This window comes from Lysinibacillus sp. BPa_S21 (assembly GCF_023337795.1).
In the GTDB taxonomy this organism is placed as follows: Bacteria; Bacillota; Bacilli; order Bacillales_A; family Planococcaceae; genus Lysinibacillus.
The window spans coordinates 346,029-403,699 of record NZ_JALIRS010000003.1 but is presented as its reverse complement, the minus strand read 5'-3'; the positions used below and the strand labels follow the sequence as shown (position 1 = coordinate 403,699).

The 57,671-nt window shown below is 38.1% G+C and carries 48 protein-coding genes (2 of these 48 cut by a window edge); 39 read left to right on the top strand and 9 right to left on the bottom strand.

The features are described 5' to 3' along the window. Positions 1-1,477, top strand: the 3' portion of a protein-coding gene (glpK, locus tag MOK21_RS07785; RefSeq protein WP_249073364.1) for a glycerol kinase GlpK. Its footprint begins 20 nt before the window's first position; 1,477 of the gene's 1,497 nt are visible here — the last part of the coding sequence; its start codon lies beyond the left edge, outside the window; its stop codon occupies positions 1,475-1,477. Between the two features lie 123 nt (positions 1,478-1,600). Here glpK and MOK21_RS07780 read toward each other — a convergent pair whose 3' ends face one another. Further along, the gene (locus MOK21_RS07780; RefSeq protein WP_249073363.1) at positions 1,601-2,140 is read right to left on the bottom strand and encodes a GNAT family N-acetyltransferase; all 540 of its coding nucleotides are present in this window, start codon (positions 2,138-2,140) and stop codon (positions 1,601-1,603) included. Positions 2,141-2,417: 277 nt separating this feature from the next. Here MOK21_RS07780 and MOK21_RS07775 point away from each other — a divergent pair, with 277 nt between their 5' ends. Together MOK21_RS07775 and lpdA are read left to right on the top strand one after the other, a co-directional pair. Next, positions 2,418-4,499: a catalase gene (locus MOK21_RS07775; RefSeq protein WP_249073362.1), complete on the top strand. Its 2,082-nt coding sequence runs from the start codon at positions 2,418-2,420 to the stop codon at positions 4,497-4,499. Between the two features lie 859 nt (positions 4,500-5,358). Next, positions 5,359-6,696, top strand: a complete 1,338-nt coding sequence (gene lpdA, locus MOK21_RS07770; protein WP_249073361.1) for a dihydrolipoyl dehydrogenase — start codon at positions 5,359-5,361, stop codon at positions 6,694-6,696. Positions 6,697-6,916: 220 nt separating this feature from the next. On the opposite strand, the gene MOK21_RS07765 is transcribed toward lpdA, so the two are convergent. Further along, positions 6,917-7,072: a hypothetical protein gene (locus MOK21_RS07765; protein ID WP_249073360.1), complete on the bottom strand. Its 156-nt coding sequence runs from the start codon at positions 7,070-7,072 to the stop codon at positions 6,917-6,919. Between the two features lie 213 nt (positions 7,073-7,285). Between MOK21_RS07765 and MOK21_RS07760 the strand changes: the two genes are divergently transcribed. From MOK21_RS07760 to MOK21_RS07725, 8 genes are all read left to right on the top strand, one after another. After that, on the top strand, positions 7,286-8,674 hold the full coding sequence (locus tag MOK21_RS07760) for an aldehyde dehydrogenase (protein WP_249073359.1): 1,389 nt from the start codon (positions 7,286-7,288) through the stop codon (positions 8,672-8,674). A 372-nt stretch (positions 8,675-9,046) separates the two neighbouring features. Beyond that, on the top strand, positions 9,047-10,513 hold the full coding sequence (locus tag MOK21_RS07755) for a UDP-N-acetylmuramoyl-L-alanyl-D-glutamate--2,6-diaminopimelate ligase (protein ID WP_249073358.1): 1,467 nt from the start codon (positions 9,047-9,049) through the stop codon (positions 10,511-10,513). 235 nt (positions 10,514-10,748) lie between these two features. Continuing rightward, positions 10,749-12,326 carry a peptide chain release factor 3 gene (locus MOK21_RS07750; protein WP_249073357.1) on the top strand — a complete coding sequence of 526 codons (1,578 nt, stop codon included), beginning with the start codon at positions 10,749-10,751 and terminating at the stop codon, positions 12,324-12,326. Positions 12,327-13,041: 715 nt separating this feature from the next. Then, positions 13,042-13,299 (top strand): hypothetical protein, encoded by a 258-nt coding sequence (locus MOK21_RS07745; RefSeq protein WP_249073356.1) that lies wholly within the window; start codon positions 13,042-13,044, stop codon positions 13,297-13,299. 2 nt (positions 13,300-13,301) lie between these two features. Further along, positions 13,302-16,355 (top strand): efflux RND transporter permease subunit, encoded by a 3,054-nt coding sequence (locus MOK21_RS07740; protein ID WP_249073503.1) that lies wholly within the window; start codon positions 13,302-13,304, stop codon positions 16,353-16,355. Between the two features lie 18 nt (positions 16,356-16,373). Next, the gene (locus tag MOK21_RS07735) at positions 16,374-17,459 is read left to right on the top strand and encodes an SDR family oxidoreductase (RefSeq protein WP_249073355.1); all 1,086 of its coding nucleotides are present in this window, start codon (positions 16,374-16,376) and stop codon (positions 17,457-17,459) included. Between the two features lie 445 nt (positions 17,460-17,904). After that, positions 17,905-18,669: a TerC family protein gene (locus MOK21_RS07730; RefSeq protein ID WP_249073354.1), complete on the top strand. Its 765-nt coding sequence runs from the start codon at positions 17,905-17,907 to the stop codon at positions 18,667-18,669. Positions 18,670-18,835: 166 nt separating this feature from the next. Continuing rightward, complete coding sequence (locus MOK21_RS07725; protein ID WP_249073353.1) at positions 18,836-20,191, top strand: TrkH family potassium uptake protein; 1,356 nt, start codon at positions 18,836-18,838, stop codon at positions 20,189-20,191. A 383-nt stretch (positions 20,192-20,574) separates the two neighbouring features. On the opposite strand, the gene MOK21_RS07720 is transcribed toward MOK21_RS07725, so the two are convergent. Then, a complete protein-coding gene (locus tag MOK21_RS07720; protein ID WP_249073352.1) occupies positions 20,575-22,314 on the bottom strand; it encodes a B12-binding domain-containing radical SAM protein in 1,740 nt (579 codons plus the stop codon). 199 nt (positions 22,315-22,513) lie between these two features. On the opposite strand from MOK21_RS07720, the gene MOK21_RS07715 reads away from it, so the two are divergent. Both MOK21_RS07715 and MOK21_RS07710 read left to right on the top strand, forming a co-directional pair. Continuing rightward, positions 22,514-23,995, top strand: coding sequence for a PAS domain-containing sensor histidine kinase (locus tag MOK21_RS07715; protein WP_249073351.1), 1,482 nt, complete (start codon positions 22,514-22,516; stop codon positions 23,993-23,995). Between the two features lie 118 nt (positions 23,996-24,113). Continuing rightward, positions 24,114-24,560: a MarR family winged helix-turn-helix transcriptional regulator gene (locus tag MOK21_RS07710; protein ID WP_249073350.1), complete on the top strand. Its 447-nt coding sequence runs from the start codon at positions 24,114-24,116 to the stop codon at positions 24,558-24,560. Between the two features lie 280 nt (positions 24,561-24,840). Here the strand turns inward: MOK21_RS07710 and MOK21_RS07705 are convergent, their stop codons facing one another. The 3 genes from MOK21_RS07705 to MOK21_RS07695 all read right to left on the bottom strand — a co-directional run bounded on the left by MOK21_RS07705 (position 24,841) and on the right by MOK21_RS07695 (position 26,506). Continuing rightward, positions 24,841-25,557 (bottom strand): hypothetical protein, encoded by a 717-nt coding sequence (locus MOK21_RS07705; RefSeq protein ID WP_249073349.1) that lies wholly within the window; start codon positions 25,555-25,557, stop codon positions 24,841-24,843. 64 nt (positions 25,558-25,621) lie between these two features. After that, entirely contained in the window at positions 25,622-26,236 is a 615-nt protein-coding gene (locus MOK21_RS07700; protein WP_249073348.1) for a CPBP family intramembrane glutamic endopeptidase, read from the bottom strand. A gap of 78 nt (positions 26,237-26,314) precedes the next feature. Next, positions 26,315-26,506, bottom strand: coding sequence for a YkvS family protein (locus MOK21_RS07695; protein WP_053594765.1), 192 nt, complete (start codon positions 26,504-26,506; stop codon positions 26,315-26,317). A gap of 123 nt (positions 26,507-26,629) precedes the next feature. On the opposite strand from MOK21_RS07695, the gene MOK21_RS07690 reads away from it, so the two are divergent. The 3 genes from MOK21_RS07690 (at position 26,630) to MOK21_RS07680 (ending at position 28,342) form a co-directional block, all read left to right on the top strand. Next, positions 26,630-26,818, top strand: coding sequence for a hypothetical protein (locus tag MOK21_RS07690; protein ID WP_100544207.1), 189 nt, complete (start codon positions 26,630-26,632; stop codon positions 26,816-26,818). Positions 26,819-26,909: 91 nt separating this feature from the next. Then, positions 26,910-27,086, top strand: coding sequence for an aspartyl-phosphate phosphatase Spo0E family protein (locus tag MOK21_RS07685; protein ID WP_132357797.1), 177 nt, complete (start codon positions 26,910-26,912; stop codon positions 27,084-27,086). A gap of 392 nt (positions 27,087-27,478) precedes the next feature. Beyond that, a complete protein-coding gene (locus MOK21_RS07680) occupies positions 27,479-28,342 on the top strand; it encodes an NAD(P)-dependent oxidoreductase (protein ID WP_249073347.1) in 864 nt (287 codons plus the stop codon). Positions 28,343-28,518: 176 nt separating this feature from the next. Here MOK21_RS07680 and MOK21_RS07675 read toward each other — a convergent pair whose 3' ends face one another. Next, positions 28,519-28,911 (bottom strand): DoxX family protein, encoded by a 393-nt coding sequence (locus MOK21_RS07675; RefSeq protein WP_249073346.1) that lies wholly within the window; start codon positions 28,909-28,911, stop codon positions 28,519-28,521. A 158-nt stretch (positions 28,912-29,069) separates the two neighbouring features. Here MOK21_RS07675 and MOK21_RS07670 point away from each other — a divergent pair, with 158 nt between their 5' ends. The 6 genes from MOK21_RS07670 (at position 29,070) to MOK21_RS07645 (ending at position 38,689) form a co-directional block, all read left to right on the top strand. Then, the gene (locus MOK21_RS07670; RefSeq protein WP_249073345.1) at positions 29,070-29,387 is read left to right on the top strand and encodes a winged helix-turn-helix transcriptional regulator; all 318 of its coding nucleotides are present in this window, start codon (positions 29,070-29,072) and stop codon (positions 29,385-29,387) included. 764 nt (positions 29,388-30,151) lie between these two features. Continuing rightward, positions 30,152-31,480, top strand: a complete 1,329-nt coding sequence (locus tag MOK21_RS07665; RefSeq protein WP_249073344.1) for an MFS transporter — start codon at positions 30,152-30,154, stop codon at positions 31,478-31,480. Positions 31,481-31,779: 299 nt separating this feature from the next. Continuing rightward, a complete protein-coding gene (locus MOK21_RS07660) occupies positions 31,780-32,682 on the top strand; it encodes a chemotaxis protein (RefSeq protein WP_249073343.1) in 903 nt (300 codons plus the stop codon). A 271-nt stretch (positions 32,683-32,953) separates the two neighbouring features. Next, positions 32,954-34,507 (top strand): Ppx/GppA family phosphatase, encoded by a 1,554-nt coding sequence (locus MOK21_RS07655; protein WP_249073342.1) that lies wholly within the window; start codon positions 32,954-32,956, stop codon positions 34,505-34,507. Continuing rightward, positions 34,497-36,653 carry an RNA degradosome polyphosphate kinase gene (locus MOK21_RS07650; RefSeq protein ID WP_283164641.1) on the top strand — a complete coding sequence of 719 codons (2,157 nt, stop codon included), beginning with the start codon at positions 34,497-34,499 and terminating at the stop codon, positions 36,651-36,653. The genes MOK21_RS07655 and MOK21_RS07650 overlap by 11 nt, the downstream gene beginning before the upstream one ends. Before the next feature lie 29 nt (positions 36,654-36,682). Next, entirely contained in the window at positions 36,683-38,689 is a 2,007-nt protein-coding gene (locus MOK21_RS07645) for an EAL domain-containing protein (protein ID WP_249073341.1), read from the top strand. A gap of 43 nt (positions 38,690-38,732) precedes the next feature. Here the strand turns inward: MOK21_RS07645 and MOK21_RS07640 are convergent, their stop codons facing one another. Together MOK21_RS07640 and MOK21_RS07635 are read right to left on the bottom strand one after the other, a co-directional pair. Further along, the gene (locus tag MOK21_RS07640; protein WP_249073340.1) at positions 38,733-38,966 is read right to left on the bottom strand and encodes a hypothetical protein; all 234 of its coding nucleotides are present in this window, start codon (positions 38,964-38,966) and stop codon (positions 38,733-38,735) included. 94 nt (positions 38,967-39,060) lie between these two features. Further along, on the bottom strand, positions 39,061-39,672 hold the full coding sequence (locus MOK21_RS07635; protein ID WP_249073339.1) for a TetR/AcrR family transcriptional regulator: 612 nt from the start codon (positions 39,670-39,672) through the stop codon (positions 39,061-39,063). Between the two features lie 220 nt (positions 39,673-39,892). Between MOK21_RS07635 and MOK21_RS07630 the strand changes: the two genes are divergently transcribed. From MOK21_RS07630 to MOK21_RS07550, 17 genes are all read left to right on the top strand, one after another. Continuing rightward, on the top strand, positions 39,893-40,789 hold the full coding sequence (locus MOK21_RS07630) for an NAD(P)-dependent oxidoreductase (RefSeq protein WP_249073338.1): 897 nt from the start codon (positions 39,893-39,895) through the stop codon (positions 40,787-40,789). A 108-nt stretch (positions 40,790-40,897) separates the two neighbouring features. Continuing rightward, positions 40,898-42,418 carry a CoA-acylating methylmalonate-semialdehyde dehydrogenase gene (locus tag MOK21_RS07625; protein ID WP_249073337.1) on the top strand — a complete coding sequence of 507 codons (1,521 nt, stop codon included), beginning with the start codon at positions 40,898-40,900 and terminating at the stop codon, positions 42,416-42,418. 62 nt (positions 42,419-42,480) lie between these two features. After that, the gene (locus MOK21_RS07620; protein WP_249073336.1) at positions 42,481-43,797 is read left to right on the top strand and encodes a GntP family permease; all 1,317 of its coding nucleotides are present in this window, start codon (positions 42,481-42,483) and stop codon (positions 43,795-43,797) included. Between the two features lie 11 nt (positions 43,798-43,808). Next, positions 43,809-44,570 (top strand): 3-hydroxybutyrate dehydrogenase, encoded by a 762-nt coding sequence (locus MOK21_RS07615; protein WP_249073335.1) that lies wholly within the window; start codon positions 43,809-43,811, stop codon positions 44,568-44,570. A gap of 16 nt (positions 44,571-44,586) precedes the next feature. Continuing rightward, the gene (locus tag MOK21_RS07610; RefSeq protein WP_249073334.1) at positions 44,587-45,771 is read left to right on the top strand and encodes an iron-containing alcohol dehydrogenase; all 1,185 of its coding nucleotides are present in this window, start codon (positions 44,587-44,589) and stop codon (positions 45,769-45,771) included. Between the two features lie 291 nt (positions 45,772-46,062). Next, complete coding sequence (locus tag MOK21_RS07605; RefSeq protein WP_249073333.1) at positions 46,063-46,299, top strand: hypothetical protein; 237 nt, start codon at positions 46,063-46,065, stop codon at positions 46,297-46,299. Between the two features lie 66 nt (positions 46,300-46,365). Next, positions 46,366-47,133, top strand: coding sequence for a 2,4-dienoyl-CoA reductase (gene fadH / locus MOK21_RS07600; RefSeq protein WP_249073332.1), 768 nt, complete (start codon positions 46,366-46,368; stop codon positions 47,131-47,133). Between the two features lie 69 nt (positions 47,134-47,202). Further along, positions 47,203-47,442 carry a short-chain dehydrogenase gene (locus MOK21_RS07595; RefSeq protein WP_249073331.1) on the top strand — a complete coding sequence of 80 codons (240 nt, stop codon included), beginning with the start codon at positions 47,203-47,205 and terminating at the stop codon, positions 47,440-47,442. Positions 47,443-47,710: 268 nt separating this feature from the next. Further along, positions 47,711-48,151, top strand: a complete 441-nt coding sequence (gene cbpB / locus MOK21_RS07590) for a cyclic-di-AMP-binding protein CbpB (RefSeq protein WP_249073330.1) — start codon at positions 47,711-47,713, stop codon at positions 48,149-48,151. A 68-nt stretch (positions 48,152-48,219) separates the two neighbouring features. Next, positions 48,220-49,107 (top strand): transcriptional regulator CcpC, encoded by an 888-nt coding sequence (locus MOK21_RS07585; RefSeq protein ID WP_249073501.1) that lies wholly within the window; start codon positions 48,220-48,222, stop codon positions 49,105-49,107. Between the two features lie 310 nt (positions 49,108-49,417). Continuing rightward, the gene (locus MOK21_RS07580) at positions 49,418-51,820 is read left to right on the top strand and encodes a DUF7408 domain-containing protein (RefSeq protein WP_249073329.1); all 2,403 of its coding nucleotides are present in this window, start codon (positions 49,418-49,420) and stop codon (positions 51,818-51,820) included. Continuing rightward, positions 51,820-52,755, top strand: a complete 936-nt coding sequence (locus MOK21_RS07575) for an ABC transporter ATP-binding protein (RefSeq protein ID WP_249073328.1) — start codon at positions 51,820-51,822, stop codon at positions 52,753-52,755. The genes MOK21_RS07580 and MOK21_RS07575 overlap by 1 nt, the downstream gene beginning before the upstream one ends. Beyond that, entirely contained in the window at positions 52,752-53,597 is an 846-nt protein-coding gene (locus MOK21_RS07570) for an ABC transporter permease (RefSeq protein WP_249073327.1), read from the top strand. The genes MOK21_RS07575 and MOK21_RS07570 overlap by 4 nt, the downstream gene beginning before the upstream one ends. Before the next feature lie 11 nt (positions 53,598-53,608). After that, positions 53,609-55,069 carry a hypothetical protein gene (locus MOK21_RS07565; protein WP_249073326.1) on the top strand — a complete coding sequence of 487 codons (1,461 nt, stop codon included), beginning with the start codon at positions 53,609-53,611 and terminating at the stop codon, positions 55,067-55,069. An 11-nt stretch (positions 55,070-55,080) separates the two neighbouring features. After that, positions 55,081-56,076 (top strand): AAA family ATPase, encoded by a 996-nt coding sequence (locus MOK21_RS07560; protein ID WP_249073325.1) that lies wholly within the window; start codon positions 55,081-55,083, stop codon positions 56,074-56,076. Further along, on the top strand, positions 56,073-56,948 hold the full coding sequence (locus MOK21_RS07555; RefSeq protein WP_249073324.1) for a DUF58 domain-containing protein: 876 nt from the start codon (positions 56,073-56,075) through the stop codon (positions 56,946-56,948). The genes MOK21_RS07560 and MOK21_RS07555 overlap by 4 nt, the downstream gene beginning before the upstream one ends. Positions 56,949-56,959: 11 nt before the next feature. Next, positions 56,960-57,671 carry the 5' end (the start) of a vWA domain-containing protein gene (locus MOK21_RS07550; protein ID WP_249073323.1) on the top strand. 1,034 nt of this gene lie beyond the right edge of the window, so only the first 712 of its 1,746 coding nucleotides appear in the window; it begins with the start codon at positions 56,960-56,962; its stop codon lies off the right edge, out of view.

Below are 57,671 nucleotides of genomic sequence, written 5' to 3'. Positions count from 1 at the left end.
TTTAGCTTTAGACCAAGGTACAACAAGCTCACGTGCTATTTTGTTTGATGAAAAAGGGAGCATTCTCCACGTTGCACAACAAGAATTCCCACAATATTTCCCACAATCCGGATGGGTTGAACATCATGCAGAAGAAATTTGGTCTTCAATTCTTTCATGTATCGCTACAGTACTTTCTGCAAAAAATATTGATTCAAATCAAATTGCTGGGATCGGTATTACAAACCAACGTGAAACAACTGTTGTCTGGGATAAACATACAGGGAAACCAATTTATAATGCAATTGTATGGCAATCGCGCCAAACGAACGCTATTTGTGAGGAACTGAAAGAAAACGGTTACAATGATTTATTCCGTGATAAAACAGGTTTATTAATCGATGCGTACTTCTCAGGTACAAAAGTAAAATGGATTTTAGATAATGTTGAAGGTGCTCGTGAAAAAGCAGAAGCAGGCGATTTATTATTCGGTACTATTGATACTTGGTTAATATGGAAATTAACAGGTGGTAACGTCCATGTTACAGATTATTCAAATGCATCTCGTACGTTAATGTACAACATTTATGATTTAAAATGGGATGAAGAGATTTTAGAAATTCTAGGAGTTCCAGCTTCTATGCTTCCTGAGGTTCGTCCTTCTTCAGAGGTGTATGGCTATACGGAGGAAGCTCTGTTCTTCGGTTCTGCTGTTCCAATTGCAGGGGCTGCGGGTGATCAACAAGCGGCTCTATTCGGTCAGGCTTGTTTCGAAGAAGGTATGGTTAAAAACACTTACGGTACTGGCTGCTTTATGTTGATGAACACTGGTGAAAAGGCTGTAAAATCTGAGAATGGCTTATTAACTACGCTTGCATGGGGCTTAGATGGCAAGGTGACTTACGCTTTAGAGGGAAGTATTTTCGTAGCTGGTTCCGCTATTCAATGGTTACGCGACGGCTTACGAATGTTCCGTTCTGCTTCTGAATCTGAGCAATATGCTGCTCGTGTCGAGTCGACTGAAGGTGTTTATGTAGTTCCTGCATTCGTTGGTCTAGGAACACCTTATTGGGATTCTGATGTACGAGGTGCAGTCTTTGGTTTAACTCGCGGTACATCTAAAGAACACTTTGTACGTGCAACATTAGAAGCATTGGCGTATCAAACAAAAGACGTACTTGGGGCAATGGAAGCGGATGCCAATATTCCGTTGGCAAAATTACGTGTAGACGGAGGGGCAGTTGCAAATAATTTCTTAATGCAATTCCAATCAGATTTATTAAACGTTCCTGTCGATCGTCCAGTCGTTAATGAAACAACAGCTTTAGGTGCTGCGTATTTAGCAGGTTTAGCAGTTGGCTTCTGGCAATCTACAGATGAAATTAGTGAGTATTGGAATTTAGATCGTCAATTCACACCTAATATGGATGATTCACATCGTGAAGAAATCTATGCAGGCTGGAAAAAAGCTGTGGCAGCTGCGCAAGCTTTTAAATAATAGATGAAAAAACCTTGATAGGCAAATTTGAAGGATCCCAGTGGTTGGGGTCACTTCACTTGCCAATCAAGGTTTTGTTTTACTCATATCACTATAGTAGACTAAGTTATTTTTGAATGTACATTATGTTTCAGAATTGTTAAATCGGAAAATAAGTTGAGCTCCATTAAAAGTTTCACCGTATTCCTCACTGTAAACGCCACTAGTATAATTAGAAATGGTCTTCCTCCAAAATTTTTGTCCAGCAATGTTTTTTTCTAATGGATTAGTAAACAACTCCCAATTCCCTTTAAATTGTTCAAATATCATATTTGCAGCACGTTCAGCAATACCTCTACCTCGTAATGATTGAATTAAAAAGAATTCATTTAAAAAATAATTAATTCCTTTATTACAATGTGGAGGGGTTGCTATTAGGATAAACCCCGCAGGTATCCCATCGACTAAAATGCAGTAGGGGAATAAAATATCTGGCTTTTCCCACCAAATATTCTGAACTTCATACTGATCTATTAATGTTCGACAATCGTCACTATCCTCGTAAATTCCGTGCACATTCGGTAGATTACCATAATGTCCTGATAGGTCATATAAATACAAAGGGTAGAAGTTTTTAATAATATATCCATTATTTTTATCCGTTAAATGTATATCTATTTTCATTGTTTTCTCCTTCGATTTAATCAATTTTTACAGGATCGATCATTTCGAACAAATGTAGAGTATTCATTATAAAGTTTTTTTGGCCCCCTTCTTTGTAATAAATCCAAGCTACTTACATTATTTCTATTAGGACTACTAGATATCCTTCAACATTTTCAACTAAGCAACATCAGTTCAAGGGTTAAAAGGTGGAATGTTTGGCCTTTCTGTATCAAAACCTTAAGGCATGTTTATTCAAGACAAACATATAGTTATATTGGGAATTATGAGTATTGGAATGAAAGGGGATTACGTGGATAAATCTAAGTCGAATCAGCGCAAAGATTTGGATGAGAATGCGAAGGATCAGCAGCTAGAGCCGTTTCGTGTCGATAATGAAGGAACAAAGATGACGACGAATCAGGGACTAAAAGTTTCGGATGATGAGAATTCGTTGAAGGCTGGAGTTCGTGGACCAACCATTATGGAGGATTTTCACTTTCGAGAGAAAATAACGCATTTTGATCATGAACGTATTCCAGAACGTGTTGTACATGCAAGGGGCTTTGCAGCACATGGAGAATTTGAACTGTATGAATCGATGGGGGAATATACTAGAGCGAGATTTTTACAGGACCCTGCTAAGAAAACGCCTGTATTTGTCAGATTTTCAACTGTAGTTGGAAGCTTAGGATCAATGGATACTGCCCGTGATGTTCGTGGCTTTGCGACGAAATTTTACACAGACGAAGGCAATTATGATTTAGTTGGTAATAATATACCTGTCTTTTTCATTCAGGATGCCATTAAGTTTCCTGATTTAATTCATGCGGTAAAGCCAGAGCCTCACAATGAAATGCCGCAAGCAGCCTCAGCTCACGATACGTTTTGGGATTTTGTGGCGAATAATCAGGAAATTGCGCATATGATTATGTGGCATATGTCTGATCGAGCAATACCAAGAAGTTTTCGAATGATGGAAGGCTTCGGTGTTCATACTTTTCGTTTCGTCAATGATAAAGGAAAGTCGAGATTTGTAAAATTTCATTGGAAGCCTGTATTAGGCGTTCATTCACTCATTTGGGATGAGGCGCAAATTATTGCTGGAAAGGATTCAGACTTTCAACGACGTGATTTATGGGAATCGATTGAGATAGGTGATTATCCAGAATACGAGCTTGGTGTACAAATGCTTGAGCCTGAGGACGAATTTAAATTTGATTTTGATATTCTAGATGCTACAAAGCTTTGGCCTGAGGAGATAGTGCCAGTTAAAAAGATTGGGAAAATGACGTTGAATCGTAATGTGGATAATGTTTTTGCTGAAACAGAGCAAGTCGCCTTTCACCCTGGAAATGTTGTGCCGGGCATAGATTTTACAAATGATCCACTGTTACAGGGGCGGCTGTTTTCTTATTTAGATACACAGTTAATTCGTCTAGGAGGACCAAACTTTTCTGAAATACCGATTAACCGACCCGTTTGCCCAGTTCATAACAACCAACGCAATGGCTTTAGTCGACAAACTATTCATACAGGAAAAGTGAGCTATCATAGAAATTCCTTGGCTAATAATACACCGTCCACATCAACGGCCAAAGAAGGAGGCTTTGCTCATTATGAAGAAAAGGTTGAAGGACGTATCACCCGAGCACGTAGTAAATCGTTCGATAATCATTTCTCACAGGCAAGGCTGTTTTGGAATAGCATGTCACCTCCGGAAAAACAGCATATCATTGATGCCTTTAGTTTTGAGTTAGGGAAGGTGAAAAGTAAATCCGTTCGCCAGCAGGTTGTTGATATGTTTGTCCGCGTTGATAAAGAAATGGCAACGACTGTGGCTGATAATATTGGTGTTAATCGTCCAAAAGGAGAGCAAATAAATGTCACGTTATCATCCCCTGCACTTAGTCAGGCAAATACAATAAAATTGCCACAAACACTTAAAGTAGGCGTGCTAATAGGCGATGGATTTGACGCAAATGAAGTTGGAGAAATACTGAAACATTTAACAAGACAGGGTGTTCGATACAGTATTATTTCCGACAAATTAGGGGTCGTTACTAGTAGTGATGGCGTACAGTTAACAGCAACTAACACATTTATTACTACTGATGCGGTACTATTTGATTCGTTATATGTTGTAGGCGTAAGAGCAAAAAATCAGGCGAAGTTTAATTCACATATTGTAAACTATATCAATGAAGCGTATAGACATTACAAACCGATTGGTATAGCTACAACTGGGACACCATTTTTTAATATGTCTAATGCCAACGTAGGGCCAGGCATGGTGTTAGCAACTGGCGACAAAGATTTCGCTAAAAAATTTATCAACGCCATAGCGCAGCAACGCTTTTGGGAACGGAATATTTATTAACTTACATTATTTTGCCCGCGGGAACATGGAATACCTGCGGGCAAAGGGAACACCCGCGGAAGCAGAGTGAATACCCGCGGAAGCAAAGGGAATACCCGCGGAAGCAGAGTGAATACCCGCGGAAGCAGAGTGAATACCCGCGGAAGCAGAGAGAATACCCGCGGAAGCGGAGAGAATACCCGCGGAAGCAGAGAATACCCGCGGAAGCAGAGAATACCCGCGGAAGCAGAGAATACCCGCGGAAGTAGAGCGAATACCCGCGGAAGAGGAGTGAATACCCGCGGAAGAGGAGTGAATACCCGCGGAAGAGGAGTGAATACCCGCGGAAGAGGAGTGAATACCCGCGAAGCCGAGCGATACCCGCGGAAGCAGGGGGAATACCCGCGGAAGTAGGGCAAATACCCGCGGAAGCGGAGCGAATACCCGAGGAAGCGGAGCAAATACCCGCGGAAGCAGAGCGAATACCCGCGGAAGCAGAGTGAATACCCGCGGAAGCAGGGAGAATACCCGCGGAAGAGGAGTGAATACCCGCGAAGCCGAGCGATACCCGCGGAAGCAGGGGGAATACCCGCGGAAGAGGAGTGAATACCCGCGAAAGCCGAGCGATACCCTTTCTATTTTCTTTGAAATCCCACATCCATATAGTAAAATGCTTATCTCAATATCTAATAAAGTCCCTCATTGTTCAGAAAGAATAGTGAGGGACTTTTTCACTTAATTCAATTGCTACTGATGGTTTGTATTCTGCTTTTTGTTTATTTAGGATCTTCTGTGTGAAAATGTTCCTAAATTTCCTGTAACATATATGACATTGCATTCAAATTTTGTAAATGCTATGGTGGTTCATGAGGTGAATTTTGTGGAAAAATTTGATATTGCAATTATTGGCGCAGGTCCTGGGGGCTATGTAGCAGCCATTCATGCAGCCAAAAGTGGCAAGAAGGTCGCTTTAGTCGAGCGAGATAAAGTAGGAGGGGCCTGCTATAATGTCGGCTGTATTCCTTCGAAAATTTTATTGGAGCATAGTAAGCTCATTCAAGAAATACAACGTGGTCATGATTGGGGCATTGAAAGTCCTACAGTAAATGTGAATTTTCCACGATTGATGAAACGTAAGGATGCTATTATTGATGAGCTTTTAACGAATATTGAGGGCTATATTTTGAGCAATCAAATTACTTTTTATCGAGGAGAAGCGGCAGTATCTAATGATTTACTTGTAACGGTCGGTAGTGAGACCTTTACAGCAACGGATATCATTCTAGCAACCGGAAGTAAACCGTTTGTACCACCTTTTAAAGGGTTAGAGACATCTTCCTATTATACAACGGATACATTTTTTGATATTGAAGAGTTGCCAAAGCAGTTAACAATTATAGGCGGAGGCGTTATTGCAGTAGAGATGGCATTTAGTTTAGCGCCACTCGGAACAAAGGTGACGATGCTAAATCATAGTGAAGATATTTTACAGACAGAAGAGCCAGATGCACGACCGCTTATTCGGGAGAAGATGAAAAAGCTTGGAATTGAGCTTGTGACAGATTTCCAATTTGAGCATTTTAACGGCAATGAAATTCATACATCTAAAGGGATTTATACATATGAAAATCTTTTGTTTGCAACAGGTCGACGCCCAAATACAGAAATAGCTCAGCAGCTGGGTCTAGCCTTCGATGGTCGATTAATTGCTGTCAATGAGCACCTTGAAACAAGTCAGCCACATATTTATGCTATAGGTGATTTAGTAGGTGGATACCAGCTAGCTCATTCAGCGAGTGCAGAGGGAATTCATGTTGTGGATCATATTATAGGGAATAAACCGGCACTAATTGATCAAACTTCGATTCCTCGCTGTGTTTATACACATCCTGAAATTGCAACTTTTGGTTTACTGGAAGAGCAGGTGAACGAACCTTATAAGGTGACTCACATGCCGTTACAAACAAATCCTAAGGCATTAATGGAAGGAAATACAGTGGGCTTTATAAAGCTCATTGCGACGGAGGAAGAAGGGCGTATTTTAGGAGCTTGTGTGGTTGCTGATGGGGCAACAGAAATGTTAAATGCTATTTTAGCTACTAAAAAAGCAGGTGGCACGGCTCACACTCTTGCAAATATGATTTTCCCACATCCTACAGTATCAGAGCATATTGGGGATGCTGCAAAAGCTATTTTTGATAAAGCTATTCACCAATAATGGTCTCAAAAACTACATTCTTTAGCGGAGGTTATCCTTCTCGTTGTTGGTATTCTTAAAGTGCCCATAACAATACTGAATACTGTTAAGAAAACAATAACGAGTGGCTTGATTTCCGATCCGATTAGGAGTTTTCCTGTAACAAATGACTTTTGATGATGATACATGAACTATAAAAAATAGCGCATTATAGGAAATAACCTCCTATAACGCGCTATTTTTAATTAACTTCAGGTTCTTCTTTTTTCTCACCCGGTGTTGTAGAGAGATATAAGAAAGCCTCATCTTGCAAAAGCAATAATTTTTCCTCACAAATACCGTGTGCTAATGGTCCAGAAAAAATAGACTCCCACCAAGTTCCTGTTGTTGTTGTCATTCATCTACGCCCCCGTTTCAATTTTTCAATATGTAGTTGTAGTTGTAAATTTCTCAAATCACGAAACTGTCTACAGTTCTAACTTCTTTACCCATTCCACCCAAATCAGAAAGAGGAATTTTGGTTGTCAATGTTGTATCGTATAGACAATGATAGTTTGTTTCGAAATGAAAAAACTATGTATGGCATTTTAAAAAAAGGGGTGCTTTTATTATGAATTTTACGCCACAAGATGTAGAAAATATGATTACAGAACAACGGCAATTTTATTTTTCTCGAGCGACAAAGAGTACAAAATATCGAAAAGAACAATTAATAAAACTGAAGAAAACGATTTTAAAATATGAAAAAGAAATTTTGAATGCCCTATATGTAGATTTAAGAAAAAGTGAGTTTGAGGCATATGCAACAGAAATTGGCATTGTTTTAGATAGCATTTCTTATATGGTAAAGCATGTTGAAGAATGGATGAAACCTGAAGCTGTAAAAACACCGATTCAATACCAGATGGGAAAAAGCTTTATTGTAAGAGAGCCATATGGCGTAACATTAATCATTGGTCCTTTCAATTATCCATTCCAACTTGTCATGGAGCCATTAATCGGTGCTATTGTTGGTGGTAATACGGCTATTGTAAAACCTTCAGAAACATCTGTGCATACAGCAGCAATTGTAAAAAAAATAATAGAAGAAACGTTTAATCCTTCCTATATACGTGTTGTGGAAGGAGAAAAAGAAGAAGTGACGGCACTTATTCATGCATCTTTTGACTATATATTTTTTACAGGGAGTGTGGCAGTCGGAAAAGTGATTGCAAAGGCCGCTGCAGAACGATTAACACCAATTGCTCTAGAACTTGGTGGGAAAAGCCCCGCGATTGTCGACCAAACAGCCAATTTAGAAGTAGCGGCGAAAAGAATAGCATGGGGAAAATTCACAAATACTGGACAAACTTGTGTAGCACCAGATTATGTCCTTGTCCATAAAGATGTTTATGATCGTTTTATGAAAAAATTCAAAGAAACGATTCGTTCCTTCTATGGTAAAAATCCATTAAAAAGCCCTGACTATGGCCGTATTGTGAATCTAAGACAATTTGATCGCTTACAGCAAATTCTCGTGGAAGAACGTGATGCAATTACATTTGGTGGGAGAACAGATCGTGATGATTTGTACATTGAGCCTACCATTATTGAATATGTGAAATGGACAAGTCCTTCGATGCAAGATGAACTATTTGGTCCAATTTTACCTGTTATGATGTATGATGATTTACCGCTGGCTATACACCAGATTCGTCAATTACCAAAACCATTAGCTGCGTATTTTTTCTCAGAGCATGAAAAAGCTACTCAGTACTTTTTAGAGGAATTACCATTTGGCGGAGGATGTATAAATGATACGATTACACATGTAGGAAATTTACATTTGCCATTTGGAGGTGTCGGACCATCAGGGGCCAAAGCCTATCATGGGAAGGCTAGCTTTGATAACTTTACCCATCCAAAGTCGATATTAAAAAAATCATCGAAGGTAGAGACGAATATTCTCTTTCCCCCATATAAACAAAAAGTTAAGCTTGTGCGAACTATAATGAAATAATAAAAGGAGGTGTCGGATCACGAAAGGTCTGATACCTTCTTTTTTTTACCAAGCTCCCAGATTTGTCGATACATGTTGATTTTTGATCTGTTAAAATGAGCGTTAACATGTATTAAAACGCATGCCAATGAAATAAGTTGGAACGGAAATCAACTCAACGTGATGGTAATGCGCTAAATTTCGATGAAATATTAAAGATATATTAAAATGATAGCGTTTTCATCGGAAAAACGTCGTAACTGGCATTTTATTTATGGGCGAATAAGTAGTAAAATAAATTCAATAGAATGTGGGGGTATTCATTTTGTCATTTCTTGTCGAATAAACAACAAATGTTAAAATGGATGTAGAGATTGATTGGAGGACTATGAAATGTATGCAGAGGAATTGTTGAATGCATTACCTTTGAAAAAAATAATTGGAGTGCTACCTGACCAAGTAAGTGATATTGTCATTGACTCGCGAAGTGTGCAACCAAATAGTATGTTTGTTTGTATAAAAGGCTATACGGTAGATGGTCATGACTATGCACAGAAGGCTGTTGAAGGTGGCGCAACAATTGTTGTAACAGAGCGAAAATTACCTTTAGGAGAAAATATTGCACAGGTCATTGTGAAAGATACAGATCGCGCAGTTGGCTTGTTAGCCGCAAAGTTTTTTGACTATCCGTCTAAAGATATGGCAATGATTGGTGTAACAGGAACAAATGGAAAAACATCCGTAACGGGTATTATTCAAAATATAATGCATGGTATGGGCGAGAAATCTGCACTGTCAGGAACGATTGGCTTTAATTTAAATGGTATTTTATATGAATCTGCAAATACAACGAGCGATGCATTATCGACTCAACAAATGATATTCCGTGCAAAAATGGAAGGCTGCCGTTTAATGACGATGGAAGTATCTTCACACGGTTTAGCACTTGGACGTTTAGCTGGTGTAGAATATGATGTAGCTATTTTTACAAATCTTACACATGATCATCTTGATTTCCATGGAACGATGGAGGAATATGGCCATGCGAAAGGCTTATTATTCTCACAACTTGGACAAGATTTAGAAAAGAATAAATTTGTCGTGTTAAATGCTGATGATGCTTGGTCAGAGCGCTATGCAGCGATGACACCATTTCCAGTATGGACATATGGCTTAGAAAATGAAACAGCTGATTTCCGAGCTATTAACTGTGAGTATCATGATTTCATGACATCTTTTGACGTTGAAATGCCAGAGGGAATATACCATGTAAACATGCATTTACTTGGAGAATTTAATATATACAATGTGCTTGCTGCGATGGTTGCTTTTTATGGCCGTGGTTATTCAATGGAAACAATCATTGAACAAATTGAGCAATTACCACCAGTAAAGGGACGTATGGAGAAAGTTTGCTCAGATTTACCTGTGCAGATTTTTATTGATTACGCACATACACCAGACGCAATTGAAAAGGCAATTTCATCTGCTCAACCATATAAAAAAGGCAAGCTTATTTTCCTAGTTGGTACAGGTGGCAATCGTGATAAATCGAAACGTCCAGCAATGGCAGAAAAGGCATCAGCCGCTGATTATGTTATTTTAACGACGGATGACCCACGCTATGAAGACTACGATAGTATTACAGGCGATCTTGCTAAAGGGATGCTACATGAAAATTATGCATGTATAGGAGATCGTGCTGAGGCAGTGCGTCATGCGATTGAGGTTGCTGAACCAGGGGATATCATTATTTTTGCTGGTAAAGGCCATGAAGATTATCAAATTATCGAGAATACTAAATATCCGCATAGCGATGCAGATATTGCAATAGAAGCTGGCCACTTAAAATTTGTATAGTAAATTGCAATACCTAGAGAACCCTTTTAGTTAGTACTAAGGGGTTTTCTTTTTGGGTTATTTTAACAGTGAGGTGTTGGACTACAAAGTGGTAGTCATCGAAATATTTGAAGAAGCCATACATTATGCCTTTCTGAGATTGAGACCTCTTTTTGGGGGAATTCATGTAAAAAGGTTGTAAGAAGGGCAAGTCTTCTTTTATTATTAGTAAGTATGAAAAAAGGAGAATGACGAGATGAATTCAAATTTAGAAAAAGATATATTATCGCGTCGAACTTTTGCCATTATCAGTCACCCTGATGCTGGGAAAACGACGATTACAGAAAAACTTTTACTATTTGGTGGTGCGATTCGTGATGCCGGTACGGTAAAAGGGAAGAAAACAGGTAAGTTTGCAACATCTGACTGGATGGAAATTGAAAAGCAACGTGGGATTTCTGTAACTTCATCAGTTATGCAATTCGATTATAATGGCTCACGTGTCAATATTTTGGATACACCAGGTCACCAAGATTTCTCAGAGGATACGTATCGTACTTTAATGGCTGTAGATAGTGCTGTCATGGTTGTAGATGCTGCCAAAGGTATTGAGGCACAAACTTTAAAGCTTTTCAAAGTTTGTAAAATGCGTGGTATTCCAATTTTCACCTTTATTAATAAGCTAGACCGTCAAGGGAAGGAGCCACTTGAGCTGATTGAAGAGCTTGAGGAGGTACTTGGCATTAACGCTTACCCAATGAATTGGCCAATCGGTATGGGTAAAGAGTTTTTAGGTATTTACGATCGTTACAATAAACGTATCGAGCAATTCCGTACTGAAGAAGAAGAACGCTTCTTGCCAATTGATGATAATGGGGAACTTGCAATCGATCATCCAATGAAGGTTACTTCTTATTATACACAAGCAATGGACGACATAATGTTGCTTGATGAAGCGGGTAATGAGTACTCTGAAGAAAAAATCCGCCGTGGTGAATTAACACCTGTTTTCTTCGGTTCAGCTTTAACAAATTTCGGTGTGCAAACATTCCTTGAAACATATTTACAATTCGCACCGACACCTCAGCCTCGTATTACGGAGGATGAACAATTTATAGATCCGGTTGAGCATGAGGAGTTTTCAGGTTTCATTTTCAAAATCCAAGCGAATATGAACCCTGCACACCGTGACCGTATTGCTTTTGTGCGTATCGTATCGGGTAAATTTGAACGTGGCATGAACATGACTTTATCTCGTACAGGTAAATCGTTTAAAGTGACACAATCTACACAATTCCTTGCTGACGACCGTGAAACAGTAGATGAAGCAGTGGCTGGTGATATTATCGGTTTATACGACACAGGCACTTATCAAATTGGTGACACAGTTGTAGGTAGTAAAAAGACATTCCAATTTGAAAAATTGCCACAGTTCACGCCAGAGCTGTTTGTACGTGTAACTGCGAAAAATGTTATGAAATCTAAGCAATTCCATAAAGGGATTTTACAATTAGTGCAAGAAGGCGCTATTCAATATTATAAAACGTTGCATACAGAAGAAGTTATTCTGGGAGCAGTTGGTCAATTACAATTTGAAGTTTTTGAGCATCGTATGAGAAACGAATATAATGTTGAAGTGAAGATGGAGCCAATTGGTTCGAAAATTGCAAGATGGATTGAAAACGAAGAAGATGTTAAAGAATCGATGTCTTCAGGTCGTTCAATGCTTGTAAAAGACCGTTTTGATAATTTTGTTTTCCTATTTGAAAATGAATTTGCAATGCGTTGGTTTGCAGATAAAAACGAAAACATTAAACTGTATAGCCTTTTATAATAAAAGCAAAATTGTCAGGATGATTTCCGTTCCAGGCTACTCGCTTTCCTGTGGGCGAGCGTCGAGCCGCTTCCTACGCTTGCGCTCCGTGCAGGGTCTCGCCTGTCTCGCTTTCCCACGGGAGTCGAGTAGCCTTCCACTCCAATCTTATAAAATTTATGCATAGCAAAAGTGAACGTAGTGGTTACTAATCTGAATGGACTTATAACAGTTAAGCCAATTATATATCTGTTATTGCTGCTTCGTTTTTGCTAAAGAGCCATACTTTGTTATATGAAACCTTAATTTCATGAAAAAACACGAATCGACATGTTGCGATTCGTGTTTTTTTACAAGGAAAATTGGAGCTATATGTAGAATATATACAGTATTAGGAAATTTATTTCTGATGAACAATCTCCAGGGGAGAATGTACAAACTTATAGGCTCATCTCTAAGAGTTGGGATAGCATTTGTTAAAAAGTATACTTTGGGAATAAGTTGATTGGAGTGGAGACTGGGCGACTCCTTGGGGATTAGCGTTAGGGGAACGAAGGCTAAGAGCATCCCGTCCTGTGATAACGCCTTCGTGACCAACATCCTGCTGCCCCGAGACCCTGGAGCGAGCATCGCGAGCGAAGCGGAAGGGGAACGAAGGCTAAAGGCATCCCGTCCTGTGATAACGCCTTCGTGACCAACATCGTGTTGCCCCGACGCCCCCAGGAAGTTTTGCTCTGTGCGAAAGCGAAGTTATAACGTAGCGACAGCAACAAATGTTTTCTGTAGCGAAAGCGAAGCGTCAGCTACAAATGTTTTATCTGTGCGAAAGCGAAGCGACAGCAACAATGTTTTATCTGTAGCGAAAGCGAAGCGCCAGCTACAAAGCGCCCAGTCGGAACGGAAATCAACCCCACGCTATGATGGTGTCCGAATTTATAAAATATTCTCCTTTTCGGGTATTATAGAAGGGAAGAGATGGAAAAGGAGCTTGTAAAAGTGAACATTAGTAATTTTTCTATTAAAAGACCTGTTTTTACATTAGTTACGATGATATTAGTCATTATATTAGGTGGCGTTTCATTATTAAAAATACCTATTACGCTTATTCCGGAATTACGTCCACCAATAGGCATCGTTGTTACAAATTATCCTGGCGCGAGCCCAACAGAGGTTAATGAGAAAATAACGAAGCCATTAGAAACAACACTTGCCACCTTACCCGGGATCAAAAAACTACAGTCTACCTCTCAAGAAGGATCCAATTTAATTATTCTCGAGTTTGATTGGTCAACCAATATTGAAGATGCCCAGCTCGATATTTTACAACGAATCGATATGACCCCTCTACCGAATGATGCTGAGAAACCTAGCTTTTTAAAATTTGATCCATCACAGTTTCCGATCATACAACTTTCACTACGGGCGGAAAATGACAATGTTGATGTGCGATTACTGGCAGAAGACTTGGAAAAGGAACTTCGCCGAACAGCAGGTGTCGCGAGTGTCAATATTTCCGGTAAGCTTGTAGAAGAAGTTCAAATATCTTTAGATGAATCAAAGCTAGTTGAAAATGGATTAACTCAAGCAGATATTGTTCAGATTATTCAATCTAACAATGTTTCTCTTCCTGGTGAACCAGTGTTAACAGCAGATGGGAAGATGTTAACTACACGTATTTTAAGTACTTTAACTTCGCCAGAAAGCATTGCTGAGTTAATTATTTCTGTAAATCCACTAGATGGAAAAGCATTAACTGTTGGAGAAGTCGCGACTGTTGAGCGCGTGGAGCAAAAATCCGTCACTACAACTCGAGCAAATGAGCATCCGGCGGTATTAATGTCCGTATTACAGGAATCAGGTGCTAATACGGCAGAAGTATCGAAAGCTTTTAAAGCAGCTTTAAATGAATTATTAACGAAGAAGCAATATCAAGGAATTGCTGCAGATGTACTAGTGGATCAGGGTAACTATGTAGATTTAGCAATAAGCAATATTGGATCTTCTCTACTTGTAGGTGGATTATTCGCAATGTTCATATTGTTTATCTTTCTACGCAGTGTGAAAAGCCCTATGATCATTGGCATTGCGATTCCCTATTCCGTGATTGTTACATTTGTCTTAATGTTTTTTGCCAATTTCTCGCTCAATATTATGACATTAGGGGCGTTAGCACTTGGGATCGGTATGTTGGTGGATAATGCTATCGTTGTTATTGAAAACATTGAACGACACTTAGGACTTGGCAAGGACCCGATAACAGCAGCTAAAGAAGGGACAAAAGAAGTGGCGCTTGCGATTACTGCTTCCACTCTTACAACGATTGCCGTATTCATACCTGTAATGTTTATTGAAGGATTAATAGGGCAAATTTTCACAGAATTTGCGTTAACGATTTCCTTTAGTTTAATCGCTTCTTTAGTTGTTGCGTTAACAGTTGTTCCAATGCTGGCAAGTCGTCTTTTAAAAATGAAGTCGACGAATATTTATGAAAAACGTAATGAGTCATCCTTTTATAGGAGTTACAAAATATCAATTATTTGGGTATTGCGTCACCGTATGCTTGTACTAATCTCAGCAGTTGTCTGTTTTGGACTGGCGTTGTTTGGGCTTATGAAAATGGGCACAGAGTTTTTACCGCCAACCGATGAGGGATTTGCATCCATTAGTGTAAATCTTGAAAAAGGGGTAGCCGTATCAGAAACAGAAAAAGTTGTTGCGAAAATTGAAGAACGCTTAAAACAAGAGAAAGATGTTGACTTATATGTTAGCTTAATCGGTGGTACACAACAGACCCAAGCTCGGGGACAAACAAGTGCCAATCAAGCAGAGTTATATGTAAAGCTTGTCCCATTAGCAGATAGGGACCGTTCGATTTTTGAATTTGTGGAAGAGGTTGAGCAAGATTTACATGCTGAGCTAGGGGAGCAAGTTGAAATCAACTTTAATGTCTCGACGACAACAGGTTCATCACCAAATACATTAACGTTTAGGTTAACAGACTCTGATGAGCAAAGACTTCAGAACTCGGTTGATCAAGTGCAACAGGAGCTATTAAAGGTAAAGGCCATCACAAAGGTATCAACGGATTTAGATATCACTGCAAAGGAAATACAAATCGAAGTAGACCGAGAAAAGGCGAAGGACTACGGATTTGCACCTGCGCAAATTGCTCAAACGGTCAATCAAATGACGAAGGGGCAGCTAACTACGCAAATAATCGCAGAAGATGGTGCTGTATTGCCCGTCTATACAGGCTTTGGACAAGTGTTTAATGATAGTATCGAATCATTAAAAACAATGCAGCTTCGTTCACCTGCTGGTTTATTTGTAAAGCTAGAGGACATTGCGACTGTTTCTATACAGGAAGGGCCGGTATCGGTAAGACGTTCTGATCAGGCGGCGGCTGTTGCATTTTTTGTTGAGTATGAAACGAAGGAATCGCTAGGAGGCATCTCAGCAAAAGTGGACAAAGCATTGGACAAAGCAAATTTACCAACTGAAACGCAAGTTGTCTTCAGTGGTGATCGTGAACTTTACGATAGTGCGATTAATGATATGCTGTTAGCCGTTGCGTTAGCGATTGTGCTTGTCTATATCGTGATGGCTGCACAATTTGAATCATTCAAATATCCATTTGTGATTATGTTTACAGTACCATTAATGATTATTGGCGTGGCAGTTGCGATGTTTGCAACGAACACGCTAGTGGGTGTGACGTCTGTTATAGGAATTTTAGTGTTAGTTGGAATTGTCGTGAATAACGGGATTGTACTAGTCGATTACATTAATCAACAAAAGGCTAGAGGAGTGGCGTCGTATGATGCGATATTACTGGCTACACAAGATCGACTTCGCCCAATTTTAATGACCGCTTTCACAACCATCTTAGGATTGCTACCGCTTGCTCTTGGCATTGGCGAAGGAACTGAGATGAATCAACCGATGGGGATTGTCGTAATCGGAGGACTGGTGACATCAACTTTATTGACATTATATATTGTACCAGTTGTTTATACTTTCATGGATAAAGAGACTAGGAAGATGCGGTAAGTTCAGGAGGGATGAAAGATGGGGGTTCACTTTTTTACAGGTTTTCCGGGTTTTATTTCAAGTCAATTAATACGAGAGCTATTTCGAAAAAAACAAACAGAGGAAGTTATCGCGATTGTTTTAGCTGGTGAATTAGTCAAAGCAAATTTAGAAAGAGAGCATATTTTAGAGATGTTTCCTAACTGTTCTATTCATATAGTAGAGGGAGATATTACATTACCGAATCTTGGTCTAGAAAACAATATTGTGCAGGAAATTGTACCTCGAATAAAGGTGCTTTGGCATTTGGCTGCCATTTATGATTTAGCAGTACCACGTGATCTAGCATGGAAGGTAAATGTGCATGGTACGACTATGGTTAATGATTTTGTGCGAACTTTGCCGAACTTAAGACGCTATATGTATTTTAGTACAGCGTATGTAGCTGGAACGCGTGAGGGAATTTTGTGTGAAAACGAACTAATTCGTCCGCCTGCTTTTAAAAATTATTATGAGGAAACAAAGTATGAAGCTGAGCATCGAGTAGAGGATTTGAAATCAGAAATACCACTGACAATTATTCGACCTGGCATAGTACGTGGCCATTCTAAAACAGGGGAAACGATTAAATTTGATGGGCCTTATTTCTTTTTAAATATGGTGGATAAATTAAAATGCCTTCCTTTTATCCCGTATATTGGCCAATCAACATCAACAATAAATGTGGTGCCAGTGGATTATATTATAAACGCCGCGACTTATCTCGTTAATGAAAAATGCGCTGAAGGGAAAACTTTGCATCTAACAGACCCGAACCCTCACCCTGTGCAAGAGGTGTATCGGACGATGGTAAAATCTATAACTAACCATTATCCTAAAGGGCGAGTACCGTTAATATTAGCGAGAATATCTTTACAAGTGCCATTTATTCGAAAAAAACTAGGGGTCGAGCAAGAAACTTTAGACTACTTAACTTGGAATGCGAAGTTTGATACATCAGAAGCAGTTACTATTTTAAAAAAGGGTGAAATTACATGCCCTGATTTTATACAGACTATGCCTAGCATGATTGATTTCTATTTAGCACATAAAGAAGATAAAAGCTATCAAATTCAGATAAGGTAAATGTAGTCTACTGATAGAGAGTTGATGCAATCGGTTTATGATCCTTCCAGCAAACATCACTACAAGAATGTCGATTGGGGAAATTAGGTTTATTATTGACGAATAAAATCAGAGCCTATTAGGGTAGATAATTTTGCCACTATTATATGATAGTGCTATAATAAGCTTTCAGAAGAAAAAAACCTTCGACGTTTTGTCAAAGGGGAGTAGCTAACAGATACGAGCGATGTATCTGGATCACATTCGTCATTACATGGTTTTTACCATCGGGTGTGATAAGCGAATAACTCTAGCCTAGTGGTATTAGCTACTAGTAAGAGTGGTACTGAGTCAGTATTTATTTGCTTAGCGAGACCTTTGCCTTTTTATAAGGGCAGGGGTCTTTTCTTTTGTGCTCGTATAGAAATGACTATTTTGGGTAAAAGAGCTTTAGAGGAGGCACATGATGGAATCAATTTTATTACAATACGGCTGGGTACTAATTGTACTTATAGTATTAGAAGGGTTATTAGCAGCAGATAATGCAGTTGTCATGGCTGTAATGGTAAAGCATCTACCCCACGAACAACAAAAAAAAGCATTATTTTATGGATTATTCGGCGCGTTAATTTTCCGATTCTCAGCACTTTTTGTTATTACAGTATTAGTGAACTATTGGCAAATTCAAGCGTTGGGAGCAGCTTATTTATTATTCATGTCTGCCAAAAATATATATGATTTGCGTAATAAAGAGGATTCACAAGAAGAATCTAACGATGAACAGGGGAAAAAGGGTGCTGGTTTTTGGATGACAGTACTTAAAGTAGAGGCCGCGGATATTGCATTTGCTATTGATTCTATGCTTGCTGCAGTTGCTATTGCAGTATCTTTACCGCAGTTAGGGAACTTTGATATAGGTGGCATCAACGGTGGGCAATTTATGGTCATGTTACTTGGAGGGTTTATCGGAGTAATCATGATGCGATTTGCGGCACAATGGTTTGTGAAAATACTCAATGACTATCCTTCACTTGAAACTGCTGCATTTTTAATTGTAGGCTGGGTAGGGGTGAAGCTTGTCGTATTGACTTTATCCCATGAGAAGGTGGGCATTTTACCTGCAGAGTTTCCACATTCAACTGTGTGGGAGTTAACGTTCTGGATTGTATTAGTGTCTATCGCATTTATAGGTTACTTGGTGGGAGTTCGTCATAAAAATAAAACCCATTAACTAATTTCGGCAAATAATATTCGCTGAATGAGAGGGACTCAAGCTAAAAACTTCGAGGGCATAATTGATGAGGAATAGTCGTATCTATTCCTCTTTCTTTTTTTTAAAATTTTTTCTATACTATAATCTATCGAGTTTGGCATCATATAAGGAAGGGGTTGTCAAAGTGCCCTGGAAAAGATCAAAAAATAGACTTGTTACACCTTTTCAGGTGCTTGTCTCTTATTATTTTATAGCTATAGCGATTTCCTTCCTGTTACTACGGCTACCAGGCGTTCACCAAGAAGGTGTTAAAGTTTCATTATTAGATAGCTTGTTTACGGCAGTCAGTGCAGTTAGTGTAACAGGTTTAACAACATTCAATATATCTGAAAGCTATACAACATTTGGACTCGTGATGGTACTTGTCATTTTACAGCTTGGGGCAATTGGCATTATGTCACTCGGTACCTTTGTGTGGTTACTTGTTGGGAAAAAAATCGGTATGCGTGAGCGTCAATTGATTATGATCGACCATAATCAATACAATTTATCAGGGGTTGTTCAATTAATACGAGAAATATTGAAAATCTTAATGGGTATTGAAGTGATGGGTGCGTTCATTTTAACTTTGCACTTCACGAAATATTTTGATACTTTCAATGAAGCCTTGATTCACGGTGTCTTTGCTTCCATTTCAGCTACTACAAACGGTGGCTTTGATATTACGGGCATGAGTTTACTGCCGTTTCATAACGATTATTTTGTTCAATTGATAACGATGGTGCTAATTGTCCTTGGTGCAATAGGATTCCCAGTATTAATTGAAGTGAAAACCTTTTTACTTAATCGCCATGCAAATTTTCGCTTTAGTTTATTTACAAAAATAACTACCTCCACATATGCCCTTTTATTTGTGGTAGGGGCTCTTGTTATTTTATTGCTTGAATCATTCCATTCCTTTAAGGGAATGTCTTGGCATGAGGCCCTGTTTTCTGCAATGTTCCATTCTGTTTCAACACGATCAGCTGGACTTACGACGTACGATGTAACAACCTTCAGTGAAGCGACAGATATTTTTATGAGCTTTTTAATGTTTATTGGTTCTTCGCCAAGTTCAGTTGGTGGCGGGATACGTACAACAACGTTTGCCATGGCCATTCTATTCTTAATTACCTTTTCACGGGGAAGAGAGGATATTCAAGTATTCGGACGTGAAATACATTTAATTGATGTATTCCGCTCGTTTGTTGTTATCTTATTGGCGTTCTTTATGGTATTAGTTGCGACGATTATTTTACTCATTACTGAACCGCATGCATCACTGATTCAAATAATTTTTGAAATTACATCAGCGTTCGGAACGTGTGGAATGTCTCTAGGCATCACATCCGACTTATCAGTAGTTGGCAAAATTATCATTATGATTTTAATGTTTATTGGTCGTGTCGGTTTAATTTCCTTCCTTTACACTCTAGGTGGTGGAGGTAGAGGCAAAAAATCAAGTTATCACTATCCTAAGGAAAGGGTGATTATTGGCTAAAGTTTAGGGTAATTTCGTCCATAATTCATTTTGAAATTAACGATGTAGGTTTAACATTGTGCCGAGGAATAGTGGATTTACCTAAAAAATTATTGTTGCCACATAATTGTCGAAAAATTTTAAATTGTTTTTTCCTGGTTCTTACGGATGGTTTTTAGGTAATATTTACAGGAGTTTGGTGTGGATGAGTTGAGAATTTCGTACTAAACTTTTTTAGGATAATTGTAATGCCTTTACTAGCTACTGTTAGCCGTAATAAAGTTACATTTTATTTACAATAAGTTCAATAAAAAAGCAATTGTTTCGTTTAGGTAACAATTAAGTATTCTTTATGAGTGAAAAAACGCTAGTCCTAAAATTTATTAAAGGACTAGCGTTTTTTATTATATAGAGTGGATTGTTGCAAAGTATGGTGCTTGACCGTGACGGAAGTAAGTTAATAGATAGCCATTTTTTTGTACAATTTTGCCTTTTGAGAAATCCTGATAATCTATATGGTGCGGAATAATAAGCGTATGTTTAAACAACTCTTTTTCAGATAGATTGAAGCTGGCGAATGCCTCACCTGCAATTGCAGGGTTTTCACGTAAAGCATTATAGAGTGCTTTTTGTTGCTCCTCTGTAGGGCGCTCTTTCCACCATAATTTACGTGGCTGGAACTGCTGTGCCATTAAATAATCTAGTTGCATTAGGCTTTGAATGATAGTTAAATTAGCACCTTCTACAGTTTCTAAAAACATCAATAAACGGCGGAATAAATCCTCGAGCTGATGACCGATACGAGACCAGCCTTTCGTTTCCCAAAAAGTACCGAAATTTTGGAAGAAATCAAATGGTGTTTCAAACACTTCAGTTACTAAGTATTCAATCGTATGGTCCATACGGTGATCGTTCCAATATTTCTCAAGTACATCCTCTGCATGTTTAATACGTACAATATCATCAAATGTTAAGACATTGTTTGAGAAAATCTCGTAAGGAGATAGGTCCACATACGTATAGCCGAATTTTTCAGCCTCTAGACGAAGGCCTGTACCGCGCAGAAGTTTAAGGAATCCAAGCTGTAATTCTTCTGGTCGCATTGCGAAAACATCATTAAAGGTTTGACGGAAGCTTGCGTAATCTTCCTCTGGTAAGCCAGCAATTAAATCTAAATGCTGATCAATTTTTCCACCTTCTTTAACCATCGTCACTGTACGCGTTAGTTTTTCAAAGTTTTGACGGCGCTTCACAAGAGTATTTGTTAAATCATTCGTTGACTGAACACCAATTTCAAAACGGAAAAGGCCTTTAGGTGCGTTATCATTTAAAAATTGGATAACCTCAGGACGCATAATATCTGCGGTAATTTCAAATTGGAATACGACCCCTGGCTTATGTTCATCGATTAAAAACTGGAACATTTCCATTGCATAGCTGCGGCTTATATTAAAGGTACGGTCAACAAATTTAATAGTACGAGCTCCATTATCCATCAAGAATCGAATATCTTCTTTTATTTTTTCACGGTTGAAATAACGAACACCTACTTCAATAGAAGATAAACAAAATTGACAGCTAAATGGGCAGCCACGACTTGTTTCAATATATTGAATTCGTTTGCCAAGATGGGGGAGGTCTTCCTCAAAACGAAACGGACTTGGCAATTCACGTAAATCAACTTTTGGTGCTTGTGCGTGAATGCGTACTTTGCCATCCTCTAAGTAGGCAATTCCCGGAACATCCTCCAATGAAATTTCATCATGTAAATAGCGTAATAATTGTTTAAATGAAGTTTCTCCTTCACCCATAACAATAAAATCAACCTCTTCAATTCTACGCAACCAATGGTGAGCGTCGTAAGAAACTTCAGGTCCACCGAGCAAAATTTTAACATTTGGACAGACAGTTTTTAACATCTTGATGACGTGAATAGTTTCTTCAATATTCCAAATATAACAACTGAATCCAACGATATCAGGTTTTTTTTGGAATAAATCTGATACAATATTAAAAGCAGGATCTTTAATTGTATACTCTGCAATAATTGGATTAAATTCTGGTAAAGCTGCACCTTTTAAATAACGCAAAGCTAAATTTGTGTGAATGTACTTTGCGTTTAATGTAGTTAAAATAGTATTCATGCAATAATCTTCCTTTCAATTTATAATTGTAACAGTCAAGTTGCTGTCATACAATATAATCCTTTTTACCTATTTATTTTGTGAACAGTTCGTGAAATAATTTTAAATACTTGAATTTACTAAATTTTGTAATAATAGAATCGTGCAATCATAAAGTATAGTAAGGGCTCAAAATTCAATTAAGGGGTTTTTTACTCTTTTGAAAGGTTCGGTGAGAAAGTTGAAGCAATATGATATTAATCAATGTTTTGGAAATCTTATGACAAGTACTTCGTCACCAACACTTATTCTTAATAAAGCAGGGAAAATTTTGAACGTGAATGAGGCAGCTATTAAACTTTTTAACCTTAATTCAACGTATATTGGCTATTTAACTATGGACGAGCCGTCTAATTTAAATTGGGCGAAGTTCGTCAAACAATTAGAAAGTGATTTAAGATCTGAAGAGATCTTCAATATTCAAACAGCTAGTAATGAGTTTGAAATGATGTCCTTCAAATGTTTTTATGATCCGAGCACAGAAGAAATAGTTGCACAAATTACAACATTAAATAATGATATAGCTCATGAATTATATGTTAGTCAAAAGCAAGAGAGATCTCAATTTTTCAATGCTTATGATCACTTACCGTACGCTGTTATTATAAGTGACGCTAGCGGGATCATTCTTGGGCTAAATAAGTATGCCGAAATGTATTTGAAAATAGAAAAAGCGCAGCTTCTTCATAAGGCACATCAGCACATCTTTGATACATTTACATTGAAGAAGGGTCAAATTACAGCATACCTTTCTAAACTGATGGGTGAAAAGCATGCAAAGGTTCATGTAATTGATGAGACTCAAGTTATTACCCCTTGCTATTATGAAATCTCAAGTATCTTTGATGAATACAACAATATTATTGTCACAGTCATTAATGATGAAACAGAAAAGAAACAACTTCAACATAAAGTTGAACATCAGCAAGCTTTAAATGTTGTCGGTCAAATGGCCGCAAGTATTGCCCATGAGATTCGCAATCCATTAACTTCTTTAAAGGGCTTTACCGAATTATTAAAGCTAAATGCTGATGAAGAATCGCGCATGTATTTATCTGTTATCGATAGTGAACTTCAACGGATGGAACAAATTTTATCCGAGCTTTTAGTATTGTCCAAGCCAACAAGTACGAAAGTGGAATTAATAGAGCTAAACAATATTGTGAAGCAAGTGATTGAGTTTATGCTTCCAGATGCGCTTATGAAAAATATTATGATTCAATACATTTCTCCTTCTACCCAAATATACATTGGTGGCAATGAGAATCGCTTAAAGCAAGTATTCATGAATCTTATTAAAAATGCGATGGAATCCATGAATAATGGTGGAACGATTACAGTAGAAATGAATGCTATTGATTGCTCGATTGTAGAATTACTGATTAAAGACGAAGGTGCTGGTATGGACAGCGCTACCCTTCAAAACTTATTCCAACCTTTTTACACGACGAAATCAACAGGGACAGGACTAGGCCTTGCTTTCGTGAAAAAGGTGATTGAGGAGCATGAAGGTGTAATAGGTGTGAATAGTGAATTACAGAAGGGGACATGCTTCCACTTACAATTCCCAATCTACACATTTAATCAGATGGATAATACAATAGATGTTTCTACGAAAGATTCTGCTTATTTAGTAACATAAGAAGAGTCCGAATGGTAAAATCACCGTGAAAGGCTAAAAATCAAATATTGCTTTTGACAATGCTTTTCTAATATCGCTATAATGGCATGTATAAAACGCGAATTGAGAGGAAAAGGATATGACGTCAGAAGATATAAAGCAATCGTTAAAATTATATATAGTATTATCACGTGCACATAAAGCGATAAATGAGATGACCCATCAATTTTTTCAAGAGAATGGATTAAACCCTACTGAATTTGCTGTATTAGAGCTTCTTTATCATAAAGGAAGACAGCCATTACAGCAAATTGGCAATAAAATTTTGCTAGCTAGTGGGTCTATTACGTATGTTATTGACAAACTTGAAAAAAGAGGGTATCTATTGCGTGTCTCTTGTCCATCAGATCGCCGTGTTACCTATGCAGAAATTACGGACAAAGGTGAAGCATTTATGGGAGAACTATTTCCAAAGCATGAACAGCATTTACATGAATTAATGAGTGCACTATCTGTTGAGGAAAAAGACCAAGCGATCACGTTATTAAAAAAATTAGGACTATCTATTAAAGATTTGTCTTATTAAAAAAAGTTGTCTCAATGAGTTTTGAGGCAACTTTTTTTATGGGAAGGAAAAGGTGAATCTTGGAGGGAAATTACCTTTATCTTTATGGTCCTCCAACATAATCTAGAATGCCCCCTTGAGACATTAGCAGCATAGAGAAGGGCAGGAGCGAGCGTAAAGTATCCTGTCCTAGGTAACGCTCTCATGACTGTCCCTAGCAGCTCACATTAAGCTATAAACTCTATTTACAATAAAAAAGACTGTAGAGCAAACGAGTTTGTCTACAGTCTTTTTTGGATTATTATTTTTTAGAAATAGTCGCTGCCATTTTAATCATAGCATCTGATAAATCTAATTCGTCGTTATCGTGGATTGTAAATTTTGTAATTAAACCATCTTTTTCAATCACAATACCGATTACTTTTTCTTTGTCTTCTTCAAAATTCACAACATAACCCTCAATGTTTTTAACATCCTTAAATGCTGCTAAATCCTCAGTAGATAAAGGTGATGGTTCACCAACAGCGTTCATATAATCTGACATAGAAGTTTTAACATCTTCGTAGCTTGCTTGTGATGCATCAATAGATTCGATACGCATAAATACGTCAGGATTGTCATTAGAAATTAACATATCCTTACCTGGTTCTTCTTGAGAAAGTTTAAATCCAGATAGTTGGTGCATTTTAAAGTCTTGATCAACACTTTTAGATTCTGTTGCTTTTTCAGTTTTTTCTTGACCTTTTTGTTTATAGATAACTTCTTGTTCTTTTTTAGGTGCATTGTCTTTATTATCGTTTTTATTTGTTTCAGATTTTTCAGTAGTTTCATTTGATGTAGGCGTTTCTTGTGATTCATCTACAGTTTTGTCTGTAGAAGCTGGTTGCTGTTGTTCAGTTGGTGTATTTGATGGCTCCTTTTTTTGAGCATCAGAATCCTTTGTTTCGGAAGTATTACATCCTACGACTAAAACAGCTGTTAATAATAATGCAGGTACAGTAAATAATTTTTTTTGCATGAAAAGCCCTCCCTTTCTTAATTAAACGTTAGTAAAGATAAAATGTTTCCTAGTTTTAATGTTATTATGTTAAAGGTAACACTAAAAATAATAGGAGCACAAAAACTACATGGGCTACAATAACAAGTGGCATACTTTTACGCCATTCATATAACAAGCCCCAAATAAGACTGGTTACTAATGCAGCGATCATACCAAGCATAAAGCCGCTTATTGCAATAGCGATTGCGCATAAAATAGCAGTTACAATAACAGCAAAAATCGGACGCATAAAGCGTTTCAGCTGTTGTTGAACATAGCCACGCCAAAAAATCTCTTCACCAATTGCAACAATGAATACGAGTAAAATATAGTGCCAAATATTTTGTGGTCCATAATTTGCTAAAAACTTTTGTACTGATTGTACTGATGAATCATTAATGTATGGTGCAAGCCAATAGCCAAAGCGAATAATACCGTATGTTATTGTACCGTAACCAATACCAAAAAGTAAAAACTTCCAGGTTGGTAACTGATCTTCAATTTTACCAGTCAAAATTGCAATGGCAATACATACAAGTAAAGTAAATGCATATAGGTACCAAAATACAGCTTGATTAGCAAAGGTAAAAGCAAGCATGCCATAAACGAATAATAAAGAAAGGAGCAATATTATTGTTTGTTTCGAATTTGTAAGCATTATTCGACCTCCATGCTTATAATTTTATCAAAAAAAGAGCCCCTTATCATCTATAAAGACAAATAGGGACTATTCAGACTATTGAGCTTCATTCGTATATAAAATTTTGTAACGTTTATGGTTGACGACCGTTTTTTCTTCAATTTCAAGAGAATCGAAATTCTCCATATATGTTAAATCAACGATCACCGAATTTTCATTTACCTTTTCGACTATACCTTGTAAACCATCTTTAAACTCGATAATATTTCCAACTTCAGCTATTTTCACAGACAGTCAGCTCCTTCATCGACTAATAATATACAGTTTGCATGAAAAAATGGAAAACGTAAAGTCCTTTTTGAATAATTCATAATTTAATACACAAAATACTAAAAAGTGAGGAATGGAAAGATGGAAAAATATGAAAATATGCTTAAACAATTACAAAACGGGGAATTGAAAAGTATAGAGATTGAGAAGGAACAATTTTATGAGTTCCGAGAAGTACTTGTAAAACATCCTTTATTTAAACATTTTAGAGGTGAGGCCAAACAAAATGGACGCGTTATCTATACTTACCAAGAAGTTGCAAGAAGCTAATTTGTCGAACATTGTCGTAAGTTAATGCTGTAAGAAATGAAATATAAATGTATAATAATGGTATGATTATTTGTGTGTGGAGGGTTTATGAATGGTCAATCTACTCTTGAAACAAATGGAACAAACTCGTGAGATGATGATTCGCTCAGGTGTAGAGAACGGATTACAAAATGCGAAAACCATTCAACTGAGTCGCAGATTAGATCAGTTAATGAATACTTATTATAGACAGACAGCATTTGAAGAAGAAGAAGATCAAGAAGATTGAAAGAATGTTCCAGTATTCAGAGTGTAAACTTTTTAAATATAAATGTTTAAAAAGTATTTTATGGGGAATAATTATGATGAACACAGCAACATTCTCATTTCCCCCTTTAGAGCAGTGATACCCCATCACTAGCTCTCTTTTTTTTATCTGAATTTTTCTAAATGAAGATAAAGCATCGGTATGAATTGTTTACGAAGCGACAGCAACAGCAAACAACAACAACGATTACACCGAGGCGAATTTGATTTTACTCGTATATATGCAGTACATAAGGATTTTAGAACGAATAAAAAAGAGTAGTTTGAATTATCTCACTTATTCAATTAAACTGAAAGATGGAAATAAGTGCGAATGATTGATCGAAAGCCTTACTAACAAAGGAGTATGTACATATGAGAAAAGAGGGTATTGCATTTATTGGCACAGGCGTTATGGGTGCTAGTATTATCAAGCATTTATTAAAGAATGGTCATGAGGTTACTGTTTATACACGCACAAAGGAGAAAGCGGAGCCACTTATCGCGTTAGGTGCAAATTGGGCAAGTACACCAGCAGAAGCATTTAAAAATAAGGAAATTGCCTTTACAATGGTTGGATATCCTGCAGATGTAGAGGAAGTTTATTTTGGAGATAATGGCTTATTTCAAACAGCTGAATCAGGCAATATCGTTATTGATATGACCACTTCCGAGCCAACATTGGCAAAGAAAATTTTTGAGCATGCCCAAACGTTTGGAGTAGAGGCGCTAGATGCTCCTGTTTCTGGAGGAGATATCGGTGCTCAAAATGGGACATTGTCAATTATGGTTGGGGGTAGCCAAGCTACATTCCATAAAGTTTCATCAATCATGAAACATTTTGGTGAAAATATTGTTTATCAAGGTGAAGCTGGTGCAGGACAGCATGCTAAAATGTGTAATCAGATAGTTATTGCTTCTGGAATGATTGGTGTGTGTGAGTCACTTGCTTACGGTTTAAAGGCTGGACTTGATTTACCAACAGTATTGCAATCCATTTCGTCTGGTGCAGCAGGCTCTTGGTCGTTAAGTAATTTAGCACCCCGTATGATTAATGAAGATTATGCACCAGGTTTTTATATAAAGCATTTTGTTAAGGATATGAAAATTGCATTAGACGAATCAAAAAAAATGGGGATTACATTACCAGGTCTAGCACTTGCTTATGATATGTATGAAAAATTAATCGAAGAGGGATATGGTGAAAACGGTACACAGGCACTTTTAAAGGCTTATTAAAATAATTTTTTAGAAAACTGAAGAATACTAAATTTTAGGAAGCCCGAAGTATCAATCTTAGATGGATACTTTGGGCTTTCTAAATTTCTTTATTTAGAAGACTCCCGCCTTGTTGTGAGATGAATGCGGAAGGCTCAATTCAAATCCGTAACACACAGAAAATAACGAAGGGAGCATTACTCTTTATTAAAAAGTTTTGCGTCTAAAGAAAAACTAGATGCCCCTGCAAGTGCAAAGTATAAAGCAATCGCAGCTAAAGCTAAATCAAATTCATATCCAGCTAAGCCGTTTTCACCGATAAAGCCAATGCTAAGTTTCGCTGTAAAAATGGCAACAATCATTGTCACTGTTAATAAAGCGCCAAAAAGTCTTGTGCCTAACCCTAGAATAATTGCTACACCACCGACTAGTTCTATAATGGCAACAATATAAGCCATAAAGCCTGGAATACCAATGGCATCAAAATAATCAGCCGTGAAGCCTATACCACCTTGAAATTTTTGAAATCCGTGGGCTGCAAAAATAAAGCCGAGCACCACACGTAAAATAGTTGAACCGATATTTTGCATAGTTAAATTAACTCCTTTTGTTTTTGGACTTACATTTCGTAACTTAGTTTATTTTTAAAAATAACTTTTGTCAAGTAACTAAATTTTATTTTTGAAACTGATTCTCGAAAAAGTGGTATACTCTTATATAAGAACGAAGTACTTAGGAGGGTAGGAAATTGGATCAAAAAAAAATTTGTCCACGATTTGAAAAAGCACTAAAAATCTTAAATCATAGCTGGAACACCTTGCTGATTTATCAGTTATTAGAAGGTCCCCAACGATACTCAACAATTAAAAATCAGGTGGGTATTAGTAGTCGTGTGTTAACGGAAAGATTAAAAGAATTAGAGATTGAGAACATTGTGAAACGCACAGTTATTCCATCAACACCAGTCGTGATTGAATACGAGCTAACAGAAAAAGGGCATGCACTTGCTCCAATTCTAAAAGCAATTGAACAATGGTCTTCTATGTGGGTGAATGTAGAAGAATAAACAAAGGATATCCAAGCGAGGGGGCTTGGATATTTTTTGTAGAGAGTTGAAAAAATGGTCAAGCAAATTGAGTGTGAATTTCGTTAAGAAAATCACACTTCTGCACAACGAGGGGTTGATTTCCGTTCCGGCTGGGCGCTTTGTAGCTGGCGCTTCGCTTTCGCTACAGATAAAACATTGTTGCTGTCGCTTCGCTTTCGCACAGATAAAACATTTGTAGCTGACGCTTCGCTTTCGCTACAGAAAACATTTGTTGCTGTCGCTACGTTATCACTTCGCTTTCGCGCAGAGCAGAGCTTCCTGGGGGCGTCCGATGAGCCGCTTCACTCGCGATGCTCGCTCCAGGGTCTCATCTGTGACGCTGATCCCCAAGGAGTCGCCCAGCCTCCACTCCAATCAACTACTTCACATAGGTTGTATCATTTAGTATGAACTCTAATTAATAATGTTAAGAAAACTTCAGCAATGTTTTTATGTGTGAAAGCGGAGCGGCAGCAACAAGATATCGAAAATGCAGTGCTACCTTAGCGATATCAGCTACAAAGAAGTATTTGGCTCGATTCTTCCTACAGAAAAGGGATATTTTGGACAATAGTTTTTCAATAACATAAGAATATCCAAGCGAGGGGGCTTGGATATTTTTTTATTATGGTAAATGAAACTGAATGTATGTTGTAAATAGTGTTAATTTTCTTCAAATAAAAGGTATTTTTTATTACATGGGGGAATTTATTTAATAGTATAGAGAATGGGAGGTGGGTTTTATGAAGCGGAATTCAACAGTAGATGTGCAGCATCGGAGTCAGTTAGCTCTTTATTTATCGTTGCCAATTTTGTCGTGGGCATTTTATGATTTTGCGAATACAATATTTTCTTCAAATATTAATACGATATTTTTCCCGTTTTATATGGATGAGGTTTTAGGGACGAATGAGGTGATGCAGCAGGTGGCAAGCACGTTTATTTCTTATGCGAATGCCATCGCTAGCTTTTTCCTTGTCATTTTTTCACCACTTTTTGGTGTATGGCTTGATAATACGGGCTATAAAAAGAGGTTTATAGTGTGGTTTGCAACGATCTCCATCTTCTTCACCTTTATGATGGGTGTTTTTGCGAATCTACAGACGTCAACAAATTATTCGGGTGTGCCACTTAGCTTATTTTTAGTTGTAGCTAGTTTTATCATTGCGAAATTTTTCTTTAACTCAAGTCTAGTATTCTACGATTCAATGATGAGTGATTTAGGGACAAAAGAGGAAATGCCTCTTATTTCTGGCTATGGGGTGGCGATTGGTTATCTGGGAACAATTTTTGGACTACTTGTTTATTTGTATGTAGGAAACAGTGATTTCCATCGAGCATTTATTCCAACGGCAATTTTATATTTATTATTTTCTTTGCCATTATTTTTTATTAATAAAGATACACCGATTCCAACGTCCCAGCGAAAGCCTATTAAATTTCTAGATGGCTACAAAGAAATTGTTCAAACCTTTAAGGACATGAAGCAATACAAGGCTATTTTTACGTTTATGATTGCTTATTTCTTTTTAAATGATGCAATTGCAACAACCATTGCCATGATGGCTGTATATGCAACAACGATTGTTGGCTTTACATCGGGTCAATTTATCGTGCTTTATTTAGTGTCCACTGTTTCAACGATTATCGGTTCTTTTACATTTGGTTATATTACAAAAGCGATTGGAGCCAAGCGTGCGATTACATTGGTGGCGTTATTAATGGTTATTGCTTTAGCATTTGCTGTCTTCTCTACAGAGCAATGGATGTTTTGGATTGCAGGTAGTATGTTTGGCGTATCACTGGGATCCATGTGGGTAACATCTAGAACGTACATCATTGAATTGTCTCCAGAAGAAAAACGAGGTCAATTTTTTGGCTTATTTGCATTTTCGGGAAAAGTATCTTCAATTATTGGGCCAGCAATCTATGGAACGGTTACATTATGGATGAAGGATTACGGAACGCTAGCAAGTCGAGTTGCTTTATCGACATTAATTGTGATGACGATAATAGGCCTATTAGTGCATTTGAAAGTTAATGGCTCAAAAGTTGCAGATGATAATTGTTAAGATGCTCGTCACCTCAATAAGTTTTGTGCGTGAATGCTAGGCGACTTCTTGGGTGGAGCGAGCAGGCAGAAGAAAGCATCACGTGCTGTGATAGCGCCTTCGTGACCAGCATTCGTTCGATCCAAGTAGCTCTTCGGACGCCTCAAAGAAAGCTCTAAGTTGGAAACGGAAATCAATCCCGCGTTAGGATGATTAGCGATGTCAATGATAAAATTGGAAAAAAGCAAGTAGGAGAAATGTATTGCCTATGATACAATTGAATTATAAATAGAAGTTTAAAAGAAAGGAGCGGGGTTGCTTTGGAACATAAAGGTATATTATTAGAAAGTGGCACAAATGAGCTAGAAATTGTTGAATTTGAAGTAGCGAACAATAAATTTGGTATTAACGTTATTAAAGTAAAAGAAATTATTCAACCGATTCCAGTAACATTTATTCCACACGCGCACCCGCATGTAGAAGGGATTATTCAATTACGAGGTGAGGTTTTACCAGTAGTTGATATGCTTCGAGTATTAGGTATTCAAAATGTAGAGCGTAGTCCTCAGCAAAAATATATTGTAGCTGAGTTTAATAAGCAGCGCGTAGTATTCCATGTTGATAATGTAACGCAGATTCACCGTATTTCATGGAATCAAATCGAGAAACCTTCTGATATGTATCAGGGAGGAACTTCACAAGTAATTGGTGTTATTAAGCAAAATGAAGAGATGATTTTATTGCTTGATTTCGAAAGAATTATGGTAGATATAAATCCAGATTCAGGTATTAGTGTAGAATCTGTTAAAAAGCTCGGTAAACGTGAACGCTCTGAAAAACGCGTGTTAATTGCTGAAGATTCACCATTACTACGAAAGCTCTTATTCGATACGATGAATGAAGCGGGTTATGAGAATGTTGAATTCTTTGAAAACGGCCGTGATGCTTATGAATACCTCGAATCCATTGTTAAAAGTGGTAGCGATGTATCCGAGCATATTCAATTAGTTGTGACGGACATCGAAATGCCACAAATGGATGGGCATCATTTAACGCGTAAAATAAAGGAGCATCCAGACCTCCAAAAGCTTCCTGTCATTATTTTCTCAAGCTTAATTACAGATGACCTTCGCCATAAAGGTGACCAAGTAGGTGCAGAGGATCAAATAAGTAAGCCAGAAATTGCGGAGCTTATTTTACGAATAGACCAACTTATCTTATAAAATGAAGAGGTTGAACAAGGTACTTCACAATATTAATAATGGGTATCCTGAAAGTATATTAATAATTTTAAGAAAGTCGGATGCCGCTTGTAGGCTTCGGCTTTTTTGTATAGATAAATGCTACTAGGAACAACATATGAAGAGTCTTTGTTTGGGTATTGATACAGCCTACCCTAAAAACAGGCAAGTTTAGAGCCAGTGGGTTTTGTACCTACAAACCGATCAGTAGAACAGCAAATAGTATATATGTACGCGCTAAGGAAGTGATTATATGAATGAATTAAAAACGGCTATCATCGACATTGGCTCAAATACCATTCGATTAGTATTGTATCAATACGATAAAGAAGAGGGACTTCGTGAGATTGGGAATATTAAAACGGTTGCACGTTTACGTACATATTTACAGCCCTCTGGTGAAATGTCTGAAGAAGGTATAAAAGTATTAACTGAAACATTATTGACTTTTAAAGCAATTCTTGATGATTTTGAAGTGACTGATGTTAAAGCTGCTGCAACAGCTGCAATACGTCAGGCAACAAATAGAGATAAAATTATAGCCTTAATGAAAGAACGGACAGGTATTCAATTAGAGCTTTTATCTGAAGAAGAAGAGGCCTATTACGGCTTTGTTGCTGTAACGCATTCAATAGCCACGAAGTCCGCTGTAACAATCGATATCGGTGGCGGTAGTACTGAAATAACGCTTTTTGAAAATAAAGAACTTCAGAAATCCTATAGTTTTCCTTTTGGCACAGTTTCTTTAAAGCAACGTTTTGTAAAGGGCGAGATTATGAATGGTAGTGAAAAAAAGGAACTCATTGCATTTGTTAAAGAACAGTTTAAATCACTTCCATGGATACAGGGTATCGGTTTACCGATTATCGCGATTGGTGGTAGTGCCCGAAATATTGCCCAAATTCATCAGCAAAAACATGTCTATCCAATCGCAAGTGTACATGGCTACGAAATGACTAAGGAAAATTTAGTGGAGCTTAGTGCATTTTTAGGTAATTTAAGCTTTAATGATTTGAAACAGTTAGATGGGCTCTCAGCAGATCGTGCGGACATCATCGTCCCTGCACTAGAAGTATTCAATGTGTTAATGGAGGTTGTCGGTAGTAATTTGTTTCAGATCACGAAGAAGGGTTTGCGAGAAGGACTCATTATACAGCGTATTTTGCAAACAGATAAAACGGCGTTTGATAAAGACAATGTGTTTGAGGTGAATGCCAAAAGATTGGCTCTTCAGTATGGTCGAACTGAAAAAGAAATGGACTATTTGATGGATCTAACGAATCAATTGTACCGCGAATGTTGTCATTCTGGTTATTTACAGCATAATCCAAAAGATTGGGAATTATTAGAGAGAGGAGCGAAGGTTTTTAATATAGGGGAATATATTGAGCTAAGTTCAGCGAGCCAACATACCTTTTATTTAATTGCGAACCAATCGATCGATGGGTTAAATCATAAGGAGCGTGTGAAATTAGCACTTTTAGCATCGTATAAAAATAAAGATTATTATCAGCGATTCGCTGCTCCGTTTACAGAATGGTTGAGTCGTGAGGAGTATCGTAAAATACGAGAATTTGGCGCCTTTTTAAAATTTGTCTATGCGTTAAATGTATCTAAAAGAAAGATTGTACGTGCCATTAAGATGCAAACGAAAGAGGACTACGTTCAGCTTAACATCTATGTAAAACACAATGCGGCTGCTGAAAAATATCAAGCAAACCGACATAAAAAACATCTAGAACGTGCACTAAAAATACCTATAAAAATAAACTTTATTGAGGAAGGGTTGAATGACTATGACAACTGAACTTACGAATAATCAGTTAATGGAAGAGGATTTAACAGAAAAGCATGGTCGATTATTAGAGGAGATCGCTAAGCCGCAATACTATAATAATCGTGAATTAAGTTGGTTAGCCTTCAATGAACGAGTTTTAGAGGAGGCAGAGGATGTCAATAATCCTCTGCTAGAACGATTGAAATTTTTAGCAATATTTAGTTCGAATTTAGATGAATTTTTTATGGTGCGTGTTGCGGGTCTACAAGATCAAGTACGTGCAGGTTTCCATAAGCCTGAAAATAAGTCGGGCTTAACACCAAAAGAGCAATTAGCCAAAATTGCTGAGCGAACTCAGGCATTAGTGCGCCGACAAACAGAAGTTTACAGACATTTAATATATGATCTGTTACCACAACATAATGTACATATCGCAGACATGAAAGACTTGAATAGTACACAGAAGGCATTCGTCAATGAAATGTTTGCAGAAACTATCTTCCCTGTTTTAACACCTGTAGCTGTCGATGCGTATCGTCCTTTCCCAACTTTGCTTGGTAAGACATTAAATTTACTTGTTTTATTAGAGCATGATGAAGCAGACTTAGAGAATCGTGAAAAAGTTGCGATTGTACAAGTTCCATCTGTCTTAGATCGTTATATTAAAGTACCATCAGCAGCCGGAGAGACAGTTATTGTTTTATTAGAAGACGTGATTGTAGCACATATCGAAAAGCTCTTTTATGGTTACAGTGTCAAATCAGCGCAGGCTTTCCGTTTGACACGTAATGCTGATTTAACGATTCATGAGGAAGGTGCAAGAGATTTACTTGTAGAAATCGAAAAAGAGCTGAAAAAACGTAAATGGGGTGTAGGCAGTCGACTAGAAGTTCGTGAGGGTGAGATGAGCGAGGAAGTTCTTACATACTTACTAGATGAATTTGAAATTGAAGAAACAGATGTCTTTCATATAGATGGACCTCTAGATTTAACTTTTATGTTCTCGTTTGTAAAAGGCATATCTGTTGGTCGAGAACATTTAGAATATGAAAGCTTTATTCCCCAGCCGCCGTTAGATTTACAATCGGATGAAAATATTTTTGAAAAAGCGCTACAACAAGATATTTTTTTCCATCACCCATATGAGTCGTTTGCACCTATCGTAGACTTTATCTCAGAAGCGGCAGTCAATCCGAACGTTTTAGCGATCAAACAAACATTATATCGTGTTAGCGGTAATTCACCTATTATTCAAGCATTAAAGTTTGCAGCGGAAAATGGTAAACAGGTAACCGTTTTAGTTGAGCTGAAAGCACGTTTTGATGAAGAAAATAATGTTCATTGGGCAAAACAACTTGAGCAAGCTGGTTGCCTCGTTATTTACGGGATGAATAATTTAAAAACACACTCAAAAATAACGCTTGTTGTAAGCCGACGAAATGGCAAAATTGAGCGCTTTGTTCATCTTGGAACTGGAAATTATAATGATGCGACTGCAAAAATTTATACAGACATGGGTATAATAACTACTGATAAAGAATTTGGTATTGATGCTACTAACTTCTTTAATTATTTAAGCGGTTATACAGAAAAGCCAACTTTTAATCATTTAGTCGTTGCGCCATTTGATATTCGAGATGAATTTATTAGGTTAATGGATGAGGAAATTGCTTGCCATAAGAAGCATGGCAATGGTTTTATTCGAGCTAAAATGAATTCACTGACGGACAAAGACTTAATGATGAAGCTATATGAGGCGTCTATTGCAGGTGTGAAAGTAGAACTTATCATTCGTGGTATTTGTTGTATTAGACCAGGTATCCCTGGAATTAGTGAAAACATAACTGTAACGAGTATTGTTGGTCGTTTCCTTGAGCATTCTCGTATTTATTGGTTCCATCATAATGGTGAAAATAAGGTCTACTTATCTTCTGCAGATATGATGACTCGTAATATGATTAAACGTGTAGAAATTTTATTTCCTGTATATGCAAGCGAAGCAAAAGCTCGTATTATTAACATCATGAATACACAACTTGAGGATAAGGCAAAAGCTCGTATTCAAGATTCCAATGGAAAATATCATTACAAAGAGTTTGATCGTAGTGAAGATCCAATTAATAGTCAGGAAATTTTCCTGAAAGATGCACTAAAACCTACGCTAGACGAAGAATAAAGCAAACACGCTACTTAGTGAGGGATATAATGGAAAAATATAAAGAAAGTGTAGCGCAATTTGCAGACTATCATCAATTCATGCAACTTAATCCGTTTGATGCAGTCGTATGTTTGAGAAAAGATGATACAAAAACGTCGTTTGAAGTCGTTAATTTTAACGAAAAGCTACCGTCATTTATTAAGCTACAAGATGTGAAAGCCACCAACGCAGAACAATTTTTTACGGAGCAATGCTGGCTGCAATTATCGAATATAGTACAACAAGAATTAAATACAGACCTTGAACTAAAGGAATATACGGGCCACAAAGTAAAAACATTTGTAGTTCGTGTACAGCCCTTAGAAAAATCAGTTGTAGCAATTATCCTACGTGAGAAACAGAATGAAGTAGAACCACATTTGCAATTTGTGGAACAGCACGTAAGTCCGGTATTAACAACTGATTTACAAGGTCGAATTATTCACCAAAACGTTGTTGCCACTTCTCTATTGTCAAAAGAACATCAAAGCTTGATAGGGCAAAATATTTTTTCATTATTAGAGAGTAAGTATATCAACGAATTTAAATTATTATTTGCCAAAACTATTGAGGGCTCGGCATTTAGTATGCCCCAATGTATGTTTAAGCGCCAATTGCTTAGTAAAGAGCCTTTCTATTTAAGAACGCATCCAACGTACTTTCAAGGTGAAATTATAGGTGTACACTTATTTGTGAAAGATGCCACTTCATTTATAAATGATCATGAAGCCTTTTATTACCAAGCATTAATAGATGAATTAACAGGCATTTGGAATCGCAAGGCTTTTAAGGAGCATTGGCTTCAGCATTTAAATGATAAAAAGCGTAATAAGCAAGCAGCTATTATTTTGGTGGATATTGATCGCTTTAAAAAGTTTAATGAATCCCTTGGTGAAAGCAAGGGTGATGAACTTATGCGAATGTTTAGTCATAGACTTCGCGAGCTCTGTTCCTCCAAATGCTCGCTTTATCGTTTTAATAGCGATGAATTTATATTTGTTCTAAAAGATGCCACTGTCAACAAAATTGAACATTCGGCCAATGCGATTTTAGACGCCTTAAAACAGCCATTCATGATAGATGGGCAAGAATATTTTATTAGCGTTTCTATTGGTATCTCACTTAGTCCTGCAGATGGCAAGGATTTAGAAACCCTGATACGGAAAGCAGATAAAGCCTTATTTTCTGTAAAAGAACATGGGCGCTCACACTTCCGTTATTATCGTGAAGATATGACAACAATTTTTCCAAATGAGGCGCTGATGGAAGCCCATTTACGTCGTGCTATCGAATTTAATGAGCTAAGTATTCATTTGCAGCCACAAATGGATTTAACGAATAACAGCATCAATAGCTTTGAGGCGTTATTACGATGGAATAATCGGAAATTTGGCTTTGTGTCTCCTGCGCAGTTTATACCGATTGCAGAGGCATCTGGCTTGATCATTGAAATCGGCGATTGGATCATTGACGAAGTATGTCGCTATCAAAAAGAGTGGCAGATGAAAGGCTATCGACCAGTACGTATTGCCATCAATATTTCACCAAAACAATTTAGAAAAGAAAACTTTGCTCGGAAAATAAAAGCAGCATTGAAAAAGTATAATGTGCAACCTGAATTATTAGAGGTGGAAATTACCGAAAGCTCCATGACCAATGTCCATGAAACATTTTCAATTTTAACTGAATTGAAGCAACTCGGTGTTTATGTTTCAGTGGATGATTTTGGAACCGGTTATTCATCTCTAAGCTATTTAAAGCGTTATCCAATAGACATTATCAAAATTGATCAATCGTTTATAGCTGACATTACAAAAGATGATAAAAATGAAGCCATTATTAAGGCCATTATTTCGATGTCCCATAATTTGGGATTAGAAGTCATAGCTGAGGGGATCGAAGAACCATCACAGGTTGATTTTCTAAAACGTCATCGATGCCAAAAAGGTCAAGGCTTTTTATATAACAAGCCATTACCAGTAGAAGCCATTGTTAATAAATATTTTGTTAGCTAATGAAAACTAATAAGTAGCACTTCATCATAAATTGGATGAAGTGCTATTTTTTTAGCGCTTGCGAAGGAAGGATATTTAAGCGCAACGAAGAGACAACCTGATTAAGAAAGGACATAACCAGATCACGGGCAAGCGGATCAAAAAAGGACTTTAGCTGATTACTTTTTCGGGCAAGCCGATCAGAAAAAGCCTTTAGCTGATCACATTTCTGGGCAAGCGGATCAAAAAAGGGCTTTAGCTGATCACTTTTCTGGGCAAGCCGATCAAAAAAGGTCATAACCTGATCACTTTACCGGGCAAGCGGATCAAAAAAGGAGTACACCCGAGCGAATGCAGCTCCCAACTGAGCAAACCCTTCTAAAATTAGTTATTTATTTTTTTACTTTCAGTCCATCTAACACCACCGCTGTAAATTGCGCCATTTCTGCTGACAAATCGAAATCTTCATTATGGATTAACCAATCATAGACATTTGCACGCATACAACGTTGAATAATTGTTTGAATTTGACCAACTTCTAAATCTTGACGAAACTCTCCAAGTTGAATACCTTCTTCGATATAAGCGTTGATCATTTGGAAAATCAATCTTTGCGGATTTATTAAGTAATGATCTTGTTCTACTTGATTCGTCATCGCTGCAGTATACACTGTTCGTAATAAATCTTTTCCAACAACATGTGTTAAATATTTCATTTGTTCTTGATAGAGCATTAAAATTTTTTCACTTGGCGGCAATGTACGATCAATATTTTTTTCCACAGAGCCATAAAAACTATCTAGCTCTTTAAATTTTTCTAAAATAACATCGTACTTGGATGGGAAATGTGTGTAAAACGTTCCTTTTGATACTTGACATGCTTTCGTAATTTGCTCAACAGATACATGCTCGAATCCATGTTTATTAAATAAATCTAATGATACTTTGAGTAATTTTTCACGTGTTTCTAATGCCTTTTTTTGACGGCTAGTCATTGCATTCATATTGGACAATCCTTTCGCTAAGTATTTCAACATATTTTTCACGAGTAGTATTCTGAAAATATAAAATATTTTGATTGACGTAATGGATTTGATTTGATTATTATTTAATTGACTAAGGTCAATGACTGCGGTCAATTAATAGATCTCGTTATTAATGTTACGACAAAAGGGTAGAGTTTGGCTAGTGTTCATTGGATTTTCGAGTTAGGGGGAGGCAATAATGACGGAGAAATTAGGCTTTATCGGCTTAGGTAATATGGGGTTACCGATGTCAGTAAATTTATTAAAGGCTGGCTATAAGGTCTATGGCTTTGATACGAATTCACAGGCAATGGAGCAATTTAAAAAAGAAGGTGGGGTTGGGCTAGCAACAGCAAAGGAAGTTGTTGAGCAAAGTGATATTATCATGACGAGCTTGCCGACACCACAAATAGTGGAACAAGTATATCGATCTGAACCAGGTATAATGCATCATGCTAAGATAGGAAGTTTATTAATAGACTTTAGTACGGTAAATCCTGAATTGAATGATTCCTTACATAAGGAAGCACAATCATTGGGATTAGGTTATCTCGGGGCACCTGTTAGTGGAGGTGTTATAGGTGCTATTAATGCAACGCTTACGATAATGGTTGGTGGTGAAAAGGATGATTATCAACGTGGGTCCGAAATATTCCGAATAGTAGGGCAAAATATTTACCATCTGGGTACTTCTCCAAGCGTAGGGACGCGTATTAAATTACTCAATAATTTAATGATTGGATTTTATACAGAGGCTGTCGCTGAAACAATTGTACTTGGTGAGACAATGGGCATCCATGCAGATACGCTGTATGAGGTATTAAGTAATAGCTATGGTCAAAGCCGTATTTATGAACGAAATTACCTGGAATACATGAAAAACGAAAATTATCAGCCAGGTTTTACTACAAATCTATTATTAAAAGATTTGAAGCTAGCAAAAAATATGGCAGAAGAAGTAGGGGTACCACTTCGAATTGGCGAAAAATTAGTGGATCTATATGAGGATATTGCTCAGCATGGCTATGGAGAAAATGATATGTCTGCCGCTTATTTAAGTTTAAATTCTCTCAGCAAAAGTACCCCTACTTTATAGGTAATAGGATGAGTGGGTTTAAATTAGCCTAATCCGGACGCAATGATGCCGAGGCATAATGGATAAGAAAAATGTAAAATTGAACAAATTTAAAGGAGGACTAGAAATATGACAACAGCACAAGAGGTTAAAACGTTAACGCACTTTATTGGAGGGGAACTAATAGAAGGGAAAAGCGGACGTTTCGGTTCGGTATTTAACCCAACGACTGGTGAGGTGATTGCCAAGGTGCCACTTGCGACTGCAGAAGAAACTCGTGGGGCTATCGATCAGGCTCAGGAAGCTTTTCCACAATGGAGAGATACGTCAGTAGCTAAACGAGCTGAGATTGTATTAAAGTTCCGTAATCTTGTTACTGAAAATATGGATGAGCTTTTAGAAATTATTTGTACAGAAAGCGGTAAAACAATGGAGGATGCGAAAGGTGAAATTACACGTGGTTTAGAGTCTGTTGACTTAGCGATCGGTGCACCTCATTTAATGAAGGGGGAGTATTCAGTCAATGTGGGAGGTCAAATTAATGCCTACTCCGCCAAATATCCGTTAGGTGTTGTAGCGGCTATTTCACCTTTTAACTTCCCAATCATGGTCCCTTTAGCACAAACAAGTATGGCAATTGCTGTTGGTAATGCAGTTATTTTAAAAGCTTCAGAACGTGTTCCTATGACGGCCTTATACGTCAGTGAGCTTTGGAAAAAGGCTGGATTACCAGATGGTATTTGGACGGTAGTTAATGGGGATAAAGATGCGGTAAATGAACTATTGGAAAACCCGATTGTGCAAGCAATTTCATTTGTAGGGTCGACACCTGTTGCAAAATATATTTATGAAACGGGCTCAAAATTTGGTAAACGTGTCACAGCTCTTGGTGGTGGGAAAAACAATATGGTTGTGATGCCAGATGCGGATCTTGACCAGGTAGCCAATGCATTTATCGGTGCAGCCTATGGAGCAGCTTCCCAACGTTGTATGGCAATTTCTACGATTATGCCTGTTGGAAAGGATACAGCAGATCGTCTTGTGGAAATCTTGAAAGAGAAAATTGCAAACTTGAAGGTAGGTTCATATACAGATTTAGAGACAGATTTTGGCCCAGTTATTTCACAGCAATCGAAGGAAGCGATTATTGCTGCTATCAATCGGGGAGAGTCTGAAGGGGCAACAGTTGTTTGTGATGGTCGTGAGCTTGATATTGTCAAAGAGTCTAAAGGGTTCTTCGTAGGTCCGACATTGCTAGATAACGTAAAACCAGGTATGGAAATTTATGAACAAGAAATATTCGGTCCAGCTCGAAATGTTGTACGTGTCGATTCGTTAGACGAAGCCATCCAACTTATTAATAAGCATGAACTTGGAAATGGGGTAACAATTTTTACGAATGACGGCTTAGCTGCTCGTAAATTTACAACAGAAATCGATGTTGGAATGGTTGGTGTGAACGTACCAATTCCTATTCCAGTTGGTTACCATAATTTCGCTGGATTTAAAGGTTCTCGTTTTGGGGAAGGGCATATGTTTGGTCCAGATCAGGCACGCTTCTTCACAAAAACAAAAACAATATCAGAGCGTTGGATGACTGGGCATGCATCGACAACATCTACGTTTGCATTCCCAAGTAATAACGACTAATACAAATGAAGAGCTGTATTTACTTGCAGCTCTTTTTTTCTAAAAGAATAAGGGGGGATGGGATGTTAGAATACATTGGGCTTTTTGGTAGTTTAGCTTTACTTGTGTATTTAACGATGAGGGGCGTAAATTTACTGATTTCAGCACCATTGACTGCATTGCTAGCGGCCATAACGAATGGTCTAGCATTTTTTCCACAAACAGCTGATGAAAATCAAGCTAACTTCTTAACAAGTTATATGGATGGGTTCACTGGATTCGTCGGTTCATGGTATTTAATGTTCATGGCAGGAGCCATTTTCGGAAAGGTAATGGAAGATACGGGAGCAGCGGATAGTGTTTCTAAATGGATTGTAGAAAAAATCGGAGTGAAATATGCAGCCTTTGCAGTAGTACTTGCCGCAGCTGTACTAACGTATGGTGGTGTCTCGGTGTTTATCGTAGCCTTTTCTGTATATCCAATGGCTATTAGTTTATTCAAGGAAGCTAATTTTCCTCGTCGCTTTATTCCTGCTGCATTAGGGTTAGGCTCTGTAACATTTACGATGACCTCAGCAGGTTCACCGGAAATTCAAAACTGGATTCCTATTTCATACCTTCATACAACGCCATATGCTGGATGGGAAGTAAGTATAGTTATTGCAATTTTTATGGCAATTGGCGGATCATTGTGGCTAAATTGGATGATTAAACGTGCAGTAAAAAGCGGAGAAGTATTTATTGAACGATCTAATGATCCAGTAGTTGATGAATCTCGTAAGCTTCCGAGTCCAATTCTAAGTCTTGTGCCCCTATTAGTAGTTTTAGGTATTTCTTTTGTGTTCCATGATTCTCTTGGAACTTCAGCTTTAATTGTGGCATTAACGAGTGGATGTATAACAGCTTATTTAGTGAGCTATAAATATTCAAAATCTGTTGGAGCAACACTAGCAGCTGGTGCTATGGGTGCCGTTGTTGCTATTGCTAATACAGCAGCAGTGGTTGGTTTCGGTGGTGTCGTAAAAGCTACTCCTTCATTTGTGGCAACTGTTGACGTCATGACAAATATTCCTGGAAGCCCATTAATTGGTGGTGCAATAGCCATTGCTGTAATAGCAGGATTAACAGGCTCTGCTTCGGGCGGACAAACAATTGCCATGCCATTACTTGCTCCGCACTATATGGATATGGGAGTAGATACGGAGGCATTACATCGAACAATTGCTATTGCATCGGGATCTCTCGATTCATTACCTCATGGTGGTTATGTAGTCACAACTATCAATTCTGTATGTAATGAAAAACATAAAGATGCTTATATGCCATTTGGTGCCTTAACCGTCATTATACCTATAATAGGCACAATTCTGGCTATTATATTATTCTCACTAGGAATGTAGGGGGGCTAAGCGTGAAGGGAAAAACAGTTTTTATTACGGGAGCAGCCCGCGGTATCGGGTTATCGATGGCATTAGCGTTTGCTCAGCAAGGAGCGCATGTCGTTATAACAGATCGTAATGAACAGCTTTTAGCGGAGGCAGTTAAACAACATCCTCAATTAATAGCTTACACATGTGATGTTACGGATGAACAAGCCATATACGATGCGATCGACTTTACTGTTAAAAAGTTTGAGACAATAGATATTTTAATAAATAACGCAGGATTTCAACATGTTTCGCTTATTGAGGATTTCGCGACAGAAATATTTGAATCCATGCAAAAGGTGATGCTTGTTGCACCTTTTATAGCAATGAAATATGTGTTACCACATATGAAGAAAAATAAGTTTGGACGCATTATTAATATGGCATCCATTAATGGTGTAATTGGGTTTGCAGGGAAGGCCGGATACAATGCCGCTAAGCATGGACTTGTCGGTTTAACGAAAGTTGCAGCACTGGAGGTTGCAACTGAAGGGATAACCGTAAACGCGGTATGTCCAGGGTATGTCGATACAGATTTGGTGCGTAATCAGTTTACGGATTTAGCAAAGACAAGAGGTATCCAAGTAGAGGAAGTGCTAGAACAGGTGCTTTATCCACTCGTTCCTCAAAAACGCTTACTAGAAGTGTCAGAAGTTACGGGGCTTGCGCTTTATTTAGCAAGTGATACGGCAAAGGGGGTAACTGGTCAAGCAATTCTTTTGGATGGCGGTTATACAGCACAATAGCGTAGGAGGGTGAAAGATGATTCAAACAAAAACAATTTATACGGTTCATTCGCCAGGAACGATCGTTTATGGACGGGATTCTTTTGAAGAAGTAGGCATGTACGCCAAAAAAATGGGGACTAAGGCTCTTATCATTAGTGATCCAATTATGGATAGCTTAGGCTTTGTTCATCAATGTAGCACGTTATTAAAAGCTAGTGGATTGGAAGCGGTTTCATATTTAGGCGTAACGACGGAGCCAGTAGATACGTATGTAGCAGAAGGGCTTCATATTTTACAATCAGAGGGCTGTGATATGATCATTTCCGTCGGTGGCGGGAGTTGCATCGATACTGGAAAAGCAATTGCAGTAGTTGCAAAGAATGGTGGCTACATTGGTGATTATATGAAAATGGCCAAAATGGCAGAGCAAGCACCGATTCCACATATCGCCATACCAACAACAGCGGGAACCGGTTCAGAGGCAACGGATGCAACAGTCATTACGAATACGAAAAATGACGTGAAAATGATGATTAAGCAGCCTGCATTTATGCCAAACGTAGCAATCGTTGACCCGATTTTAACGGTTACATCTCCACCTGCCATCACTGCAGCAACAGGGATTGACGCGTTAAGTCATGCTATTGAAAGCTACTTATCTCGTTTAGCCCATCCTTACTCAAATGTACTTGCATTATCAGCGATGGAGTTAATTGTTCATAATATGTTAAAAGTTTATGAGCAAGGTAACGATATTGATGCTAGGGAAGCGATGTCGCTAGGCTCAATGCAAGCAGGTCTTTCATTCTCAAATGCTTCTGTCGCATTAGTACATGGCATGTCTCGCCCAATAGGGGCATTATTCCATGTACCACATGGTATTTCAAATGCCATGCTTTTGCCGGCGGTATTAGAATTTTCAAAGGATGCTTGTGTCGATCGGCTAGCAGATCTAGGTAAGTTTTTCAATAATGATCATGAGCAATTATCGCAAGAAGAGCTTGCCGATTTAGCAATTGTGTCAATTAAGGAAATGTGCAAAAAGATGGATATCGGGAATTTACAACAATGGGGAATTGAGGAACAAGCCTTTTACGATGCTATTCCAAAAATGGCAGCTGATGCAATTGCCAGCGGTAGCCCTGGCAATAATCCTAAGATCCCTACACAGGAAGAGCTAATGGAGCTTTATAAAATTGCTTATCATTATGAGTTTTAGGAATAAATAGAGTTACAAATCGTATGAATTTGTAACTCTATTTTTTATTTATTAGCTAAGTTATGTTATAGTTTTGAAAATTTGAACAAAGGGAGTGGGGATTAATGAATACCCGCACGCGGCGCGGCAGAGAAATACCCGCGAAAGGGAAGAGAATACCCGCGCGCGGCAGTGAAATACCCGCGGAAGAGGAGAGAATACCCGCGCCCGGCAGTGAGATACCCGCGAAAGGGAAGAGAATACCCGCGCGCGGCAGTGAAATACCCGCGGAAGAGGAGAGAATACCCGCGCATGGCAGAAATACCCGCGAAAGGGAAGAGAATACCCGCGCGCGGCAGTGAAATACCCGCGAAAGAGGAGAGAATACCCGCGCGCGGCGGGGAAATACCCGCGAAAGAGAAGAGAATACCCGCGCGCGGCGGGGAAATACCCGCGAAAGAGAAGAGAATACCCACGCATGGCAGAAATACCCGCGAAAGAAAAGCGATATCCGAGCAACTAAGGATCTGTATTGCAGAATTAATATGACATATCCGAGAAAATATAGTAATATTTTATATGAATCGTCATTCATTTTTCGAAGGGGGAAATTGTATGTTGCAGGGGAAAACAATTATTATTACTGGTGGATCAAGTGGGATGGGACTTTATATGGCCAAGCAATTCGTTGCGGAAGGGGCAAATGTTGTCATTACAGGGCGGAACGAGGAGCGATTAGCAGAGGCAAAATCCTTTATTTTAGAGGCTGGGAAAACGATTGAAACATTTCAAATGGATGTTCGAGTGCCTGAGCATGCAGAGGCAATGCTAGCATTTGCAATTGAAAAGTTTGGACAAGTTGATGGGCTTGTGAATAATGCAGCTGGTAATTTTATAGTACGTGCAGAGGATTTATCACCAAATGGTTGGAAGGCTGTTATTGATATTGTTTTAAATGGGACATTCTTTTGTTCTTCGGCAGTCGGAAAGTACTGGATTGAAAATAATATTAAGGGAGCTATTCTTAATATGGTGGCAACTTATGCATGGAATGCAGGTGCTGGTGTTATTCACTCTGCAGCGGCTAAAGCAGGTGTATTGTCAGTGACTCGAACGTTAGCTGTTGAATGGGGAAAACAGTACGGCATTCGAGTAAACGCAATTGCTCCAGGTCCAATTGAGCGTACAGGTGGTGCAGGGAAGCTCTGGGAGTCAGAGGCTGCAGCTGCTCGTACACTAGACTCTGTTCCGTTAGGCCGTACAGGTACTCCAGAAGAAATTGCTGATTTAGCAACATTTATGATGTCTGATAAAGCAAGTTATATGAACGGTGAATGTGTGACACTTGATGGCGGGCAATGGCTCAATCAGTATCCATTCTAACTTGAAAAATCTTTGCATAACGAAGAGCTGGTTTGACGCATACTAAAGGTAAAGAAAGGAGTTTTGCCGATGGGTATGTGGTTAATACCGGCTCTTATTGCCATTGCGATTATTTCTGCCATTTCGCTTGTGTCAACGCTAAAAATCGCCAAAATGACGTCTCAACGGAAATCAGAAAATGATACGCCGATTTCAGAAACCGTTGAAGAATATGCAACTATGCTCAATCCAATTGTTTGGGTGTATATCATTTTTTTACTTTTTTTAGGGATAATGATTTTTTATTATTGGAGTAAGGCAGGGTATTAAATTATCCGTGACATCCGCCGGAAGCATTATCTTCATTCAGTTCATATTTTATAATATGGCTGAATGAAGATTTTTCTCCATTGCCCTTAAGTAAAACCTCTTTTATTTGTGCTTTCGATAGTTAGTTTTGTTTAAAATCCTAAAATAATTCGCAGCTTATAAAAAAACTCTTCTCGGCCTGGTCGTGGTCATAAAAGGAATAGTTATGATATGATAAAAGGGAAGCATCCTGTTCTGCAAAGCGGGGACAGAAAAGGAGAAGAAGTTCATGATTTCAACTAACAGCAAAGACTTATTAGCAATGCCAATTAGTGATTTTATTATTTCATCTGAAAAAGTTGCGCATGTACAAAGTGGAAATAGTGCAGAGCATGCACTCCTAGTACTTACACGTACAGGGTATTCGTCGATACCTGTTTTAGATTTGAAATATCGACTTCAAGGTTTACTAAGTATGAAAATGATTACGGAATCCATTCTTGGACTAGAACATATTGAATATGAAAAGCTACCTGATATTAAAGTGGATACAATAATGGATAAAGATATCGCTGTATTAAAGTTGACGGATACTTTTCAGCGAGCTCTCGACTTAGTGATTAATCACGCCTTTTTATGTGTTGTGGACGAAGAAGGAACATTTGCAGGGATATTAACGAGACGTGTTATATTAAAGCAATTGAAAAAATATATTTATCAAAAAGAGTAGTAGTTTAGGAGGGGACTCAGATGAAAATCATGAGACCCTCTTTGCTTGTATCGGAGGTTTACGGATTGATGGCAACGGAGGCTGAAATTTTAAAAGTACTTGCAGAGGAACGTAATATGCGCAAAGCGGCAGAACGTTTATTTTTATCTCAACCAGCACTTTCTCAACGGTTGCAAACTATTGAAAAGGACTGGGGCGCACAATTATTTATTCGTTCGCAAAAAGGACTAACAGCGACACCTGCTGGAGAAATGATAATTGCCTATGCAACTGAAATGCTCAGCAAAAAAGAAGAGATTTTCGAAACGATCCAATCATTAACGACGAAAGTAAACGGGACATTGAAAATTGCCTGTGCATCGATTGTCGGCCAAAACTGGCTTCCGATAATATTAAAGGATTTTGTATCGAAATATCCTGAGGCGAAAATTTCCCTTATGACTGGTTGGAGCTCTGAAATAGTTAAAGCGCTTTATGAGGGTGAGGCTCATATAGGGATTGTGCGTGGGCAGGTTGATTGGAAAGGGGAAAAAATCCATCTTTTTCGTGACACCCTTTATTTAGTAGATAAAGAGCTAAAAACGATAGAAGATGTCTTAACGACAGACCGACCTTTTATTCAATTTAAAAGTGATTCCAATTACTATCAAGAAATTCAACAATGGTGGCAGCAGCATTTCGCTTCAAATCCAAGAAAACAAATTTTAGTGGATCAGATTGAAATTTGTAAGCAAATGGCATTGAATGGCATTGGTTATGCTATTTTGCCTTCCATTACTTTAAATGACCATGATGGTATTAATAAAATTGCATTAACGAATAATGAAAAAGAATTTGGTTTAACGCGAGATACTTGGTTAATTGGCTATGAATCCTCATTTGAGTTACGACAAGTAGAGGCTTTTGTAGAGGTAGTGCAAGATCATGCGCGATGTTTGTTTGACTATACGAAATAGAAATTAGAACAAGGCAGTCTCAAGTATTCACTTGGGGATGCCTTTTTTCATGTAATTCTCAATTTAACATATAATTAAAAATTTTATCCAACTTTTGAGTTTTATCGGAACACTTTCAAGAAATATCGCCCAACTTTTGAATTTTATCGACATCCACCTTTTTCTAATAAAATATCATCCCTAACTTTCGGCATTAGCTAATTCTTAAGAGTTTATGAATATTCATGAAGATGTCATAAGAAATGAAACAAAATGCTGTGAAAAACGTATAATTACTTAACCAACAATTTACATAAAAGGGGTTGAGTTTTTGAAGAAAACGAATCTAACGGCACTTATACTACTATTCATGCTGGTTATTAGCTTTATTTTGCCTGTGGAACAGGCAAGTGCGGCTGCTACTTTAGAGGTGGAGGCTAAGGTAGGGATTGCGGGTAAAGCTAAATACCAATCAGTTGTGCCGATTCAGGTAACAGTAAAAAATAATGGTGAAGATTTTTCTGGAGATATGGTCATTAATGTCTCCGGTTCCTATCAAACTACATCAGCACAAGTTCTTCCTATCGATATAGCTTCAGGAGAAGAAAAAACATTTGATATTTATCTAGATGGATTAGATGACTTTAATTACTCGAATGCAGATACGTTTGCGTTTTTTGAAGGAAGCATAGAAAAAGGAAAAAAGGTTGCTTATAAAGGAACAAAGCAGCTACAAGGTAATCTTTTAGATCCTTCCTCCGTTTTTATTTATACATTAACGGAGAAAAGTGATCGTTTATCAGCATTTTTGCGTCTTTCCCAATCAGCTCAACAACATAATGTTGAAGTGTTCAACTTAAATCAAATTAAAGATTATACACTGCCGGAAGATACTCAAGGATTTGCAATGGCGAATGTTATCGTCATCGATGAAATGGCCATTGCTGATTTATCGAAAAAGCAACAAGAGTCTTTACTGAAGTGGGTACAGAATGGTGGAACTTTATTAGTAGGAGCTGCTGACCAAGTAAATGCCACAGCTGGTATTTTCAAGGATTATCTACCACTAGCGTTATCCAAACAAATGACAACCATTTCGGCAGATCGTCTTTCAAAATTATCAGGTGGCGGAACTTTTACACAACCTATTGCTATTTATGGGGCAACTGAAAATAAAGGAAGTATTGCTGTTTTAACAGATAACCAAAAGATTTTAGCGTCTAAGAAAAAAGTTGGCAGTGGAGAAATTATACAAACAGCCTTTTCATTAGGAGATCAACCACTTGCGTCTATGGATGGTTATCCAGTATTAATAGAAAAATTGCTCAATATACAGCAGATGTCACAACAAGGGATGCTCGTTAATGGACAGCCGCCGATGGATCAAATGTCGTATGACCTGCGGAATATAAATGAATTATTCCCTTCGTTCGAAGTATCTGTTAGTTATATGGTAATCGTTATTATTTTATATATTTTAATTATCGGACCTATTTTATATTTCATTTTAAAGAAAGTAGACAAGCGGGAGCATGCATGGTGGATCATTCCTGCGATAGCAATTGTATTATCTATTGCCCTATTTATCGTTGGTGCAAAAGATCGAATTGGGCAACCGCAAATTCAACAATCGGCATTTTATAAAGTAAATGAAGATAGTAGTTTAAATGGTTATTATGTAGAGTCCATTTTAACAAATCGTGGCGGTGATTTTGTTGTTCATGCAGATAAGAATACAAGTGCATACGCGCTGCGAAATTCTAATAATTTCACGGGGATGAGCGAGAACTTACATGAAATATCCTATATTAAGGAAAATGCTAATGGTTCAACGTTAACACTGCGTGATTTAAGCTATTGGTCTGTTCAGTCGTTTGCAGGGAAATCAGCGGCACAAAATATTGGTAAGATGGACATCGATATTACGCTAAAGAATGAAAAGCTAACCGGGACCATTAAAAATAATTTCCCGTTTGCACTAAAGGATGTTACTTTAATCTCTGGCATTAAAGAAATTAACCTTGGCGATATTGAAGCGAACGGTAAACTTACAGTCGATAAGGAGCTAAAAGCAACAGTTCTGCAAAAACCATCTAATTTTACAAATTACAATTACAATTTCAATAGTTCCCCAGCGAAGAAGGAAGAAGTGAATCCTTTACGTATCGAGCAAATGAAATCTATGGCCATACCGTTTGTTGAAAATGATAAAAGCCCTGTTATAACAGCATGGGCAGATCAAGCAATTGCTGGTGTGGAGCTAGAAACAAGTGCGAATATGTCTCCAATTTCCTATTTTGTTCAGCCATTTGAGGGTAAAGTGGAGCTTTTAGGTCCATTTACGATGAAACGTAACAACTTTACGTATTCAGTAAACGGATTATCCCCTAATTCGTATTATGAACAAATAGATGAGCAATTAAATAATTGGCAGTTGTCTGATGGTTTATATGAAGTATCCATTGCGATGCCAGATAATTTTATGAAGTCAGTTCAAACATTAAACGAACTGACAGTCTCGAATAAGGATGTTAGTCGTATGCAGCTATCGATTTGGAATAACGAGACGAAAAATTACGAGCCATTGGCAGATGAGAAACAGGTATTTTCAGGTAACATAAAAAAATACTTCAATGACAATGATGAGTTGCTAATTGAAGTTAAATTCGGACAAGATCAAACGGGTGAGCAAACAAAATTACCAGATGTAGAGCTGAAGGGAGTGGCGAAATAATGATTGAAATTCGTGATTTAACGAAAAGATATGGCTCCTTTACAGCGCTAGATCATTTGAATCTATCTTTGGAGGAAGGGGTTGTCTTTGGTTTTGTAGGTGCAAATGGAGCAGGTAAATCGACTACATTTTCGATTTTAGCAACCTTGCTGGCTCCTACTTCTGGTGACGCGCTTATTAATGGGAAAAGCGTTATTAAGGAACCAAAGGAAGTGCGAAAACAAATTGGCTATATGCCAGATTTCTTTGGTGTTTATGATCAACTAAAAGTAGACGAATACTTAGACTTTTACGGAGCAAGCTACGGCATTGTGGCAGCTGAACGAAAAGTACTGATTCCACAGCTGCTTGAGCTCGTAAATTTAACAAATAAACGTTATGAATATGTTGACTTACTTTCACGAGGGATGAAGCAGCGTCTATGTTTGGCACGTGCTCTTATCCACGATCCTAAAGTATTAATTTTAGATGAACCTGCTTCAGGTTTGGATCCACGTGCACGAGTAGAAATGCGGGATATTTTAAGGAATTTAAAATCTATGGGGAAAACTATTTTAATCTCCTCCCATATTTTGCCCGAGCTTGCAGAAATGTGCGATGAAATCGGTGTGATTGATAATGGCAAGCTTATTGCTCATGGCAATGTGGCTTCCATTCAAGCACAGCTACAAGGGGAGAAGCGTATCGTAATAAAAGTAACAGAAAGCTTAAACGAAGTACGTGCATTTTTGGAGGAGGATCCTCTGATCTCTTCAATAGATGTGATGGACAATCGCTTAGAATTAGCCTTTAATTATCGTGGAACAGATGACGATCAGGTAGCACTATTGAAAAAGGCAATACTTGCGGATCTACCTATTTATGCGTTAAGTGAAGAGGAAAAAGATTTAGAAGATGTCTTTATGGCTATTACGAAGGGAGCGGACAATCAATGATGGAACGATTTTATAATCCGGTTTTCGTAAAAGAATTGAAGTTACGCTTCCGTTCTTTTAAAAGCTTTTCAGGTTTAATGTTTTATTTAGCGGTTATTTGTATTTTTATCGTAGGATTTTTGCTTATCACAACTGGATTCACAGGCAAGGGTTTCTTTAGACCAGACACAAGCTTTATGATGTTCGCGGTCTTAACAATATTACAAATGGCTCTTGTTCTTTTCATTACACCGAGCTTAACTGCCGGTGCAATTAGTAGCGAACGGGAAAAGCAAACATTAAATATTTTACTAACAACGACACAAAGCTCTACTCAAATCATCATTGGAAAATTATTATCCTCGGTAGCATTTTTAGTATTAATGCTTATCGCAGGGCTACCATTGTATAGTTTAGTATTTTTATTTGGTGGCGTATCGCCGTCCCAATTAATCTCAATATTTTTATTTTATTTATTAACAGTTGTAGCAATTGGTAGTATCGGTGTTATGTTTTCAACCATTACAAAACGAACTATTGTTGCGATGATTTCTACGTATGGTTCAATCATTTTTTTAGGTGGCATTACGGCGTTTTTCTTCTTTATATCAATAGCCTTCCATCAGATGGGTAATTCCTTAAGTACTAGTACTTCTTATATGGCTTACTTCTGGGCTTCTATTAACCCAGGTGCATTAATGCTTACGCTTACTTCGCCAGCGATGGGCGATGCTTTAGCACAAGTTTCGGGAGTGAAATTTCCTGTTTGGATTAGTTACTTAATAGCTTATTCATTGATTATTGTTTTTTGTTTAACAATTGCGATTAAAAAATTACGTGCCAACATGAAAAGCAACCGATAAGGAGGAATATTATGGAGCGCCGTAGGCAATTACGGAAATATATTCAACGTGCAAAGACGAGTTTAACAGTGGAAAGAAGCATTCCAATTGCACAATACGGCTTGTTTTTGGCATTGCTTTCGAGTGCTTCCCTCTTCCTCGTTTCAAGGCTCTTTGTTTGGCCATATTATCGCCAAACAGCTCTTGCTACCTTTATCGTTGTCATACTAGCAACGGTACTATTTATGTGGTGGAAGCGTGTAAAAGAAAAGGAAGCTTTGCATACACTGGATGATTATTTTTCTCACAATGAACTTGTGACAGCCTTATCGTTCGAGGATGATAAGGACCCACTCGTTCTATCTCTACTAACGAAAGCGCTAGAAAACGTTGACAAAGCGTTTGCTGATTTTAAGGCTCGAAAGAAAAGCTTGTTCCGTCCAAAAGCATTGATCGGATTGTTTGGAACAGCTGTCGTACTAGCCATTCTTTATATGTTCCCAGCAGCTACACAAATTGAAGCCATTGAGGTGGAGAAAGAAAAAGCTGTCATTGAGGACGTAAAAAAGGAAGTAGCTAAATTAGAGAAAAAAGTAGAAACAAAAGAAGTGAAAGAGCAATTAAAAGAATTGCAAAATACTTTAAAAGAGGCAGAGACAGCGGAAGAAGCATTACGCGAAGTCGTGAAAAAGCAAAAGGAACTGGCTTTAAAGGAGCAACAATTAAAAGATAAGCAAACGGCTAGTAAGGATGGCGCTGCTGAAGAGAAGGGTTTATCGAAAGAAGAAGTGGAGCAATTGAAGGAGCTTGCCCAAATGCAGCAGGAGCTAACGCAAAATGCCACTGCCACTCAGACAGCTATGAGTAAGCTTGGGAAGCCTGCAAGCAATACGCTACAAAATGCTATTGCAAGTGCCAATAGTGCAAATAACAACCAGTCAAACAATGCTAACCCAAATCCAAATCAACAGTCATCAGCGAATTCACAACAGAGCAATCAGCAAGGACAACAAGGCCAATCAAATTCCCAAAATGATTCTCAACAGGCCAGTGGTAAAGGTCAGGAACAAGGATCGAGTCAAAGCACTCAACAAGGACAAGGACAAGGTAATGGTCAAGGGAACGGACAAGGTCAGGGCAATGGAAATGGCAATGGAAACGGTAATGGTTCAGGTTCAGGTTCAGGTTCAGGTTCAGGTTCAGCAGGAGGTAGTGGTGCAGGAACAGGGCAAGGCGGTCGCGATTTATTAACGACGCCGAAAAGAATAGGTGGCTCAAGTCAAACTTCAGTAGATGGAGGCGCATTAGGCGATGGATCACATGTTTCGGAGCAACAAGGAAATGGTCCCATTACTAAAGGTTCTATCCGTCCTTATGGGGAAGTTATAGGCTCCTATAAAGATAGCTATTTAGAAAGCTCAGAGCGTTTACAATTACCGAAGGATTTACAAAATGTCGTGCAATCTTATTTCACGTCAATTGAGTCTCAGTAGGAGGAAAAGGAATGGCATTTACAGAGCAACAATATGTTGAAATGAGTACGAAATTACAGCAAGTAAAGGAAGAAATTCATCGTTTTATCGTCGGGCAAGAAGAAGCAATTGATTATACATTATACGCAGTGCTTGCTGATGGGCATGCATTATTAGAGGGGCTACCGGGTTTAGGGAAAACGATGTTAATCCGTACAATTTCTGAAGTACTAGATTTATCATTCTCGCGTATTCAATTTACACCAGATTTAATGCCGGCGGATATTACAGGAACTAGTATGATTGAGCGCACACCTGATGGCAAGCAGCAGTTTACGTTCCAGCCAGGCCCGATCTTTAGCCAAATGGTATTAGCAGATGAAATTAACCGAGCAACACCAAAAACACAAAGTGCTTTGCTGGAAGCAATGGGTGAAAAAACGGTAACCATCTTGGGCGATACAAAGAAGATGGCAAGACCATTCTTCGTGTTAGCAACACAAAACCCAATTGAGATGGAGGGAACATACCCTTTACCAGAGGCACAAATGGACCGTTTCCTATGTAAAATTCTTGTGCCATATCCTGAGAAAAGTGAGCTAATGGAAATTATGAAGCGTACAACAGGTGCTAAGGACATTGATTTGCAAAAGATCATGAATACCGAAGCCCTTATTGAAGCGCAGCAAATGGTGAAGGAAGTACTTGTTGCTGATGAAATGCTCGAATTTGCGACCGACCTAGTTGTGGCTACACATCCTGAGCGAGTGGATGCAATTGATGAGGTCAAGCAATATGCTATGTATGGTAGCGGCCCTCGAGGTTTACAAAGTTTAATAAAACTTGCGAAGGCAAGGGCGCTTATGAATGGACGTTTCCACGTTTCTGTAGCGGATATTAAATCTGTAGCTAAGCCAGTGTTACGCCATCGTATGCTGTTGAATTATGAAGGGGAGGCTTCAGGTAAAACAGCAGACGATGTGATTGATGTCATTTTAGAAAAAGTACAGCAAGGTGTTAGCAGGTGACACAAAAATTTTTATTGCCCGAGGATTGGTTAGCGAAAATTAGTCGCTTCCAAGTGGCAACGGCCTCCAAATTACGTGGGCAGCACAAGGGCTCGCACCGTTCGCAACGCTTTGGGGCATCGCTCGATTTTTCAGATTTTCGTGAATATCATTTAGGTGATGATGTACGTCAGGTGGATTGGAACGTCTTTGCGAGAACTGATAAATACTTCATTAAACGTTTTTTAGATGAACAAGAAATGCGTGTACACATTTTGCTAGATACTACTAAATCTATGGGCGATCAAGCAAAATGGACTTTTGCGCGGCAAATTGTTGCTTCACTTGGCCTAATGGTGCTCGGTCGCGATGATCGCTTATCATTTTCTTTTGTACAGGATGAGGTGAAGCCGCCGTTTCGCCGTAAAGGTGCAATGTATCGTCGCGCTTTTTTACAGATGGTCACAGAGATTGAGCAAGCAACATATACAAATAGCTTTGCCCAGGGAGCTTTAAAAGCATTGCCTAAGGATAGTACAGTTCTATTTATTGTGACGGACGGGCTTGAGCCAATCGAGGAATGGGAGCAACTTCTAAAGAGGCTACCACGTTTTGCAGGGGATGTACGTATTTTGCAAATCGTTACGCAAGAAGAACTATCACCACAATATACGGGTGATGTGCGCTTACTTGATCGTGAAACAGGCAGAGATGTAAATGTTACGATGTCTTCTAAAGTTCTAGACACATATATGGGAAAACGTTTAGTACATGAAGAGGAATTTGAGGCAATTTGTCGGCGCTTCGGTGTTCGACAATTACAGCTTAAAGTAGAGGATGGATTACAGCATGCCATCTTCCAACAATTATTAAAAGCACATTGGATTAGGTGAGGTGAGCCGTATTGGGCTTTAGTCAATTACTTTTTAGCTGGACGGCCATCATCCCGGTCATTGTCCTTCTATATTATTTCTTTCGAAAAAAATATACCGATCAAACCGTATCTTCAACACTTTTCTGGTCGGAAATTATGCAAGAAACACGTGTATCTCCATACTTAAAACATTTACAAAAAAATGCACTGCTTTATTTACAACTGCTAGCTCTTCTTTTACTCGTATTAGCTTTAATGAATCCTTACGTTAAAAAGTCAACGATCGTTGGTGCGCAGACGATTTTCATTGTAGATACGTCCGCAACGATGTTAGCAGGAAAAGAGCAGTCAACATTTGATGCACATAAAAAAGAAATGCTGTCATTGGTCGACGAGCTAGATGGTAGACCTGTGACACTCATTACAACAGGCAATACGCCAAAAGCTATATTACAGCAGGAAACCAATACTAAAGATATTGCAAAAGCCATTCAAGCGTTACAAGTAACATATGAAACCGCTCAAATGAATAAAGCTCTGGATGTGGCGCAGGCTTTTGTCGGCAATACCCCAACATCTATCTATGTTTTCACAGATTCGCTTGATAAAAAGCAGTTACCGATGGAAAAAGATACGGTGAAGTGGATCGTAAAAGGAGCTGCAAAGGATTTAACAAATATCGCAATTACACGTTTTGCCGCTACAACTGATGGAAAATCTGCTATGGCTCTAGTTCAGTTAC

Coding starts and splice junctions, on each gene's coding strand:
- MOK21_RS07780 (WP_249073363.1), bottom strand. CDS start 2,140: ATGAAAATAGATATACATTTAACGGATAAAAATAATGGATATATTATT.
- MOK21_RS07775 (WP_249073362.1), top strand. CDS start 2,418: ATGAAAGGGGATTACGTGGATAAATCTAAGTCGAATCAGCGCAAAGAT.
- MOK21_RS07765 (WP_249073360.1), bottom strand. CDS start 7,072: ATGACAACAACAACAGGAACTTGGTGGGAGTCTATTTTTTCTGGACCA.
- MOK21_RS07760 (WP_249073359.1), top strand. CDS start 7,286: ATGAATTTTACGCCACAAGATGTAGAAAATATGATTACAGAACAACGG.
- MOK21_RS07755 (WP_249073358.1), top strand. CDS start 9,047: ATGTATGCAGAGGAATTGTTGAATGCATTACCTTTGAAAAAAATAATT.
- MOK21_RS07750 (WP_249073357.1), top strand. CDS start 10,749: ATGAATTCAAATTTAGAAAAAGATATATTATCGCGTCGAACTTTTGCC.
- MOK21_RS07735 (WP_249073355.1), top strand. CDS start 16,374: ATGGGGGTTCACTTTTTTACAGGTTTTCCGGGTTTTATTTCAAGTCAA.
- MOK21_RS07730 (WP_249073354.1), top strand. CDS start 17,905: ATGGAATCAATTTTATTACAATACGGCTGGGTACTAATTGTACTTATA.
- MOK21_RS07720 (WP_249073352.1), bottom strand. CDS start 22,314: ATGAATACTATTTTAACTACATTAAACGCAAAGTACATTCACACAAAT.
- MOK21_RS07710 (WP_249073350.1), top strand. CDS start 24,114: ATGACGTCAGAAGATATAAAGCAATCGTTAAAATTATATATAGTATTA.
- MOK21_RS07705 (WP_249073349.1), bottom strand. CDS start 25,557: ATGCAAAAAAAATTATTTACTGTACCTGCATTATTATTAACAGCTGTT.
- MOK21_RS07700 (WP_249073348.1), bottom strand. CDS start 26,236: ATGCTTACAAATTCGAAACAAACAATAATATTGCTCCTTTCTTTATTA.
- MOK21_RS07690 (WP_100544207.1), top strand. CDS start 26,630: ATGGAAAAATATGAAAATATGCTTAAACAATTACAAAACGGGGAATTG.
- MOK21_RS07685 (WP_132357797.1), top strand. CDS start 26,910: ATGGTCAATCTACTCTTGAAACAAATGGAACAAACTCGTGAGATGATG.
- MOK21_RS07680 (WP_249073347.1), top strand. CDS start 27,479: ATGAGAAAAGAGGGTATTGCATTTATTGGCACAGGCGTTATGGGTGCT.
- MOK21_RS07675 (WP_249073346.1), bottom strand. CDS start 28,911: ATGCAAAATATCGGTTCAACTATTTTACGTGTGGTGCTCGGCTTTATT.
- MOK21_RS07665 (WP_249073344.1), top strand. CDS start 30,152: ATGAAGCGGAATTCAACAGTAGATGTGCAGCATCGGAGTCAGTTAGCT.
- MOK21_RS07655 (WP_249073342.1), top strand. CDS start 32,954: ATGAATGAATTAAAAACGGCTATCATCGACATTGGCTCAAATACCATT.
- MOK21_RS07650 (WP_283164641.1), top strand. CDS start 34,497: ATGACAACTGAACTTACGAATAATCAGTTAATGGAAGAGGATTTAACA.
- MOK21_RS07645 (WP_249073341.1), top strand. CDS start 36,683: ATGGAAAAATATAAAGAAAGTGTAGCGCAATTTGCAGACTATCATCAA.
- MOK21_RS07640 (WP_249073340.1), bottom strand. CDS start 38,966: ATGACCTTTTTTGATCGGCTTGCCCAGAAAAGTGATCAGCTAAAGCCC.
- MOK21_RS07635 (WP_249073339.1), bottom strand. CDS start 39,672: ATGAATGCAATGACTAGCCGTCAAAAAAAGGCATTAGAAACACGTGAA.
- MOK21_RS07630 (WP_249073338.1), top strand. CDS start 39,893: ATGACGGAGAAATTAGGCTTTATCGGCTTAGGTAATATGGGGTTACCG.
- MOK21_RS07625 (WP_249073337.1), top strand. CDS start 40,898: ATGACAACAGCACAAGAGGTTAAAACGTTAACGCACTTTATTGGAGGG.
- MOK21_RS07620 (WP_249073336.1), top strand. CDS start 42,481: ATGTTAGAATACATTGGGCTTTTTGGTAGTTTAGCTTTACTTGTGTAT.
- MOK21_RS07610 (WP_249073334.1), top strand. CDS start 44,587: ATGATTCAAACAAAAACAATTTATACGGTTCATTCGCCAGGAACGATC.
- MOK21_RS07605 (WP_249073333.1), top strand. CDS start 46,063: ATGGCAGAAATACCCGCGAAAGGGAAGAGAATACCCGCGCGCGGCAGT.
- fadH (WP_249073332.1), top strand. CDS start 46,366: ATGTTGCAGGGGAAAACAATTATTATTACTGGTGGATCAAGTGGGATG.
- MOK21_RS07595 (WP_249073331.1), top strand. CDS start 47,203: ATGGGTATGTGGTTAATACCGGCTCTTATTGCCATTGCGATTATTTCT.
- cbpB (WP_249073330.1), top strand. CDS start 47,711: ATGATTTCAACTAACAGCAAAGACTTATTAGCAATGCCAATTAGTGAT.
- MOK21_RS07585 (WP_249073501.1), top strand. CDS start 48,220: ATGGCAACGGAGGCTGAAATTTTAAAAGTACTTGCAGAGGAACGTAAT.
- MOK21_RS07575 (WP_249073328.1), top strand. CDS start 51,820: ATGATTGAAATTCGTGATTTAACGAAAAGATATGGCTCCTTTACAGCG.
- MOK21_RS07570 (WP_249073327.1), top strand. CDS start 52,752: ATGATGGAACGATTTTATAATCCGGTTTTCGTAAAAGAATTGAAGTTA.
- MOK21_RS07565 (WP_249073326.1), top strand. CDS start 53,609: ATGGAGCGCCGTAGGCAATTACGGAAATATATTCAACGTGCAAAGACG.
- MOK21_RS07560 (WP_249073325.1), top strand. CDS start 55,081: ATGGCATTTACAGAGCAACAATATGTTGAAATGAGTACGAAATTACAG.